Raw genomic sequence first — 57,671 nt, forward strand, 5'->3', positions numbered from 1 at the left:
TCGTCCGCCGCGACACCGGCCGGGAAGGGCGTCACGTGCTCGCCGCACACGCCGCCGTCGGTGCGCGCCGCGCGGCGCGTCACATAGCCGAGCGCGCGGCCCGCGTCGTCGAGCACGGTCAGGTAGCGGCAGTCGGTTTCGTCCATCACGGCGAGCGCGTGCGCGAGCGGCGTATCGACCCGTGCCGTTTCGGGCTGCGTGGCGGCGTCGCCGGCCTTCACGAGCAGCAGGCGCTTGAGCGTGCTGTCCTGGCCCACGAACTGCGCGACGAATTCGTCGCGCGGGCGGGCGAGCAGTGTGTCGGGGTGATCGTATTGCACGAGCTGGCCGCGCCGGAACACGGCGATGCGATCGCCCAGCTTGATCGCTTCGTCGATGTCGTGGCTCACCATGATCACGGTCTTGTTCAGTTGCCGCTGCATCTGGAAAAACTCGTTCTGGATCGATTCGCGATTGATCGGATCGACCGCGCCGAACGGCTCGTCCATCAACAGCACGGGCGGATCGGCGGCCAGCGCGCGAATCACGCCGATACGCTGCTGCTGCCCGCCCGAGAGCTCGCGCGGATAGCGTTTCAGGTACAGCTTCGGATCGAGCGCGACCATCGCCATCAGGTCGCGTGCGCGTTCGGCGCAGCGCTTCTTGTCCCAGCCCAGCAGGCGCGGCACGACGGTGATGTTTTCCTCGATCGTCATGTTCGGGAACAACCCGATCTGCTGGATCACGTAGCCGATGTGGCGCCGCAGGTCGACCTCGTCGAGCTGCGCCGTATCCTCGCCGTTGATCAGCACGCGGCCGGACGTGGGGGCGATCAGCCGGTTGATCATCTTCAGCGTGGTGGTCTTGCCGCAGCCCGACGGGCCGAGGAATACGCAGATTTCCCCCTCGGCCACCGAGAGGCTCACGGCGTCGACGGCGCGTACGGTCTGGCCGTCTTTCCGCGTGAAGGTCTTGGTCAGTTTGTCGAGTTCGATCATGTTTTCTGGACTCCCTTCGGTGTCAATGCTCGCTGCAGCATCTGCAGGAGCCGGTCGGCGACGATCGCGAGCAGGCTCACGAGCACCGCGCCCACCAGCAGTTTCATCATGCTGCTCTGGCCGATGGCACGCAGGATCAGCGTGCCGAGCCCGCCCGCGCCGACCACGGCGGCGATCGTCATCACGCCGATGTTCATCACGACGGCGGTGCGCACACCCGCGAGAATCACGGGCACTGCCAGCGGCAGGTCGACGAGCCGCAGGCGCTGCCACGACGTCATGCCGATGCCGGTGCCGGCTTCCTTGATGCCCGCATCCACGTTGTGCAGCGCGAGGTAGGTGTTGCGCATGATCGGCAGCAGCGAGTACAGGAACACGGCGGTGATCGCGGGGGCGGCGCCGATGCCCTGGCCGAAGCGCGAGAAGAACGGGATCATCAGGCCGAACAGCGCGATGGACGGCAGCGTGAGCACGATGGTCGCGACGCCGAGCAGCGGCCCGGCAAGCCAGTCGTGGCGATTGATGAGGATGCCGAGCGGCACGCCGGCCACGATCGCGCAGCCTACGGCGATGCCGACCAGCCAGATGTGCTGCAACGTGAGTTGCAGCAGTTCGGGCCAGCTCGATGCGAGATAGTCGAATACGTTCATCAGGTCTCCTTCAAGGCAGCTTGTGCGTGCGCAGGAACGCGTCGGCGACGTCGCGCGGCGACTTGCCGTCGAGGTCGACCTCCTTGGCCATCGCCTGCATCACGTCGTTGTCGAGCGCGGCCGACAGCGCGTTGAGCTGCGTCGCGAGCTTCGGGTTGCGATCGAGCGTGTCCTTGCGCACCACGGGCGTCGCGTTGTACGGCGGGAAGAAATGCTTGTCGTCCTCGAGCGGCACGATGCCGAAGCCCTTCACGCGCCCGTCGGTCGTGTAGACGAGGCCGATTTTCAACTGGTTGTTGTGCAGCGCCGTGTAGACGAGCCCCGGGTCCATCTGCTTGAGCTGCGCGCGGCTGAACTGCATGCCGTAGGCGGCGAGCAGCGGCTTCAGCCCGTCGGGGCGATTCGCGAATTCCGCGTCCATCCCGAACACGTAGTGCTTCGCGGCCGGGTCGGTTTTCAGGTGCTCGGCGAGCTGCGAGACGGTTCGGATGCCGGTGGCCTGCGCAAGCGGGCTGGGCAGGCCGATCGCGTAGGTGTCGTTGAGCGGCGATGCGTCGAGCCAGACGAGCCCGCGCGGCACGTCGAGCGCCTTGACGCGCCGGTACATTTCCTCGGGCGACAGCTTGTCGTTGATCTTGTTGTAGACGAGCGCGGCGGTGCCCGTGTAGTCCCACATGAGATCGAACTGGCCGTTCTCCAGTGCGCTGCGCACGAGCGTGCTGCCGAGACCCGAACGGACTTCCACGTCGTAGCCGCGCGCGCGCAGGTATTGCGCGGTGACTTCCGCCAGCACGTATTGCTCGGTGAAGTTCTTCGCGCCCAGCACGAGCTTCGCCGCGCATGCCGGTGCGCTCGCCGCCATGCACAGCGCGACGGCGGCGCACAGGCGCGCGAGTGATCGAATGGTGCGGTGGAGCGTCATGCGGCACCTCCATGGCGGGCGAGCCAACGGCGGCTGCCGGCCGCGACGATGCCATCCAGCACGAGCGCGAGGATCGCGGTGAGCGACGCGCCGAGCAGCAGCAGCGGCTGGTTGTCGAGATAGATGCCGGGGAAAATCAGCGAGCCGAGACTGTCCGCGCCGATCAGGTACGCGAGCGGGGCCGTGCCGACGTTGATCGCCAGCGCGGTGCGCACGCCGCCGACGATGATCGGCAGCGCGTTGGGCAACTCCACGCGCACGAGCGATTGCCAGCCCGTCATGCCGATGCCCTTGGCGGCTTCGCGCAGCGCGGCCGGCACGTTCTTCATGCCTTCGTAGGCATTGCGCGTGATGGGCAGCAGCGACGCAAGGAACAGCGCGACGATCGCGGGCACATTACCGATGCCGAAGATGCCCAGCGCGATGGCGAGCACGGCGAGCGACGGGATCGTGTTGCCGATGTTGAAGACCTGCATGAAGCGCTCGGCCTGATGCTGGAAGCGCGGCCGGCTCAGCAGCACGCCGGCCGGTACGCCGACGGCGATCGCGAGCGCCATCGAATAGACGACCAGCAGCATGTGCTGGCCCGCGTAGTACGCGAGATCGTCCGCGCGCTGGCTGAATGTGTCGGCGCCGATGCCGCGGGCGAGCGCCCAGGCGATGGCGACGATGGCGATCAGGCTGCCCACCAGCTGGACAGTGCGTCGAGTCATGAAGATACACCCCCTCAATCTCGGTGCGGCCCACGCGCAGGCGCGCGCCGCGTAGACGCCGGATGGCGCCGCGATGGAAGTTCGTGATCCCGGCATGGCCGCGATTTGAACTGACGGAAACAGTCATGCCGGCCGCAACGAGGTGCGACTGGCGGTCGAGTGAACGCAATGCTGCGTTCGTCTGATTGTCATGTTCGGCCCGGCGGCGCCGTAACGGCGAGGCGCGTTCGAGCAGGGCACCGTCTCGTGAAGACGGCATCGATGCGGCTGGCGTGAAGCCGGCCGCTGGAGCCGGAGGCCCCCTTGACGTGGCGAAACGGATGCATGCGCAATGAATTGCGAAATGACATCACGTTGCGCACGAGATCATGCATTTTGTGATGAAGTTGGGGCGAGTATAGAACAATCGAATGATCGCGTCTACCTTGAGGGGCGATCGCGATTGCGCGCCGACGATCGCGCGGTAGCGATGAAGCGGGGGCGGATCAAGCGTCCGGAAAATGATTCGAATTCCGAATCGACAGGCGAGGCCGTGGACTTGAAGCGGGTTTCGCGAGCGGCTTCGCGTCGTGCTCGACTGTCACGCACCACCGCGTATCCGCACGCAGCCCTGGCGCGTCCGGCTTATTCGCCGACGTCCGGATCGGCGCGCGGCGTCCTGCCGGTCCAGCGTCGATACGCATGACGGAAACTGCGCGGCTCGCTGTAGCCGAGACGTTCCGCGATGGCCGCGACCGTCAGCCCGGGATCGTCGAGCATCCGCACCGCCTCGTCGCGGCGCACGTCGTCGAGCAGCGTCTGAAACGTGAGGCCATCCTTGTCGAGCCGCCGGCGCAGCGTGCGCTCCGTCAGGTGCAGTGCATCCGCGAGCGACGTCATCGACTTGAAGCGCGCGAGGTCGCGCGCCATCAGCTCCTTCGCGCGATCGGCGAAGCGCGTGCCGACCGATGCGGCCCACTGCCGTTCGAGCGCCTCGCACTGACCGTGCAGCGCGTTGAAGCTGACTTCGTTCGCGAGCAGCGGCATCTCGGTGCCGTTCACCGATGTGAATACGAGCCGGTTGTCGCTCGCATTGAACGCGACCTTGCAGCCGAAGTGGCGCGTATAGTCGGCTGCATTGCGCGGCGTGCGGCGCGCGAGCTGTACCTGCGCGGGCCAGACGGGCTTGCCGACGAGATCGGACACGATCAGGCGCAGGCTCGACAGGCACATGTCGACCTGGAACACCTCGAGATCGGGTTCGCCGTTGTAACGGCTGATCGTCACGCTCATGCCGTCCGCGTGTGCATCGATACGCACATCGAAATACAGCCCCATGAACAGCGGAAACTGGCCCATGCACCGGAATGCCTGCATCACCGACCCGCTGATCAGCATCGCGTAGCCGGCGAGGCCGAGCGTCGACACGTGCAGCCGCGCGCCGATCGACAGCCCGATCGACGGCACGCCGCTGCGCTGCAGCAGGTTGTGGAAGCAGCGCTGCTCCTGGCCGCGATTCACGTGCAGGTTCGGCGACGCGACTTCGTCCGCGCCGAGCCCCGTGCCTTCGAGCAGCGCGGCGCCGTCGATATGCCGCACGCGGCACTCGTCCAGCGCGACCGCGATCGCATGGACCGTGGCGGGAATGTCCTCCTGGCGCCCGGCCGGACGCGCGAGGCCGAGCGACGAACGCAGGCTGCGCTCGGCCCGGCTCTGGTCTGGATGGGCGCGGCTGTTCATGGTGCGGACGGGGTGACGGGATCGCGTAGAACATAGCCGCAATGTCCGCAAAACGCCAGTGCCGCACAGCAGCATGCGTGGCTCGCCGGCGCGACACGCGGCGACATGTCCGGAAATATCCCCCGATTACGTCCGCTTTTCTCATTCGTGGCGGATTTTTTGGCGCACCACACTTTCTCCCAGTCGTGCGCCGCCGGCCGTGCCGGGCGAACGAGTGTTGAAGCCGTGAACGCCACCAACGTGAGGACAGCATGGACAACGACAGCCCAGGTCGATACGCATCAGCCGCCCCGACGCATGACTTCGGCGCGCACGCGATGCGAGGCGACGCGGACCCACGCCGCAAGCCGCACCTGCTCGGGCTCGCGACGCTGGTGATTTTCGGCCTCGCGTACATGCTGCCGATGACGGTGTTCACGACCTACGGGATCGTCACGAGCGAGACGAACGGGCACCTGACCGCCGCGTATGCGGTCACGCTGGTCGCGATGCTGTTCACCGCGCGCAGCTACGGCCACATGGCGCGGCTGATGCCGAGCGCTGGTTCCGCCTATACGTTCGCGAGCCGCAACTTCGGCACGTCGGCCGGCTTCATGGTCGGCTGGGCGTTGCTGATGGACTACTTGTTCATCCCGATGATCAGCTACCTCGCGATCGGCATCTACATGAAGCAGATTTTCCCGGGCGTGCCGGCGAGCGTATGGATCGTCGGGAGCATCGTGCTGATCACCGGGCTGAACATCGTCGGCATCCGGCTCGTCAATCGCGTGAACCTGATCCTGATCGCGAGCCAGCTCGTGTTCATCGTGATCTTCTTCATCGCTTCCGCGCGGGTCGCAGCGGGCGAAGGGCTGTCGATGGCCGTCGCGTTGCCGTCGTCGGGCGATGCGCGCGCGATCTTCGCCGGCTCCGCGATCCTGTGCCTGTCATTCCTCGGTTTCGATGCGGTTACCACGCTGTCGGAGGAAACACGCGAGCCGAAGCGCACGGTGCCGCGCGCGATCCTGCTCTGCACGCTGGCGAGCGGCGTGCTGTTCATGCTGGTCGCATACGTCGGGCAGGTGGTGTTTCCCGACTGGCACGCATTCAAGGATCTCGATTCGGCCAGCCTCGAACTGATGCGACGCATCGGCGGCGGCACGCTGTCGGCGTTCTTCGTCGCGGTGTACGTGGCCGGCTGTTTCGCGAGCGCGATGGCGGGCCAAGCGAGCGTGACGCGCGTGCTGTTCGCGATGGGCCGCGACCGGGTGCTGCCCGAACGCGTCTTCGGCCACCTGCATGCGCGGCTGCGCACGCCGGTGCGCGCGACGCTCGCGGTCGGCATCGTGTCGCTGTCCGCGTTGTTCATCACGCTCGATCTCGCGTCGACGATGATCAGCTTCGGTGCGCTCGTCGCGTTCGCGGTCGTGAACCTGTGCGTGATGCGCAGCTATCTGTGCCGGCCCGAGCATCGCCGCTTCGCGGGTTGGATCACGTTCGGCGTGATGCCGGCGATCGGCTTCGCGATGAACGTGTGGCTCTGGTCGGGCCTGTCGCGCCAAACGTTCTACGTCGGCATCGGCTGGCTCGTGCTCGGCCTCTGCCAGCTCGTGTGGCTCACGCGTGGCTTTACGCGCCCGGCGCCGACGCTGTCGATGAATTGAATGACCGGTGGCCGACTGCCGGCCGCCGGCTCTGAAACCCTGAAGGAGGAATCATCCATGAACGCTGTTGACGTCAATCTCGATGCGGACCTGCAGGCCATCGGCAAACGCCACCTGCTGATGCATTTCACGCACGCCGATGCGTATCGCGACCACGCGCTCACCGTGTTCGACCGCGGCGAAGGCTGCTGGCTCGTCGACCGCAACGGCAAGCGCTACTTCGACGGGCTGGCCGGGCTGTACTGCGTGCAGGTCGGGTACAGCCACGGCGCGGAAATCGGCGACGCGATCCGCGAGCAGATGGTGCGGCTGCCGTTCGCGACCAACTGGGGTGTCGGCCACGAGCCGGCGATCAAGCTCGCGCACAAGCTCGCGACGCTCGCGCCGAAAGGGCTGAACCGGGTGTTCTTCACGTCGAGCGGCTCGGAGTCGAACGAATCGGCGATCAAGCTGGTGCGCCAGTTTCACCAGTCGCGCGGCGAGCCGCAGCGGCGCAAGTTCATCGCGCGGCGCGTCGCGTATCACGGCACGTCGTTCGGTGCGCTCGCGCTGAACGGGATGACGAACTTCCGCAAGCATTTCGAGCCGCTGATGTCGGGCGTGCGGCACGTGGGCAATACGAAGCGCTACGGCCGACCGGTGGGCGAGACGGAAGCGCAATTCACGCGCCACCTGCTCGACGAGATCGAATCGCTGATCGTGCAGGAAGGGCCGGATACCGTCGCCGCGATCGTCGTCGAGCCGCTGCAGAATGCGGGCGGCAGCCTGACGCCGCCGGCCGGCTATGCGGCCGGGCTGCGCGACATCTGCGACCGGCACGGCGTGCTGCTTGTCGCCGACGAAGTGATCTGCGGGTTCGGCCGGCTCGGCGAATATTTCGGCTCCGCGCGCTACGGGCTGAAGCCGGACATCATCACGTTCGCGAAAGGCATCGCGTCGGGCTACGTGCCGCTCGGCGGCGTAATCGCGAGCGACGCGGTGGTCGACACGGTGCTCGACGGCCCGCAGCAGATGTTCCTGCACGGCGCGACCTACGGCGGCCACCCGGTTGCATGCACGGCCGCGCTCGCGAACCTCGCGATCATGGAGCGCGAAGGCGTGCTGGAGAACGTCCGCAGCAACGAAGCGGTGTTCCGCCAGACGCTCGACGGCCTGCTCGAACTGCCGTGCGTCGGCGACGTGCGCGGCGACGGCTACCACTACTCGCTCGAACTCGTGACCGACAAGGCCGCGCGCCGCTGGGCGGCCGGCATCAGCGCGCAGGCGTTCGTGTCGACGCTGCTCGCGCCCGCGATCTTCGACGCAGGGCTGTTGTGCCGCGCGGGCGTCGATCACGAAGGCACGCCGATCGTGCAGTTCTCGCCGCCGCTCGTGATGTCGCGCGACGAGATCGTGTGGTTCGTCGCGAAGATCCGCGACATCCTCGTCGACACCTATGCGCGGGCGACGCGCTGAGCGCGGCGTCCTTCATTTCAGGAGCATTCGATGAGAACGTCACGACAATCCTATATCGACGGCCAGTGGCTCGATCCGGCCGATGCACGATCGATCGACGTGATCGATCCGGCCACTGCACGGCCGTATGCGCAGCTCAGGATCGGCGACTCAGCCGACGTCGATCGCGCAGTCGGCGCGGCGAAACGGGCCTTCGACACGTATTCGTGCTGGCCGGTGGACGAGCGTGTCGCGCTGCTGCGGCGCGTGCTCGAGATCTACCAGCGCCGCTACGAAGAAGTCGCGCGGACGATCAGCCAGGAAATGGGCGCGCCGATCGCATTTGCGCGTGCGGCGCAGGCCGCGGTCGGCACCGCGCACCTCGAGCAGACGATCCGCGCGCTGCAGTCGTTCCGCTTCAGCACGCAGACCGATTCGCTGCTGGTGTCGCACGAGCCGATCGGCGTGTGCGCGCTGATCACGCCGTGGAACTGGCCGATCAACCAGATCGTGTGCAAGGTCGCGCCGGCGCTCGCCGCCGGCTGCACGATGGTGCTCAAGCCGAGCGAGATCGCGCCGTTCAGCGCGATCCTGTTCGCGGAGATCCTGCACGAAGCCGGCGTGCCGGCCGGTGTGTTCAACCTCGTTCACGGCTACGGGCATGAAGTGGGCGACGCGCTGTCGCGGCACCCGGATGTCGACATGGTGTCGTTCACGGGCTCGACGCGCGCCGGTGTCGAGGTCGCGAAGGCGGCCGCCGATACCGTGAAGCGCGTGCACCAGGAGCTCGGCAGCAAGAGCCCGAACCTGATCCTGCCCGATGCCGATATCGAGGAGGCGGTCACGCGCGGCGCGCGCAGCTGCTTCAGCAACAGCGGCCAGTCGTGCAACGCGCCGACGCGCATGCTCGTGCATGCCGACCATCTTGCGCTGGCCGAGCAGGCCGCGCGACGGGAGGCGGAACGCACGGTCGTCGGCGATCCGCGTTCGACGGAAACCGGCATCGGGCCGGTGGTCAGCCGCACGCAGTTCGACCGCATCCAGCACTTCATCCGGCTGGGGATCGAAGAAGGCGCGACGCTCGTCGCCGGCGGGCCGGGGCGGCCGGACGGGCTCGGCGACGGGTTCTACGTGCGGCCGACGGTGTTCTCGAACGTCACGCCGGACATGACGATTGCGCGCGAGGAGATCTTCGGGCCGGTGCTGGCGATCATGACCTACCGCACCGAGGACGAGGCCGTCGCGCTCGCGAACGATTCGGTCTACGGGCTCGCGGCCTACGTGCAGTCGAAGGATATCGAGCGTGCGCGCAGGGTGGCGGCGCGGTTGCGGGTGGGCAACGTCCACATCAACTACCCGCCATGGAATCCGGCCGCGCCGTTCGGCGGCTACAAGCGTTCGGGCAACGGCCGCGAGTACGCGGAGTTCGGCCTCGTCGAGTATCTGGAGACGAAGGGCACGACGGGGTACGCTTGAGCGGCGCGCGGATGCGCTGACCGGGTGGCGGCGTCCCGATGGGCGCCGCCGCACCTTTTCATCGATGGACCGATGGATCGATCGGGAGGAATTCGACGATGCAGATGATGGAGACGACCGAAGACAGGCGCAGCGCGACGGCGTGTGCGGAGGGCCGCATGCGATGAAGATCCTGATCGCCCGGATGAACCACGAGACCAACACGTTCTCGCCGGTGCCGACGCCGCTTGCCGCGTTCGGCCGCAACGGCCCCGACTGGGGCGACGACGCGTATCGCGCGAATCGGGGGATGCGCACCGCGATGGCCGCGTTCCTCGACGCGGCCGAACGTGAAGGCGCCGAGATCGTGACGCCGGTATCGGCGGCCGCGAACCCGAGCGGGCCGGTTGCGGCCGACGCGTACACGGCGATCTGCGACGCGATCGTCGCGGCGGCGCCCGGCTGCGATGCGGTGATGCTCGACCTGCATGGCGCGATGGTCGCCGAGCAGAGCGCGGATGGCGAGGGCGACCTGCTCGAGCGCGTGCGCGCGGCGCTGCCCGGCGCGCCGATCGCGGTCGCGCTCGACCTGCACGCGAACGTCACGCAGAAGATGATCGATCACGCGGACGTGATCGTCAGTTTCAAGACTTACCCGCACGTCGATATGGTTGAGACCGGCGAGCACGCGGCGCGCGTGCTGCTCGACCGGCTGCACGGCCGCGCGCGGCCGGTGCTCGCGTGGCGGCAGCCGCCGCTGATGACGTCGACGCTGCGCAGCGCGAGCGCGGAAGGCGCGATGCGGCGCGCGGTGGAGGCCGCGCGCGCGGCCGAGGCCGACGGGATGCTCGCGGTCTCGGTGCTGCCTGGCTTCTCGCTCGCGGACATTCCCGCGCCGTGCATCAGCGTGGTGGTGGTGGCCGATGGCGACCGGGCCGCCGCCGACGCGGTGGCCGAGCGCATCGCGCGGCAGATCTGGGACGAGCGCGACGACTTCGTCTATCGCAGCGCGCCGCTTGCCGAATCGGTTGCGCAGGCTGCGACGCTCGCGCGCGGCGCGGATCGCCCCGTGCTGATGCTCGATCACGGCGACAACTGCATGTCGGGCGGCCCGTGCGACACGATGGACCTGCTCGAGGCCGCGCTCGCGCACGGACTGGACGGCATCGTCAGCGGGCCGTTGTGCGACCCGCAAGCCGTCGCGGCGCTGATCGACGCGGGTGTCGGCGCGACCGTCACGGTACCGGTCGGCAACCGCCTGCCGTCGCACGGCGGCGTGCGGCGCGCGCCGTTCCGCGCGACCGGCGTCGTGCGCGCGCTCACCGACGGCGAATACGTGATCACGGGGCCCACTTACACAGGCCAGCGTGCGTACATGGGCCGCACGGCCGTGCTCGACATCGGCGCGGCCACGCTGGTCATTACCGAGCGTACGCAGGAGCCGTGGGATCTCGGCGTGTTCGAGAGCGTCGGCGTCGATCCGCGCCGCGCGCGTTTCCTGCTGCTGAAGTCGCGGATGTATTGCCGGCCGGTGTTCGTGCCGATCGCGGCCGCGCTGGTCGAATGCGACAGCCGCGGCGTGACGGGTTCGGACTACGGGCTGTTCCGTTACGAGCGGCTTGCTCGGCCCGTGTATCCGCTCGACGATGTGGGCGAATGGTCGTCGTCCGGCGTGCGACGGGCGGATTGACGGAACCCGACCGGGCGCGAGACGCCGGAATTACCGGCTTTCGGGCATCATGCGATGGCACCGACCCGTCGAGCAGCAGGGTCGATGCCATCCATTGTGTCCGCAACCGATCCGGAGAATCGACCGACATGCATTCGAATCCTTTCCGCCCGCGCAGCGCGCGCCTGCTCGCCGCGCTGACCCTCGCCACGACGGCCGTTGCCGCCCACGCCGCCGACTGGATCGTGTCCGGCAACGACGGCAAGTACCAGCGCGTCGAGGGCCGCGACACCTATCTGGCTTCGCCGCCCGCCGACACGCTGACGCTGCTCGACGCCAGCACGTTCCCGCCGAAAGTCGCGCTGCAGGTCGACGTCGAGAACGGCATCCAGGGGCCGCCGCAGGCCGTCGCGATCACGCCCGACGCGAAGCTCGCGCTCGTCGGCGCGCCGACACGTTACGACACGGCCGCGAAGCAGCTCGTGTTCGACACGTTCCTGCAGGTCGTGAATCTCGACGCCGCGCCGCCGTCGATCACGCGCATCGAGCTCGGTACACATCCGCAAGGGATCGCGATCGACCGCTCGGGCAAGCTCGCGCTGGTCGCGAACGTCGACGGCAGCGTGTCGATCCTGCGCATCGACGGCACGAACGTGACGCTCGACGGCAACCTGAAGATCGGCAAGAAGCGGCTGGCCGGGATCAGCTTCACCCATGACGGCAAGCATGCGCTCGTGTCGCTGCGCGACGAGCAGGGCATCGCGGTGCTGAACGTCGACGACGGCAAGGTGACCGACAGCGGGTCGCGCCTGAGCACCGGCGTCGCGCCTTACACGATCGACGTGTCGAGCGACAACCGCTGGGCCGTCGTCAGCAACGTCGGGCTCGCGGGGCTGCCGGGCTATACGGGCACGCTGGCGGGCGACGCCGATTCGGTCGCGCTGATCGACGTGTCGCGCGTGCCGTTCCGCACCGTCCAGTACCTGAACGTGCCGTCGCTGCCGGAAGGCGTCGCGATCTCGCCGAACGGGAAGTGGATCGCCGTGCAAGCGATGGACGGCTCGAACCTGACGGCCGACAATCCGGGCCGCCACAAGATCGGCAAGGTGCTGCTGTTCGAGATCCGCGACGGGCAGGCCGTGAAGGTGAGCGAGCTGCCCGGCGGCGAAGCCGCGCAAGGCATCGTGTTCACCGCCGACAGCCGGCACGTGATCGTGCAGTTCAACGTCGAACGGCAACTGGCGCTCTATTCGGTCGAAGGCGGCAAGCTGCGCGATACGGGCAAGCGGATCGCGCTGACGGGTGGGCCGTCGTCGTTGAGGACGTTGCCGCGCTGACGCGCACGGCGTTGACGCGTTCAGTTTCGTCGGTTCATGCGGCGCCCGGGTTCGCCGGGCGCCCGTCAAAGCACACCCCCTGTGCGCCGCCGTTGCAACGCAACAAATGGCGGAAATTCGTACCCAAAGCCACTTAACGCCGGATTGTTTAGTTAAACAAACTGAAAATTCGGGAAACTTCTTGTAGTGAATAAACAGTCGTTGCGGCACTGTAAGCCCCTGGGAAGCATGTGACGTACCGGGAGACAGGGCGGTGGAGGCGACGGTTGCGGCAGCAACGATCGTCGCCGGGTGTTCGCATGTGAAAGTCAGCGTGACGTCGCTTGGGGCCAGTCGACGTCACGCCGCGCGGCATCGATGTGCCGCGCAGGGCCGCAAGCCAGGCGGCGTGCCGGATGATCGTCGGCGCCGGATCAATCGTTTTAATTAACGGTACTAAACGAAAAAATGAAAAATCCACGACTCTTGCTCGTCGCCGCACTGACTTGCGCGGCACTGGCCGCGTGTGGCGGCGACGACGTGAACAGTGTCCGGACGGCCAGCAGCGGCGCAGGAGACACGCCGTCGACCGTGCCGCCGACGGCGGGGCCGTCGCAACCGTCCCAGCCGGATCAGCCGACCCCGCCGAAGCGCACCAACATGGCGTTGACGCAGTTCGTCAATCCGTTGATCGGCACGCAGGTCAACGCGGATTCCGGCTACGCGGGCAACGTGAGCCCGGGCGCGATGGTGCCGTTCGGGATGGTGAATTTCGGGCCGAACACGCCGCGCTACAACTTCAACGGCTCGGGCGGCTACCTGTCGACGGGCGGGGCGGGCGGCACGATCGACTTCTTCAGCGTGACGCACCTGAGCGGTGTCGGGTGCCCGGGGCAGGGCACGGTCGCGATGTTGCCGACCGACGCGGCGACGGCCGTGGCATCGGGCGGCCGGCCGATCGGCATCGGGTACAGCTACGCGGATGAAACGGCTGAACCCGGGTACTACAAGGTGCGTCTCGCGAACGGCATCGTGACGGAGCTGAGCGCGACTGCGCGCTCCGGCATCGCGCGCTTCACATACACGAACAAGGACAAGGGCTTCTTCTCGATCGACGCGAAGCTGAACGGCAACAGCGATTCGGGCAGCACGAAGGTCACCGCGAACAACGTCGCGCTGGCGCTCGCGAGCGACGGCAAGTCGATGAGCGGGCAGGCCGTCGCGCCGGCATTCTGCACGCCGTACGGCACGGTGTGGAATGCGCCCGTGTACTTCTACGCGACCTTCGACAAGCCGCTGCGCAAGCAGGCGGGCACCTCGGCGGTGAATACCGCCAGCAACGGCGCGGCGACGCTGCAGTTCGACCTGACCGACGCGGACCGGACCGTCACCGTAAAAGTCGGGGTTTCGTCCGTCAGCGTCCGGAATGCGCAGGCGAACCTGAAAGCCGAGGGCGAGACGCTCGCATTCGACGACGCACGCAAGAATGCGTCCGGCCTGTGGAACGACCGGCTCAACACGATCCAGATCGACCAGGCCGCGACACCCGCAGCGCTGAACGCGACGCAGAAGGCGAACCTGACGAAGTTCTACACCGCGCTCTATCGCGTGTTCGGCACGCCGACGCTCTACAGCGACACGAACGGCGAATTCCGCAGCATGCGCCAGCCCAGGAACGCGGATGGCAGCTATCCGAAGTCGGTCGACCAGACCGGCACCATTCCGCCGCGCGCGACGGCCAAGGTCGGCGACTATGCATTCCGGCGCGCCGACGGGTCGCAGGGCGGCGCGGGCAACCACTACACGGGCTTCTCGCTGTGGGACACGTACCGGTCGCAGGTGCAGCTGCTGGCGCTGCTCGCACCGAAGGAGTCGAGCGACATGATGCAATCGCTCGTCGTCGACGGGTTGCAGTGCGGTGCGTTCCCGCACTGGGTCGACGGCAGCGACGACTCGACGCCGATGGCGGGCGACAACGCGCTGAACGTGATTGCCGGCGCGTACAAGTTCGGTGCGACCGATTTCGACCTGGTGTCGGCCGCCCGCCTGACGAAGCAGTCGGTGTTCGATCCGTCCAGCGCATGCAACGACCGCACGAGCGCGGCGGGCCTGGCCAATTTCCTGACGGCCCACTACCTGTCGCAGAGCGACGACGGCCACTCGTCGTCGGCCACCATCGAGCGCGTGCTGAGCGACCGCTCCGCGGCCGCGTTCCTGCAGGCGCTGCCGGCGAGCGTGCTGAACGCGCCGTCGGTCGGCGTGACGACCGACAACATCGGCACGCTGTACACGCGGGCCGGGTGGTGGCGCAACATCTTCGACTACACGAACAAGGTGATCGCCGCGCGCAACGCGCCGCCGGCCGGCTCGGCGCCCGGCACGCTGGGCACGCTCGTGCAGGGTTCGTTCCACGAATCGACGGAACCGAACTACTTCTGGACCTTCGCGCAGGACTGGAGTGCGCTGATCGATGCGATCGGCGGCAAGCAGGCGGCGGTCGCACGGCTGAACAACCTGTTCGCGATCACGACGCCGTTCTCGACCGTGCCGTCCTCCGGCAGCCTGAACGGCGGCGAATCGTCGAACAACCTGTACATCGGCAACGAACCCTCGTTCCAGTCGCCGTGGGGGTACAACTGGGCCGGGCAGCCGAGCGGCGCACAGTACGTTCTCCCGATCATCATGTCGAAGTCGTTCACGACCGCCCGCGACGGGCTGCCGGGCAACGACGACATGGGCGCGACGTCGAGCTGGTACGTGTGGGCGGCGCTCGGCATGTTCCCGGTCATTCCGTCGGAAGCGGGGATGGCACTGTCCACACCGCAGTTCAGCGGGATCACGGTCTGGTTCGGCAACGGCAAGACGCTGCGGCTCGAAAGCGACAAGCAGGTCGCGATCGACAGTGCGGGGCGCCCGTCGTTTGCGTATGTCCAGTCGCTGAAGGTCAACGGCGCGGACTACGCGGGCTCGTGGCTGCCGCTGGGCAAGATCGCCAACGGCGGCACGATGAACTACGCGCTGTCCGCGACGCCGACGCAATGGGCGGCCGCCGACAACCTGACGCCGCCGTCCGGGCCGAACGCGGACTACACGCAGATGACGGCCGGCGGGTCGTCGGCCGCGATGCGCATGCGCCAGGTCGGCGCGCGATAAAAGCAGGCGGGCACGCGCAGGGCCCGCCCTGCGCGCTCGTCGAGACGACGCCATCCGGGAGAACGACATCATGCAATCGAAATCGCGCCGGAAATTCCTGTCTTACAGCGCAGCACTCGCCGGTACGAGCTGGCTCGCCGGCTGCAACGGCGATATCGATCCGGCATCGGGCACGGCCGGTACGCCAGGTGCCGACGGTCCCGCGACGGTCACGCCCACCGTGCCGGCCGTGCCGACCGACCCGGAGCGCAGCCTGCTGGCCACGCAGGAACTTGCCGCCAACTGGACGTTCGCGTCGGCGAGCAGCCTGCCGGGCGCCGGCGGGGCGCAATTGTCGGGCGCGGCCGGCGTGACGGGCATGGCGCCGGCAACGGTGCCCGGCACCGTGCTGAACAGCATGATCGTCAACGGCAAGTATCCCGATCCGTTCTACGGCCGCATCGTCACCGACACCCTTCCCGATACGCTGAAAGATACCGACTACTGGTACCGGACGACTTTCGCGGCGCCGGCGCGGCGGCCGGGGCAGCGGCTGTGGCTGCGCTTCGGCGGCGTCAACTACCGCGCCGAGGTCTGGCTGAACGGCGCGCTCGTCGGCCGGCTGGAAGGCGCGTTCAAGCAGGGCGCGTTCGACGTCTCGCGGCGCGTGCCGCAGGTGGGTGGCGCGGCCAACCTCGCGGTACGCGTGGTCAAGCTGGATTTCTCCGAAGGGCCGCTGCTGCCGAGCTACAAGAGCGGCGTCACGCGTGGCGGGCGCAACGGCGGCCCGACCGGCGTCACGCTGAAGAACGGGCCGACGTTCTTCTGCTCGGCAGGTTGGGACTGGCTGCCGACGATCCCCGATCGCGAGCTCGGCATCTGGCAGCCGGTGACCTGGTTCACCACCGGCGCGGTGCGTATCGCGGCGATCAACGTCGCGCACACGCTGTCCGCCGACCTGTCGCGCGCCGAGCTGCGGCTCGATCTCGAGCTGGACAACGGCTCGGGCGCCGATCTCGTCGCGACGCTCGTCGGTACGATCGGAAACGGCACGCCGTTCAGTCACGACATCGCGATTCCCGCGTCGAGCACGACGACGAAAGTGTCGCTCACGTCGTCGGATATCGCGGCGCTGTCGATCAAGCAACCGCGCCTGTGGTGGCCGAACGGGTATGGCGATCCGAATCTTCATGCGGTGACGGTCGGCGTCAAGGTCGGTCGCCAGCTGTCGGACGAGCGCACGCTGAACATCGGCCTGCGTCGCATCGAATACGCGCGCGACATCGGCATGGGCAAGCAGTTGAGCATCACGGTCAACGGCCTGCCGATCCTCGTGATGGGCGGCAACTGGGGGCTCGACGAAGCGCTGAAGCGCATTCCGCGCGCCCGGCTGTTCAACCAGGTGCGGCTCCATCGCGACGCGAACCTCAACCTGATCCGCAACTGGAACGGGCAGAGCACGAGCGACGATTTCTTCGACGCATGCGACCACTACGGGATCCTCGTCTGGCAGGATTTCTTCTTCTCGACCGAAGGAGACGGGTCGGGCCCGGCCAACGTGCCGCGCGATCTCGACAACCTCCGCGACGTGATCGCACGCCACCGTCATCGGCCGTCGATCCTGCTCTGGTGCGGCGGCAACGAAGGTTCGCCGCCGCCGGCACTCGTCAAGGGGCTCGACGCGCTCGTCGCCGAGCTGGACCCGCAACGCCTGTGCCTCACGAGTTCGGCCGTCGATACGGGCGCCGGCGCGGTGAACGGCTATTCGTCAGGCGGGCCGTACAACTGGGCCTCGCCGCAGGCCGCGTTCAGCCGCGGCTACGGCACGACGTCGGTCGCGTTTCACAACGAAGTCGGCTCGCATTCGATCCCGACGCTCGAATGCGTCGAAGCGATGCTGCCGCCCGGCTCGTACGAATGCCCCGACGACTTCTGGGCCGATCGCGACATGAACGGCAACGGCGCGTACTACCCGGCGGTCGGCAAGCGGGGCGGCGCGGGCTACATCGCGATGACGGCGCTGCGCTACGGCGCGATCCGGAATCTCGCGGATTTCGTGCGCAAGGCGCAGATGATGAACTATGAATGCATCCGCTCGATCTACGAGGCGAACGCGGCCGTGATGATCGGCCCGGTGGCCGGGAAGATCACGTCGCCGGCCACCGGCGTGATCATGTGGATGACGAACCCCGCGCAGCCGAGCTTCGTGTGGCAGATGTACAGCCACGATCTCGAGGCGCACGCGTCGTTCTTCGCGGTGCGGCACGGGTGCCGTCGCGTCAATGCGATTCTCGATGCGAGCACGGCCGACGTGACGATCGCGAATCACACGGCGGCAGCCGTCACCGGCCGCGTCGAGATGCGCGTGTACAACCTGGATGGCACGCTGAGCAGCTGGACGACCGCGGATGTCGGCGGCGTCGCGAAGGCGTCGTACCGCGTGGTGGCGAACCTCGCGTCGGCACTGGCTGCCGCGAAGTCGGACGTGTGCATCGTCGCGCTTGCGCTGACCGATTCGGGCGGCAATATGCTGGCCGAGAACGTCTATTGGCGGCAGCGCGACGGGGGCGACGACGCATACACATCGCTCGACACGATGCCGGGCGCGGCCGTGTCCGTCAGCGCATCGGCGGCCGAGGCCGACGACGTGACGACGCGCATCACGGTCGACGTCGCGAACATCGGCGCCGCCGTCGCGCTGATGACGCACCTGCAGGTGTTCGATCCGTCGACCGGCGCGCGCGTGCTGCCGGCGTTCTACAGCGACAACTACCTGAACCTGATACCCGGCGGGAAGCGGCAGATCACGATCGACCTGCCGCATGCGGGGGGCACGCCGGTGTCGCGCGTCGCGCTGCGCGTCGACGGGTGGCGGCTCGATCGCCCGAACTGCCGGCTGGGGCTCGGCGGCGTGCCGGTCGTGTTCAACGAGCGCGCGCTGGCGGTCGCGCCGGCGGTGCCGACGTTCGCGGCCTGCTGACGGCGGTGGGTGCTGCGTGAGGGCGCGCCGAGCGGGAGCGAGCCGGTGAAGCGCCGCGTGAATGCGCGCGGTGTTCGTTGCCTGCCGGATAGCCGCCAGGCCGCTACTGCTTGAGGAATTTGTCGAGCCAGCGCGGTGTCGCCGCGCGATCGAAGACGACGTGCAGCGACTCACCGAATGCGCCATATTCGAGCCCGTGGCGTTGGGCAAGCAGCGTCAGGGACTGGGCGGTGTGAAACGAGATGTGCCCGTTGCGCGGCACGCAGTACCACCACTGATCGATGCCTTGATCGAGGATGTCCCGGGTGATCAGCGACGTCTGGAACAGCAGCGCGCCGTCGGGCTTCCGATGGCGCATGATCTGGTCGAAGAGGTCGACCGGCGCCTGATGATGCTCGAACACCTCGAATGACAGGATCGTATCGAAGCTGCCTTCGGGCGGAACCGGGTGCGAGAACGGATCGTACGACGTCACGTCCGTGAAGCCGCGCGATGCCAGTTTCCGTTCCAGCAAGCCCAGCCCCGAGCCGAAATCGAGCACCCGGCCTTCCCGCATTTCCGGAAAGCTGGTGCAGATCAGGTCGGCATGCTGTTGCGGACGGATCTCGAGATACTCGGGGTCGTGGCGCGGGTAGTCGGCGTTATAGACATGCTGCGCGAAATCGTCGTGGGTCCAGCTGTCGAACATCGGGGCCCACGTGAAGCCGCATTGCTCGCACGCATGGTAGTAGACCGGCACCCCCGCATACGGGTCGACCTTTTTCCCGGCAATGAAGTCGGCGCCGCAGCGCGAAAAATCGACCAGGCCGCAGATGGGCGCGTGGGCAGCACACACTTTGCAGGCAAGGGCCGCCGGGTGGCGATTCAGGTCGTGATTCAATTCCCGTTCTCCTGTTCTCGCCAGCGACGCGTGCGTCTGACGGATGGTGCGGGAGAGGCTATCACAATCGCATCGGCCATCGCGGCCGTGCGCGGTGGCGTCGCCAGGCGTGTCTACGGGCGCAGCAGGTCGAACCCGCCGAATACGACGACACCGCTCAATACGATCATCGCGACGGAGTGCTGGCCGAAGTAGAGAATCGCGGCGGCAAGCCACGTCGTGATGCAGAAGGCGCCAATGCGGGCCATCGTGTGTTCCTCGAATGCGTGATGAAGTGCGTGTGCGCCGCGCTGCGTTCGCCGCTCGACATGGCGAGCGGGGCACACGGGCGGACGGAAAGGCGACCCGCGCAGCCACGACCGCGGCGCCGGCACGTGCTGCGTGCCGCGCCCGGAAGGGCGGGAGTCGAGGCCGGCGGCATTGCGCGCTCGTGCCCGGAGGCGATCGGCGCGCGAATCCCGCTGGCGAAGCCGCGATTTTACCAGCGCCGCGGTGCCGACAATCTGGCCCTTTCGCGGCTAAAACCGATGATCTTCGGTCAAATCAGTCCGTCCCCGATACTCAAGTTTCGTGTGACGAATGCCGTAAACATTCTGGAAGGCGTTGCCTACTCCGTCATGACGCCTCCCAACACACGGACCGACATCATGCAGATCGACTTCTCCACGACGACGCGATCCGCGCTGGCCGACAGCAGCGCGACCGCAACCAAGCCCGCCGCGACGTCGTCCACCGGCGACGCCACGAGCACCACCGGCACGACTGACGCGACCGGCATCTCCGGCACGAAGGATTCGACCGGCGCCACCGGCCAAACGCTCGGCGCATCGGGCGCGTCGTCGGACGACCCGGCGATCAGCCAGTTGAAGGCGCTGATCGAGCGGCTGCAGAAGCAGCTCGCGGCACTGGAGCAGCAGATGGCGAGCGCGGGCCAGCGCGCGAAGGACGACCCGGCCGCGGCGATCGAACAGCAGTCGCTGAGCGCGCAAGCCAGCGCGATCTCGGGGGCGCTTTCGACCGCGATCTCGCAACTCGCGGCGGCGATCGAGAAATCGGGCGGCTCGCAGGCGGGCGGGCTGGTGTCGACGCAGGCCTGACCGGTCGCGGCCGTGTCGGCCGCACGCATTACAATCGCCAGCACGTCTCCCTCGACAGGACGGCTGAACGATGAATGCGGAACGCAACGACGACGACCTCGCCCGCTTCGAGTCGCAAGGCGGCACGCCGCTGCCGGCGGCCGACGAGCAAGGATGGCTGGAACACGACGGCGCGCGCATCTGGCACGCGTCGTTCGGCCATGGCCCGGCGGTCGTGCTGCTGCATGGCGGCCTCGGCCACAGCGGCAACTGGGGCAACCAGGTCCCGGCGCTGCTCGCGGCCGGCTACCGCGCGATCGTGATCGACAGCCGCGGCCACGGCCGCAGCACGCGCGACGATGGACCCTATTCCTACGAACGCATGGCCTCGGACGTGCTGGCGGTCCTCGACGCGCTGCACGTCGACCGTGCGCGCTTCGTCGGCTGGAGCGACGGCGCGTGCATCGCGCTCGTGCTGGCCGATCGCGCGCCGGAACGGGCGGCCGGCGTGTTTTTCTTCGCGTGCAACATGGACCCGAGCGGCACGAAAGAGATCGTGCCGAGCCCGCTGCTCGACCGCTGCTTCGCGCGGCATCGCAAGGACTACGCAGCACTGTCCGCGACGCCGGACCAGTTCGATGCCTTCGTCGCGGCCGTCAGCGAAATGATGCGCACGCAACCGGATTACCGCGCGCAGGATCTTGCGGCGATTGCGGTGCCGGTGACGATCGTGCTGGGCGAGCACGACGAATTCATCCGGCCCGAGCACGCGGCGTACCTGGCGCGCACGATTCCGGGCGCGACGCTGACGACCCTGCCCGGCGTGAGCCATTTCGCGCCGCTGCAGCGGCCCGAGCGGTTCAACGCGGCGATGCTGGCGTTTCTCGACCGGCTGCCGGGGTAATTCGCGGGGCACCCCTGGGCTGACATTCGGGCGGCGAACGCGAGGCCCGACTGCGGGCACGCACGATTACCGCCCGGCGTTCACACCATCGCGTTGTCGGCGCCCGGAATCTCGTGCGCCTTGATCTGCTTGCGGTGCAGCTTGTACAGCAGCTTGCCGAGCATGCCGTCCTGGTGACACGAGCGCGTCATGTTGAGCACATATTCGTCGTCGGGCGCGACGGCCTGTGCGCCCATGATCCAGCGCACGCTTTCGCGGTAGTTGTAGAGCGACTTGTCGCGGCTGTCGCAGAGGAAGCCCGACAGCGCGGCCATCGCCGCCGGATGACCGCCTTCGGCGTGCCGGCGCAGTTCGTCGACGTAGCGAGGGCGGGACGGGATGTCGTCGAGATCGCCGATGAACATCAGCAGGCATTCGAGCCCGTCGGAGTGCCCCATCTCATGCGCCTTGCGCGCTGCCTCGACGGCCTCGATCTTCATGCGCTGGCGTTCGGCCTGGTCCTTGCTGGCTTGCGCGATGTGGTGATAAACGTAGCTGAGCTTGTAGGCGCCCATGTTGCCGTCGTCGTCCATCGCCTGGCGGTAGTAGTGCGCAGCCTTGTACAGGTCGACCTCGACGTGCATGCCCTCCTCGTAGAAGCGCCCGAGCAGGTACTCGCACGAGTCGCCGCCGGCCTCGTAGCCGAGCTGGCAGATCGCGAAGGACGCCTCGCTGAGCCGCTTTCCGCTGCACAGCGCGTACGCGACCTGGTTCCACGCGAGCGAGCCGGGCTCGCTGATGCGCGCGGCCTCCAGCCAGGCTGCGCCGCGCGCGTCGTCGCGGGCGAAGCCGAATGCGCCGGCGCGATGCCCGTAGCCGCGCAGGATCATGGCCGCCGTGCACGCACGGGCATCGGACGCCCGCTCGATCGCGCCCGTGAACCAGGTGCCTTGCGGATCGACGTCGAGCATCAGCCGGATCGCGACCGCCATCGCGGCGTTGTCGTTGATCGGCCCGTTGCGCTCGGCTTCCTGCAGGCGTGCGTAACCCTGCGCGAATTCGTCTCGCATGTAGTGCGCATAGGCCAGCCAGTACAGCGTTTCCCAGCGATGATACGGATGCAGCGCGGCTTCGGCCCGCGCCAGCGTGACGGCCATCGCGCGCCGGGCATCCTCGGAGTCGTCGTCCCGCTCCAGCGTCTCGCCGTAGTACTCGTCGCGCCAGATCTCGTGGCGCAACCGGTCCTTCTCGACCGCGTCGAGGTGCGCACATGCGTCGGAATCGATGAATGCACGGACGTGGTCGTGCGAGCCGCCCCAGCGCGGCTGCATGTACCAGATGAACGTGCGCATCGAGAAGTACTGGGTCGGGTGGATGTGCAGCGTCGCCTCCATCCAGTACCACTTTTCCTTGCGCAGCTTCTTGCCCTGGACGGGGCCGGGCAGCGCGTCGGGAAATTCCGCCGGGCAGGCGACCGGCTCGTCGGGATTCAATCCCGAGCGCGCGAGCATGCGCTGCAGTTCGGCGCGCGTGGCTTCGTCTTCGGCGCCGACGTTCAGGTGCAGTTCGGTGACGGGCCAGCGGCGCTCGCGCACGAGCTGCGCGAGCCACTCGGGCTCGCCGAACGACGACACGCTCGTGAAGATCACCTTCGGCGCGCTCCACATCGTCGGCGCGAGCACCAGCGCGCGCAGCGCGGCGACGATTGTCAGCGCCGCGCACGCATGCGCGCCGATCCAGCCGGCCTCGGTCACCGTCTCTGCCCAGCCACCGCCGCGATACTCGTACGCCCAGTGGTGCCAGTAATGCGCTTCGCACAGCCACGCATGCGCGGAGCGCGGGTTCGCGGCCTGCCATGCGCGCAGGCGCGCGAGGCCCTCGGCGCCGGCTTCGATGCACGGTTGCACGTCGGCCGGCAAAGCGTCGACGTACCGCGCTTCGGCAGTGCGGTCGGTGAAGCTGGCGGCGAGCGCGGCATCGAGTTGCGTGTCGAGCGCGGCAAACTCGCCTGCGCGCAGCAGCGCGTCGACGTCGCAGATGAACCAGCGGGATTTCGCGGGCGGAATCAGGTCGGCGGGAACGGAGGACATGTCGGTGTCGGCGGTCATGACGAAACGGGTTGGGGATCGAAGATGCGGTAGTGCTTCCACGGCAGCGAAAGCCAGTTTCCGGACGGATTGCGCAGGTGCTCGCGCACTTCCTGCGTCGCGCGCGACGACGCGGGGCCGTCCTGGCCGCTGCCGCGCAGCCAGTGCTGGCGCGCGCGTGCATACGCGAGCCCGAAGTCCTCCCAGCTGTCGAAGCTGTCCTGCGCGCGCTGGGCATTGAGCAGCAATACCACCCACGCATGCTGTTCGGACGCCCAGCCAAGCAATGCGATGCAGCGCACGAGAAACGCGGTGCGCGCGCAATCGAACGCCAGCGCATCGCGCACGCGGCCTTCGGCCGCGAGCTGTTCGTAGAAGCCTTCGTGCGAGCGGCCGACGCCGCGTATCCAGCCGGCGAGGATGGCCGGCACGCGCTGCACGACCTGCCACTCGGGCAGGTCGGCCGGCAGGTCGAGTTCGCGTCGCAACTGGGCGGCGAGCGTGTTGCGCTGCGCGTCGGGCAGTGCGTACACGAGCTCGTCGCAATCGCAGCGCAGCCCGTTGCGGATCAGCAGGATGTCGGCGAGCGCAAGCGACCAGCGGCGGCGGTTCGGCGGCGCCTGGTCGGCCAGTGATTGGGCGAGCTTGACGGCGGCGGTCTGCCGGACCGTGACCGCGGCGTCGGCGCCCGCGACCTCGTCGGCGTCGACTTCGCGCACCATCCGCGCGGCGACCCGGACCGACCGCCACACGTACCACACGACCCACAGCGCGGCTGCGCCGATCAGCCATTTCAGCATGGCGCGCTCCCGTCTGCCGGCGCAGGCAACGCGAACGTCGCGCACAGCGCGGGATCGATCGCGATGCCTTCGATCTCGAACGCGCTTGTTACCGGCGGTGCGCCGCCGGGCGCTTGCGCGGCCGGCAGCGCATCGGCCGGCAATGCGTGGCGCGCGGCCGCCGCAACGGCCGGATCGATTTGCCGAAGCTGGCCGAGCGCATAGGGCGCGTTGCGCAGCAGCAGCCATTGCAGTACGGCCGGCGGGTGCGGGAAATGCTCGATCAGGTGGAAGTTCTGGCTCATCACGCTCAGCAGATGGTCGGGCGAGCGCACGTCGGTGACAAAGGTCCATTCGCCGCCGGCCGCGCCGTTCGTTTCCGGTTCGAACACGAGCCCCATGCCTTCGCAATCGGGATGCCGCTCGCCGCGCGGCGCGAGGGCGCGCAGGAACTGGCGGACGTCGTCGGCATAGCGGCGCACCGGATGACGGTTCTGCTTGCCCTTGATCTGGTCGATGCGCAGGCCGTTGCCGGTCACCTGCAGGCTGATCGTCACGTGCGGCTGATTGCCCGCGCCGCGCAGCGTGAACAGGCGCAGCCGGCCCTCCTGCGCGGCTTGCGCGTACTGTTCGCCATAGCCGCCGCGCAGCCGGCGGCGATCCGCGAACTGGCCGAGGCAGTGCTGCATGTAGTACGACTCGTACGCGAGTTCCTCGCGCAGCGCCGCATGATCGCCCACGAATTCGAACACGATCCCGTTCGGCGTGCGCAGCACCTCACGCAGCGCGAGGCCGCTGCTCGGCACCCAGCCCTTGTCGCGACGGGCCTGCATTCGCTGGTGCTCGCGCTCCCACATGTCGAGCGCCATCGCGCACGTGATGCGCTGCAACTTCTGCGCGAGCCGCGTGCCGGCGCGCGAGCGCAGGAATTCGACCAGCACGCGCTCGCGGTCGGTCAGCAGCATGTGCTCGGGATCGATGAAGTAGAGCGGCTTTGGCTCGACGGCCGGCAGCGGCGCCGGATCGGCCGCCGCGCCGGAGGCCGGTTGCGGACGGAACCGGCGCACGAGCCAGTCGGGCGCCGGCCGGTCGGCGCCGGCGAGTGCGCGGTAGTCGGCAATCGAATCGAGCGGCTGCGCCTGTTCGAACGCGCCGACGACCCAGCGGAAGAAGTGGTTGCCGAGCCACGCGCGGATGTCGGCCGGATCGCCGCGCTCGGCGCTCCGGCGTGCGATGGCCGCCTTGATGTCGGGCGCATTGACGACATCGCGCGGCCGATAGGCGGACGCGGCCACGGTTTCGGTCACGGGGGTTACTCTCCGGTCAGGCAGGGCGTGCGCGGGCCATGCGCGCGGGACCCTGGCGGTTCTTTCGGCTGGCGGGCGAAGCGACGAACGGGCGCGCAAGTGGGGCGCGGCGGCGTGGCGTGTTCCCGCTGCGGGGCGGTCGCTGCGTGAAAATCACGCGACCGGGCAGCAGCGAATGACGCGGGAGCAGGCGATCAGCGAATGGCGATTCATTGTTTCTCTCAGGATGGTCTTATTTTTTGCTTCCGCGAGTCTACTGCGATCCGCGCGGGGGAATCAATCGCGCCGCGTGCCTGCGTATGCGGATCTGACAAGACTTATCTCTTTTTCACCGATTTTCGATGCGTTGCGATTCGGCCGCCGGATTGCATGTTGTTAAAACCGGCAGGTTTTTCCGGCAAAGCGAGGAGCGGCCCGGGAATGGCATCAGGTCAACGCAGTGCTTCGCGTATCTCATAAGTTTTTCTTTAGGCTCGCGCAACATATCGTCGATTGTTGGCGTCGGAGCGACAGCGGATAGTCCTGCTTCGGCGGGCCGGCCACTGCGATTTCCGCACGGCGTGGCCGGAACCGTTGTTCACGCAACCATCAGAAATCAAAGGAACCGCAACCATGCGATTCAACGCGACACGCTTCGCCGCGACCCTGTTCGTCGCCGCGTGCGCCACCGCCACGGCCGGCCGCGCGGCCGCCGTCACACAGGACGACCTCCACGACACCGTCACCCGCCACATCGCGCCGTTGATGAAGCAGTACGCGATTCCCGGCATGGCGATCGGCATCGTCGCCGACGGCAAGCCCTACGTGTTCGACTACGGCGTGATGTCGACGCAAACCGGCAAGCCCGTCACCGGCGATACGCTGTTCGAAATCGGCTCCGTCAGCAAGACGCTGACCGCGACACTCGCGGCCGATGCGCAGGAGGGCGGCGAACTGTCGCTGGCCGATCCAGCGGCCAGGTACCTGCCCGCGGTGCAGGGCAAGCCGTTCGGCGTCGTGACGCTGCTCAATCTCGGGACGCACACACCCGGCGGCATGCCGCTGCAGGTGCCCGACAGCATCCGCGACGACGCGGGCCTGATTCGCTATCTGGAGGCATGGCGGCCCGCGTATGCGCCGGGCACGATCCGCACGTACTCGAACGTCGCGATCGGGATGCTCGGGTGGCTCACCGCGAAGGCGATGCACAAGGATTTCGCGGTGCTGATGGAGCAGCGGCTCTTCCCCGCGCTCGGCATGACGCACACGTACATCAACGTGCCCGACGCACGCAAGGCTGACTATGCGCAGGGCTACACGCAGGACGGCAAGCCGATCCGGATGACGGGCGGCATGCTGTGGCAGCCGGCCTACGGCGTGCGGACCACGGCGGCCGACCTGCTGCGCTTCGTGCAGGCGAACATGGGGCTGATCGAAACCGCGCCGCGCCTGCAGCGCGCGCTCGAACGCACGCACACCGGCTATTTCCGCGCGGGGCCGCTGACGCAGGACCTGATCTGGGAGCAGTACCCGTATCCGGTCGCGCTGCCGACGCTGCTCGAAGGCAACTCGATGAAGATGCTGCGCGACGGGATACAGGCCACCGCGATCAAGCCGCCGCTCGCGCCGAGCGCGGATACGTGGATCAACAAGACGGGCTCGACCAACGGCTTCAGTACCTATGTCGCGTTCGTCCCCTCGAAGCGGATCGCGATCGTGATGCTCGCGAACCGCAGCTATCCGAACGAGGACCGCGTGAAGGCCGCATACGGGATCCTCGGCGCGCTCGACGGCCGGCGGTAACGTTTCCGCCGCCGGGGCCGGTGCTGCTTACTCCGGCGGTTGCTCTTCGTAGGCGACGAAGATTTTCCGCGTGCGCTGGACGACTTCCCACGTGCCGCGAAAGCCCGGCGGAATGACGAAGCGATGGCCGGCGCGAAGGGTTTTCGCGTTGCCTTCCTCGTCGGTGATCACCGACGTGCCTTCCAGGATCTCGCAGTATTCCGCTTCGGTGTACGCGACCCGCCAGCGGCCGGGCGTGCTTTCCCAGATGCCGGTCGAGAAACGGCCGCACGGGCTCGCGAAGCCGGGGGTGAGGGTCTGCAGCGGGTCGCCTGCCAGCAGCTTCTCGGGCGGCACGCGGTATTGCACGGGTTCGCCGTTCGGCGTGAGGGCATCGGTGATGGCGGTAATGTCGAGCACGGCTGGCATCCTTCGTCGAAGTGAAATGAACGCGCCGACGGCGCGTTCGCATGATTCCATACTTGCGGGCGGGTTTGGCGGTTGCCGGCGCGGCTTCTCGTGTCGCGAACGCACGGCCGTGATGAACGCTTATGATGAGCGGACGACGCGCCGGCTCGATGCGCGAGAGGCGAAAGGAGAAGACGGTTGGGCATCACATGGGATGGAATCACGGGCGCTGATGTGCTCGACGACGCGCAGGTCGCGAGCCGGCACGCGTTGGCCGACGCGGCGCGCGAGGGCGACTGGGCGACGATGCTCGACTGCATCGCAAAAGAGTACAAGCTCGTCAATACGACGCGGCTCGGCGGGAAGTCGCTTTATACCCCGCTGCACCAGGCTGCCTACGGTGGCGCGCCGCAAGCGGTCGTCGTCGAACTGTTGCGGCTCGGCGCGTGGCGCATGCTGCGCGATGCAGACGGCGCGCGCCCGGTCGATATCGCCACGCAGCGCGGGCATCGGCACCTGATCGATCTGCTGACGCCGCAGCCGCGACGCTTCGTGCCCGACGAAACGCTGCGCGACATCCAGCGCCACTTCCACGAGATGATGCTCGGCCGCATCGCACACCTGCGCGTCGACGCGCTGCGCCTGCCCGAACTCGAACCGCTGCTTGAACTCGACGCGCAGGCCGACAGCGTATGGTTCGGGGTGCCGGGCATGTACGGCGGGTTCGGCTACGCGCTGCACGCCGACGGCGCCGCGGCCGCGCTCGTGTCGAAGAGCTGGAGCCGCGTGGTCGGCGGCTCGGGCCAGCGGCACGAGATCACGGCGCACGGCTGCACGCTGGTCGAAGAGGGCTTCGTGTGACGGCCTTGCGCCGTCACGTTACCGCTCAGGCGACAACGGAGTCCGCTGCCTTGACAGCCGTCTCACTGTGAGCGGCCGCCTCCCGCGCCGCCGCCGCACCCGCCAGTCTCCGATAGCGCGCGAGCGCCCACAGCGGGAAGTACGCGGTATAGCCGTGATACTTCAGGTAGAAGATGCGCGGAAAGCCCGGCGCATTGTGCGAGCGGTGCCACCAGAAGCCGTCTTCCTGCTGGACCGACAGCAGATACGCGATGCCGCGCTTCACCGAATCGGATTCGCAGTCGCCGAATGCCATCTGCGCGAGCAGCGCCCACGCGGTGAAATTCGACGTGCTCTCGCCGCCATTGGTGCCGCCCAGCTTCGGGTCGATGTAGCTGTCGTTCGTCTCGCCCCAGCCGCCGTCCGCGTGCTGCCGCGAGCGCAGCCATTCGATCGCGCGTGCGATATACGGCTGCGACTTGTCCTCGCCGGCGAGCGCGAGGCCGGCCAGCACGCTCCACGTACCGTAGATGTAGTTCGTGCCCCAGCGGCCCCACCAGCTGCCGTCGGGCTGTTGCGTGCGCTTCACGTAGTCGATGCAGCGCGCGACCGATGCGCGTTCGTCCGCGCGTTTCGTCACGCCGAAGCACAGCAGCACGCGGCCCGACACATCCTCGGTCGGCGGATCGAGCAGCGCGCCGTGGTCGGCGAACGGGATCGCGTTCAGGTACATGCGGTCGCAGTCGGCGTCGAATGCCGCGAAGCCGCCGTTGCGCGATTGCAGCCCGCGCATCCAGTCGAGCGCGCGCGCGACGCGCGACGCATACGGGTTCGTGCCGTCCGCGTTGGCATGCGTGCGGCCGCGGCGATCGAGCATCGCGGTGACGACCGCCGTATCGTCGATGTCGGGGTAGTACGGGTTCGCGTACTGGAACGCCCATCCGCCCGGCTGGACATCGGCCGGCGCGTTCTCGATCCAGTCGCCGCGCAGGTCGTTCACCTGGCGTTCGGCCAGCCAGTCGTACGCGCGTGCGATGCGTTCGTCGAGTGCGCGCCGTGCGTCGCCCGGCTCGCCGTCTTCCGCCACCGCCACGCCGCGCGCCTGCTCGAGCGCCATCGTGCTCCACGCGGTATCCCACACCGGCGACAGGCACGGCTGGCAGTACATGCTGCCGTCCGGCCGCGTAACCAGCAGCTTCTCCAGCGCGTTGTCGCAATCGCGCCGCAGCGGATGGTCGTCCGGGTAGCCGAGCACCTGCATCATCTGGTTGGCATACACGATCGGCGGGAAAATGCCGCCGAGCCCGTCCTCGCCGTTCATGCGCTCCGCGCACCACGCCTCGGCATGGCGGATCGCGCGCTGCCGCAGGCGCTTCGGCAACAGCGGCTCGACATGGCGCACGGTGCGGTCGAGCGCGAGGAACAGCCTGCGCATGCCGCGCGCGGGCGGGAAGTACTGGCGTTCCTCGTCCGGCGGCGTGACGAACAGCTCGCGGATCGAGATGTTGCGCGGATTGCGTGCGCGCGCCTTCAGCGAGCACAGCACGAGCAGCGGCACCATCGTCGTGCGCGCCCAGTACGCGACCTTGTACATCGAGATCGGCACCCACTTCGGGAACAGCACGAATTCGATCGGCATGAACGGCGTCGCGCGCCACGGCACCTGGCCGAACGTCGCGAGCAGGATCCGCGTGAACACGTTCGCGCGGGCCGCGCCGCCGAGCTTCAGGATCGCGTCGCGCGCGCGGACCATGTGCGGCGCCTGTTCGCTGTCGCCGGCCGCCTTCAGCGCGAAGTACGCCTTCACGCTGCACGACACGTCCGGCGCGCCGTCGACGTACAGATCCCATGCGCCGTGCGTGTCGAGCCGCTGGATCGCGCGCAGGTAGCGCGCCATCTTCTCCTGGCGCACGTCGTCGATCTTGTCCATGAAATGCATCATCAGGATGTATTCCGCGGTGATCGTCGCATCGGATTCGAGTTCGAAACACCAGCTGCCGTCGGGCTGCTGGAGACGCACGAGGGCGTCGCGTCCACGGGCGATGGCGGTGTCGAGCGCGGACCAGGGGGAGGAGGTCGGTGTAGTCATGCGGCGGATCATACCATCCGGCCGGAATGTTTATATCGAGACGCCGGGTGCTACCATCCGCTCCATGAAAAAACACCTCGAACCCGCGCCGCACGATGCGTCCGCGCCCGTCGAACCGGCTGGAACGGCCGGTGCACGGGCGCCTGAAGCGTCATCGGCGCCAACTGCTCCCACCGCCGGCGTGCGTCGAAAAAAAGCGCCTGATCAGGTGCGTGCGCAGTTGCTGGCGGCTGCGTCGGAAATCGCGACACATCACGGCGTGGCCGCGTTGACGCTCGATGCGGTGGCCGAGCGTGCCGGCGTGACGAAAGGCGCGCTGCAGTATCACTTCGCGAACAAGCAGGGGCTGCTGGATGCGCTGTTCGGCCAGGCGACCGAGCGGTTCGCCGCGCAGATGGCCGCGCGGGTGGCGGCAGATGCGGGTGGCGCCGGCGCGGTGGCGCGGGCCTACATGCACGCGGTGCTCGACGAGTCGCATTCGGTCGCGAGTACCGATGTGCTGCGCGTGCTGGTCGCGTCGATGATTACCGACCAGGACACGCGCGCGCGCTGGTCGGTGCCGATGCGGGAATGGACGCGGCCCGACCCCGTGCCGCTCGAGCAGGCCGCGACGCTGATGATCTGCCGGCTCGCCGCCGACGGGCTGTGGATTTCGAAACTGCTCGACAGCCTCGAGATATCCGCCGAATTGCGCGCCGAGATCGGCCGGCAGCTCGACGCGATGAGCCACGGCGTGTTTCCGAAGGGGCGCGACGGCGCCGCGTGATGCATGCGTCGTGGCGACTGGCCGCCCGGGCGCCCGCGCGACTGCCGGCATCGCCGCGCGCGTCGATGTCAGCGGCACGGGCTGGCCGACGCCTCGGCGATGTCGCATCGCACCGCATCAGCCAACGCCTCGCCGATCGCATGCTGAACGACGGCCGGGTTTTCCAATAGATAGAAGTGCCCGCCGTCGAACGCGCGGAGCAAGCGAATCATGAAGATCATCGTACGTGACGCCGTGGCCGCCGATACGCCCGCCCTGTGCGAGCTGTTCCTGCGCTCGCGCCGCGAGACCTTCGTCTGGCTGCCGGCCGGCGAGTTCCAGCTGGCCGACTTCGCGGCCCAGACGGAAGGCGAGCGGCTGAGGGTCGCCGAGGACGAAGGCGGGCGACTCGCCGGCTTCGTGTCGGTCTGGGAGCCCGACCATTTCATTCATCACCTGCACGTGTACCGGCCGCATCACCGGAGCGGCGTCGGCCGGGCGCTGCTGCGCGCGCTGCCGGGCTGGCCGGCCACACCTTACCGGCTCAAGTGCCTGCGCGCCAACACGCCGGCGCTGGCGTTCTATGCCGCGTGCGGCTTCGTCGAGATCGGCGCCGGCCGCGCGGACGACGGCGAGTACCTGCTGCTCGAGTCCGGCGGCAAGGACGGCCCATGACCGTCCACCTGCGGTACTGCCTGCGGCAGGCGGCGTGGGGGGCCTTCGGCCTCGCGCTGCCGTCCGTCACGTCCTGAATGACCCTGAACCTGCACGGTTCGCGCATCGTCATCCGTTCCATGGCAGCCGGCTTGCGCCGGGATCGCTACGGCATCAGCCGGTCGAGCAGCGGCGACCGGAAGATCCGGTGCGGGTCGTAGCGTTCGAGGGTCGCGCGCGCCGTATCCCAGCTGCTCGACGGCGGCTGGCCTTCACGATGCAGGTTCGGAATCGTGGTGGTAAGCATCGTATCGTCCTGCCAGGCGGCCGTGTCGGTATAGGCCCAGCCCTTCGACCATTCCGGGCGCACCGTCGCATACGAGCCGGTGTAGTTCGCGAGCATCCATTGCTCGATCTCGCGATAGAAGCGATCGGCGGCCGGCGTGCCCGGCAACGTCAGGATGTCGAACCACACGGCGGTATCCCATTCCGGCCGGTCGGGGCGCGGCTTGAGCGCGGACAACGCGGGCACGACCGCGCCCGCGCCGGCATCGGCCGGCTTGTCGAGCCCGGTGACCCGGATCTCGACGGGACCGTTCATCGGATACTCGCCGCGCGCCTTGTACGCGTCGACGCGGTTCTGATAGAACTGCACGAATTCGCTGATCACGCGCTGCACGTCGGCGCGCCGCGCCAGTATCGCGTAGCCGTTCGCGGTGACGCGCAGCGTCGTCGGTCGAATGTACTGCAGCACGGTGCGCGACCAGCCCCAGATGTCCCCGCTGAGCGTGAGTGCGAGACCGGCCGTCGTGATGGCCAACTGCGTCTGGCCGAACAGCGGCGTCAATGCGCCTTCGCCGCCGATCACGATCCGCTTGACGAGATCCGAGATGGTCTGCGAGATCGAATCGGAGAACGGATAGTTGTACGGCTGCGTGACGGCGCGCGACAGGAACGGCTTGCTGGGCGTCGGCGTCCAGACCTTGAGCCACGGCTTGGTCGTGAACGGGAACCAGATGGCTTCCACCCGGCCGGAGCTTTCGAGAAACGACGCGATCGTGCGGCCTGTCGTGCCGGCCGCGGCAAACAGTTCGGATGCCGGAATATCGACGTAGCTCTGGCAGCGTAGCCGCTGGTTCGGGCCTGCCGTCAGCGTGACTTCGACGACGAACGCCCGCCCGATGTGCGCGAGGAACGCGCCGATCTCGGGATCGCTGCGCTCGAACCGGCGCAGCACGTATTGCTGCCGGGCCGGATCGAACACGACCGCGGTGAGCGCGACCACGAGATTGCTCAGCGAGCCCCAGGTATGGCCCGGCTGCAAGGTTTCACCGGCCGCCGGCACGGCGGTGCCGTGTGCATCGATCGCAAGCGCGCCGCCGAGCGTGATGTCGCCCGGTGCCGGCGCGGCAATCACGCCGAGGCCATACGGCTCGAGCGTCGCGAGCAACGATTCCAGCGAAACGCCCGTTTGGGCGGTGACGCGCGCCGGACGCGCCGACGTGTCGACGGAGACGGCCGTCAGCGACTTCGTCGTATCGAGCAGCACGAGGTTCGCGGCGCCGGCGCCCGGGTCCAGCGTCAGCGGCGACCAGTTGTGCATGTAGCCGCGCGGGCGTATCCGGTAGCCGTTTGCGCGTGCCCAGTTGACGGTGGCGACGACGTCGTCGGCGGAGCGCGGCGCGGCGGTCCATACGTCCTGCACGGCGATCTCGCCGCTCCAGTTCTGAAACGCCTGCTTGTAAAGCGGGATGTCGGCCGGGAAGCCGGGCGGTGTCTCGCCGGCCGTCCGTGCGTGCGCCGCAATCTGGTACAGCGGTGTCCAGCCGGTGACGATGCCGGCCGCCGCGAGCTTCGCCATGTCGGCCAGGAAGGCGCGACGCGGCGCAGGTTCGTCTCTGAAGTCGTGACTCATGGTGTGCTCCAATTTTTCGGAATTGTTTTGCAGATTGGAAAGACGACAAATGACGCGTTGAGACTCGTGTGGCAATTCGAGCAGGTGCGACGCGCGGGAAGCGTTGCGCGTGAATGGGCGAGGATTGAAAAAGACGGCGCGTGCGGCAATGTGCGGCCGCGCATCACCACGGACGTCTAAAAGGAAATCGAAAAATCGCCGGGCGATTGCTTCAATTGGCCGTCGGCCTGTTCTGTCGGCAAGCAGATAGGGAGATTCGACGGAATCGCGTGTGGCGAAGCGCTAGCCGCGACGATCGATAAAAGATGATTTCACGTGAATATTAATTTCATGTTTCGATTTTTTAAATAAACCCGGCCGCAGTTCAAGGTTGATTGATGTTGCGTCGTATATTTCGGTCGAAAGCGTAGCAATTTATCTATCGGGTGACAAGCGATGGAGTTGACGAATTCCGAGTCATTTAATATGGAAATTTTGTGACGAGAAATGGCTTCGCCCTTTGTGGATATTTTGCAACGCCGGTCTCGGCGGCACGCAGCCATGGGCCGGGAACGGAAATTATGCTTTGCCGTCGCGCATATTGAATCGATTGTTGAGTGAATCGAAATAACGTCCGGAAAATAATACTTGGAGCCAGGTCGGTGAGCGGAGGGTATGGTGAAATCCGACAATTTCTCTCTCGAATGCGGCTCCCGGGCAGAAATTCGTGGTATGCGCCGCTTGGGGGATTATTACAAAAGTTCGTGGTAAACGGATGTCGATTTATCCGTGTATTAATAATAATGCTAATAAGCGGATCGCAGATCGATTGATATCCGGTTCGCAAGCGATGTGATTTAAAAAAATAGATGTCGCGGAAACTGCAAATGTCTTGAATCGTCGCTATCATACGCGGCTGGGATATACATGGATCAAATTCAATGGAAAGAATCGTTTCGCTTTTTGATCGCGATTTTTCGTTGAATTCGCCGGGAACGCGCTCGCTTCGTGCCGGCGGCTGGGTTTCCGATTCAGGTATTCAGCACGTCCGGCGGCGGCGCGTTTTCATCCGGCAACGCGCATCAACTGAAATGGACGTTTCGGCCTCGTGCGGCTTCGCCCGTCATGAACGTCCATCAAGGCGGCGTCGACCGCCTCGCGCTGTCCGATACGGGGGAAACATCGTGCCTGTTTCACGCTCGTCATCGGCCGGTTCGATCGTCGGTGACGAGGCGGTGCTCGCCGCGCCTGCAGATCGTTCGCACGCGCATGGCGTGTTCCGGATCGTGGGCGGGCGCGTTCGCGAACGGGTCGCCGATCCGTCGAGCGAATCGCAGCCGGCCGTCGAGTGGAACGCGGCCGCCGCCCCCGTGCCCGCACGCGATCTCGCATCGGGCTGAACCGGGAACGGCGCGCCGTCGTTTCGCGTGAGCCGGGCGCATCGGCGCGCGCTGGCGGCGGCGCGTTACCCGCCTGAGAACGCGCGCGACGCAGTGCGACCCGACGCGCGCCGCGCACACCGTGCCGGCTCGCCCGCGCTGGCGTCGCGCCGCGTCCTCAAGCACGTACAACAAGGAGAGTCAGATGTTCGCGAAGCTCGGGAAGGTTATTTCGAGCGCCGGCAGTGAGCGGTTCGCATCCGACATGCATGCATTGCTGGTCGAATCGATTCCGCTCGCGATCACCCGGATGACTGAATGGACGCTCGACGAGCCGGCGGGCGAAGTCGTTCGCGTGCAATCGCTCGGCGCGTTCGGCGCGCCGGGCGACAACGGGCGTGGCGCGCCGGCCGCGCAATGCGAGCGGGAACCGGCGGCGCATCCGCCGTTGAACCGGATCCTGGCGGCCTGCGACCGGCAACTCATTCATATCAATCCGCTGATGCGGCGCGGCAATGGCGGCGAAGTCGCGCCGCCGCGCGGGCCGGGCGGCGGATTTCAGTGCCATCTCGTGTCGGGCAAGGCGAATCGCCGCTACGTGATCTCGCTGCATCGCACGGCATCGCATCGCGACTTCTCGCTGCAGGAGATGTCGTTCCTGAAGAATTTCGCCGATACGCTGCTGCCGCTCGTCGAGTGGCATGCGTCGACGCGTCGGCACGGCGAGCTTGAATGCGCGACGGCGCCCGGTGCGACGGCAGGCCTGCCCGGCGTCGAGGCGCTGCGCCACGAGTTCGAATCGCGGCTCGCGCGCGCGAGGGTCGTGCTGTCGGCGCGTGAAAACGAAGTGTGCCTCGGCCTGCTCGCGGGCAAGATGCTGCGCGAAATGGCCGGCGAGCTCGGTGTGAAGGAGAGCACGATCGAGACGTACATCAAGCGCGCCGCGGTGAAGCTCGGCATCAGCGGCCGGCACGGGCTCACGAAATGGATGATCGACGATTCCGTACCGCGCGCGTCGGCGGCGTGACGCCGACACACCGCCGGCGTGCCGGGATGGCGGCCGCGCGTGCCCGCGCCGGCGCGCGTCGTCGCGAGCGATGACGATGATGTCGCCGGGTGCGGCAGCGCGGGTTGTGCTGCCGGCCGGATTGCCGGCGTGCGATGCGAGGGGGCGGCCGGCGGCAGCCGACCCATGGTGTTTCGCGCGTCGCCTGCGTCGGCGTCGCGCGCGCTGAAGTGCTTGGCGTGCCGCATCTGACGCACGCCGTGCCGCTGGGCGTGCGTGTTCGGGCCGCAGGCCCTCAGGTTCCGATGCGCGGCGACGCGTAGTCGCGCCGCATGCTTCTCATGCCGTCCCTGCCTGCTTCCGTCGCGGCCCCGGCCGTCTCGTCGAGCATCCAGCGCGTCAGGCCATGACGCCCGCTGAAGCCCAGCTTGACGGCGGCCCGCTTCAGGTAGGTCTCGACGGTGCTTTCGCGCAGCGCGAAACGCATGGCGATGGCGGGCACCGTGTCGCCGGCCAGCAGCGCCGTGCATGCCTCGATCTCGCGCGTCGACAGCTTGACGCCGGCTTGCTGCAGACGCTCGGCGAACCGCCGCGCCACGCGCTCCCGGCCCGATTGCGTCGCCGGCGGCGCGGCGATGGTCACACGGGCGGCCGGTGGAGCCGAATCGAGCGCCGCGACATGGCTCTCGACGATCGGAAACAGCACGTGCGAGAGTTCCTTGAGGAAGGTCCGCTCCTGCGACGAGAAATCGTCGAACGTACACGTGCGATACAACGAGATCACATAACAGTGGCCCCGCTTGCAGGTCACGAGGTGGAATTGCGCGTAACGCGGCGACACGACCGCCGCCTGCATGAGGATGAAGCGGTCGAGCTGCGCGTGGATCGGGTCGTGGCCGGCGAGCGTGTCGTCGACGTGCAGGGGGCGCGCGCCCGGGCGCGGCGGCATCTGCGGCCCGTAACACGCAGCGGCCGCGCCGGCCTTCGCGAGCGCCGCGCCGACCGCGCCGAGGCTGCGCACCGCGGGATCGCCGTCAGGCGCGTCGTCGACCGCAAGCTCCGAAATGCGGATCTCGTCGACGGGGACCGCCGCGGCGATCAGGTTGTACATCATGCGGGGAAAGCGTCGGCTCCCGCTGCTCGAGATCGCTTCGCCGACGTGTGCGAACAATCTGCTGAACTCCATGAAGGGATTCCTGATGAGACGTTGAAGCTGCGCGTGTGCGCATGAATGCCGACATGATTTAAACACCCGCCTGCGTACGCGTCTGTAACGGATTGCCGGGACAGCCGAAGCCTCGCCGGTCGTCGAATCCGGTACGGCGCACGACGACCGTTCCGCCCGCCCGCGACAGACGGCGCGCACCTTGTCCGCATCCGGATCGCGGCTCATCCGGCAGCCTCGGCCCGGACGGCACACAGGGCCGTATCGGAGAAGATGCGGCCGCTATCCAGGCGAATGACCCGATCCGCCAGCTTGAAGTACTGATCGTCGTGGGTAATGATGACGACGCATTTCCCGCGGGATTTCAGGTCGGGAACCAGCACTTCATAGAAAAATCGCTTGAAGACCGGATCCTGGTCGGCGGCCCATTCGTCCAGGATATAAATCGGACGATCCTCGATGTACGCGCACAGCAGCGCCAGTCGCTTGCGTTGCCCTGTCGACAAAGCCCGGGTGGTCGAGTAGGTCCGGCCGGAAATCTCGATCTTGTCGGCCAGTTTCAGCGTGTCGAGGTATTTCCGGGCAAGCTCGATGCTTTCATTGCCCCGATCCGGTCCGATGATCCGGTTGAACAAGTGGAAATCGGTGAAGACGGCGGAAAACAGGTTTCGGTACTGCTCCCTGGCATCGTCGTCGATGACTTTTCCGTCGAGGGAAATCGTTCCGCCGGTAGGCGCATAGAGGCCGCTGAGGACCTTGCCCAACGTGCTCTTGCCGCTGCCGTTTCCGCCGATCACATAGACGAGTTCGCCGGCATGAATCGTCATGTCGATGGGGCCGAGCACGAAGTCGACCGACGACGCGTCGTCACGGTAGTTCATCGTCACCGCTTTCAACTCGATGACCTTCCATGACTTCGCCGACGGGGATTCCACCTTGCCCGGAGCGAGCGGTTCCTCGTGTGAAGCCTGCGTGTCGTCGATCAGAAAGCCGAATTCCGCCAGCCGGGCGAGCGCGGTCTTGCCTTCGGCCACCACCGGCAGGATATTGATCAGCATGGTCAAGGGCCCCAGCATGTAGAGCACGGCCAGAATGCTCGCCGTGAGGACGGAGGGATCGACGACGCCGAGCGAAGGTACGCCGAACAGCAGGAATCCGAGCAGGACCGCAACGGTGATCTGGCCGATGCTGTCGCCGCTCATGAACCAGAAGCGTTCGATGTAATTGAACCCCGCCACGCGCTTCGATGACAATTCGATCGCGGCCCGGGTAAACCAGCGCCGCCTGGCCCGGTTGAGCTTGAGCTCCTTGATTCCGAACACGAGGCCATGGGTGTATTCGTTGAACTGGACGAATTCATCGCGAACCCGCTCCGTGAAATTGACCGCCTTTCGATAGAAGAACAGGTAAAGCACCAGGCCGACGATCGTCAGGATGATCGTCGACGCGAAAACGATCCAGGAGAGATAGGCGAGATAGGCGATGCTGCAGATCAGGACGACTGATTGAACGATGATCGTCGGTATCGTGAGCAGGGTCTGGCTCAGCTGCGGAATGTCCTGTGTCAGCATCGTCAGGACATTGGGCGCGCCACGCCTGTCGATTTCATCCAGCGGGGTCGCCAGGATCCTTTTGCACAGGTTGACGCGCAATCTCGTCATGACTTTCATGCAGGCATAGGAGGGCATCACGGCCGCGCCGCTCCTGCAGACCACCGCGATGACGTTCACGGCGATGAACATCAGCAACAGCGTCTGTCGATCATCGCGGTCGTGCAGCACGGTGCTGATCAACCCGACGCCCACGATCGACGCGATGCCGCTGACGAGGCCCGTCAGGACGGTGCCCAGCGTCAGCCAGGGATGACTGCGCCACATCAGGGTGACGGCGGAATGCCAGGGCGGCGATTTGCTTTGAGCGGAATCCATGAGTGGCCAATAGGTCTCAATTGATCAGGTGGCTGAGTTCGACGTTTCTTGCCGCTGATCTCAACCTCGACGAGGTTTCGTGCTTGCCGAGGAACGTGATGCTTTCCACGATTTCCAGCGGCGAATCGGAAAACAGGATGCAGCACTTCAGCAGGCGCTGCGCACGCTCCCAGCCGACGCTGTCCGTTGAATCGGCCACGCTCCGCAACGCGGCCTCGACCGAGGCGGCCGTCCAGTTTTCGTCCCGTGCCAGCCGCGACTCGACCTGCCGAAGAAAATGCAGGAGCGTGCGCGGATTGCTTTCGATGCTGTACATGAGGATGTAATCGATCCGCAATTTCTTCGTGATCAACGGAAAAATCAGGTCGATCACGCCGGCAGTCGATTCGCATTTCCCGTAAGCCAGTGAAATCGCGTCGCCGAGCTTGCAGTCCCGGTGAAGCGCATCCAGCGCGGCCTGTACGAACGCCGCTTCGAGGTCAACGGTGGTGGTTTGCATGATTTTCAATGGCCTGTCGAGTGATGGAGCGCGGCGAGCACGGGCTGCAGGTTTCACCAGCCGTCCGGAATGGGCATCGAATAGGTCAGCGGCTTTTCCGGCATCACTTCATCCATGATGTCGGAGTAGCCGGACTCCTGTCCGACCAGATTCGGCTCGAAGCAGTAGCAATTGAACGTCTGCTGCAGGACGAGGTTGTTGCGGTCGTTGATCGCCGGCGGGTTTTCGTTGATCGCGATGAACGCGTCGTAAAGCGAGTCCCTGACGACGTACGCGTGCGCGGTGAGCGTCTCCACGGCCTTGACGATATTCGGCGCGACGGGAATGGGCGGCGTGAAGTGATACGCGCCCAGGAACAGCATGTGCCAGTCGTCCGGCACTTGCGCGATGAACTCGGGAAAGCGCGCGGCGAAATCGGCGTCGAAGAACGCGTCGTCCTCGAAGATCAGGACTTCGCTCGCGCCGGCGGCCTTCGCCTGTTTCACCGCGGCGAGATGGCTCATCGTGCAGCCGTAGTCCTGCGGACGCATATGGCTCAACGATTCCGGCACGCTCACCCGTTTTGCATCGACGGCGGACAGCCGTTCCACCGTGAGGATGTTCTGTTCTGCGAATTTTCGTTGCATCGCTTCCCAGCGGTCGGGGCGCCGGTCGAGGTTGATGCAGACCTTGCGGGCGAAAGTATTGTCGATCGTCGGCGTTGATTTCAATTTCATGAGGGCTTTTTTTCCAGAAACGAATTGACATGGGCGGCGAGGGCACCGGCATGCGGATCGAGCAACATGGTCAGGTGATCACCGGGGACGTCCGTCACCGCGACGGGGCGCGCCGAGAAGCGGGACCATCCCCACGTCGGGTCCAGGCGAAGCTGCGCGATCTCGGGCGACGGCGCGTAGTCGCCGGGATCGCGCTCGGTGCTGCGGAACAACGCGATCGGCACGGGCAGCGGGGTAGCTGGCGGTGCGTAGTGCGACTTGAAGTTGGCCTGATAGACGCGCAGGTAGGCGCGCAGGCGGTCGGATCCGGCGTCCGCGAACCAGCTGCCGCGGCTGCCGATCCGCTCGAGGATCAAGCCGGCCTGGCCGTCGGGATCGAGCGGGACGAGATCGGCTCGCGTCACCTGAAGGTCGGTCCCGAGGAAGGTGCCGATTTCGTGGGCGATCGCGACCAGCCAGTCGGTGTCGTCCCAGTCCTGCCAGTAAGTGGCGGCCGAGCTGTCGATGGGCGCGGACGCGTCGAAGATCGCCAGCAGTTTCACGTCGGCGCCCTTGGCGACGAGCTGCCGGCTCATTTCGAGCGCCACGTGCGCGCCGAACGAGTGGCCCGCGAGGTAGTACGGACCCGCGCCCACCAGCGGCCAGATGCGTTCGATATGACGGGCCGCGATGTCTTCCACGCGGGTGAGCGGTTCGCACGCGCCGTCGAGGCCGAGCGCTTCCAGCCCGTGAATCGCGTGGGCGCCGCTCAGGTGGTTCGCGAGCGGGTGGAAGTAGACCACGTTCCCGCCGGCGCCCGGCAGGAGGAAGAGCGGCGCGGCGGGGCCGCCGTCGCGAATCGGCACGAGTCCGCCGGCGGACGCGGCCGGTTCTTTCGCGGCCAGCGCCGCCGCCAGTTTCTCGATCGTCGGATTCTCGAAGAGACAGGAAATCGGCAGCCGGCGATCGAAGGCCTTCTCGACATGGGCCATCAGCTGGATCGCGATGATCGAGTGGCCGCCGAGGTCGAAATAGTTGTCGCTGACCGTGATGTCGTCTCTTTTGAAGATCCGCTGCCAGATCTCCAGCAACGTGCGTTCGTCCGCCGTCGGCGCGACGGCGCGTGCCGCCGTGGCCCCACCGGCGGCGGCTTCGATGGCCGGCTCGGCCACCCCGCGCGGCGCGCCCGGCTGGCCATCGGCGGCCGGCGGATCGGCGAGCTGGCCGGTCGGTTGGTCCGGGTGCTCGGCGAATCGCTCGAGCAACGTGCGGAGGGTGTCGAGCATCTGCCGCACGACATCCGGCGCGACGCGGTGTGCATCGTGCGAAATATGGAAGCCGATGCGCTCGTCCGGGTGCACGGTCAGGGTCAGCGGGTAGTTCGATTCCGCGAACGCGCGGGTGTCGAGGATCTCGATGTCGTCCGGCCCGAGATCGGGGGCGGCGGCAACCGGGAAGTTCTCGAAGACCAGCAGGCTGTCGAACAGGCTGTCGCGGGCGGGCAGTTCGCTCCACGACTGGATATCGACCAGCGAACTGTACGAATGCGGCTCCATCGCCGCCTGGGCTGCGTGGACCTCGGCCAGCCATTCGATGAAGGGGCGCTGCGGCGCGATACGTAGGCGCAACGGCAGTGTGTTGATGAACAGCCCCACGATCGACTCGACGCCGTCGAGCATCGGCGGACGCCCGGACACGGTGACGCCGAAGACGACGTCGTCTGTTCCGGCGTGGCGCCGCAGCACCAACGCCCAGACCGCGCGGATCAGGACGTTGAGGGTGACGCGATGCGCACGCGTGAGTGCTTGCAGCCGCGCGGTCAGCGCCTCGTCCAGCAGGAATTGCTGGGTCCGGCGCTTGTCCTGCCGCGCGGCGTCGCCGGTCGTCTGCCGGGCCGGACTGGCCGCGATCGGCGTGGCGGCATGGAAGCCGGCCAGTTCGGCGCGCCACCAGGTTTCGTCGGCCGAGCGGGGATGACGCGCGAGCCAGTCGATGTACGCGCGGTATCCCGGCGCCGACGCCGCGACCGCAGGTGTGCCGGTGCGGGCGAGCGACAGGTAGTCGTCGAACACCTCCTTCATCAGGGTCGCGGTGCTCCAGCCGTCGAGGATGATGTGGTGCGCGCTCCAGCAGAAGCGATGGCGCGTGTCGGTTTCCTGGATCAGCGTGCAGCGGAACAGCGGCGCCCGCTGGAGATCGAAGCCGCGCTTCCGGTCGTCGGCGAGGAACGCATCGAAGTCCTGCGCGCGGCGCGACGCATCGCGGTGCCGCCAGTCAAGCACTGTCCACGGCAGCTCGACCGCGTGCAGCACGGTCTGGACGGGATGGTCGCGATCGGCCCACGCGAACGCGGTGCGCAGCACGGCATGGCGCGCGAGCGCATTGGCCCACGCCTGCCGGAGCGCCGGCACCTGGAGCGGGCCGTTGACGACGAAGCTGAACTGCTGGAAATAGGCAGCAGGATCCAGGTCGTACAGCGAATGGAACAGGATGCCCTGCTGCAGCGACGAGAGCGGGTAGCTGTCCTCGATATCGTCCCCTGCGTTGTCGGGGACCGACGCCGCGAAGTCGAGCAAGCGGTCCCTGAAGTGCGCGGCCAGGTTCTCGACCGTCTGCCGCCGGTGGAGCCGCTCGCCGTAGCGCCAGTCGACCTGAAGCTTGCCGTCGACGACGGCGGCGACGATCTCGAACGCGTGCGTGCGCTGCGACCGCCCGGCACGCAGCGAACCGAGGTCTTCGGCCGCCGGGCGCCAGCCATCGGATTGCCGCAACACGGTATCGAGCTGCCCGTGATAGTTGAAGAGGATATCGGCCTTCGGCAACGCGGCGAGACTGTCGCGCACGGCGGCGTCGGGGCTCAGGTAGCGGAGCAGCGAATAGCCGAGACCGTCGGCCGGAATCCGGCGCAGTTGCTGCCGCGCGGCACGCAGCGCTTGCTCCGGCGTGTGCATCGCGTCGGCGTCGAGCACGACGGGGTAGATGGACGTGAACCAGCCCACCGTCCGGGTGAGGTCGAGCGGCGCATCCGCCACGTGGCGGCCGTGACTCTCGAGATCGATCCGCGTGCGGGCGTTGCCCGTGACCATGCTGCAGGCTTGCGCGAGCGCGACGAGCAGGACGTCGTTGATGCGGGTGTCGTAGGCCCGTGGCAGCCGGCGCAGCAACGCGGTGGTGTCGGCTTTGTCCAGCTCGAATGAAACGGATGACGCGTCGCCGACCGCGTTGTTGGCTCGGTTATTGGCCACATTGTTGGCCGCACCCGCGGCCGGATAGTCGACCGGCATCGGCTCGACGGGCTGCGCGAGGAGGGCTTGCCACAGCCGGGCTTCGTCGCCGATGGCGGGCGAGCGGGCCAGTTGCTGCAGATGCAACGCCCATTCGCGGAACGAAGTCGTCTTCGCGGGCAACGGCTGGCCGTGGTAGGCGGCATGCAAGTCCTCGAGGAGCACGCGCCACGACACGCCGTCCACCGCCAGGTGATGGATCGACACGAACAGGCGCGCGAGCGGCTCGTCGGCCAGGCAGAAGAGCCGGGCCGCCAGCAACGGGCCATGCGTGATATCGATGCCGCGCTCCGCGTCAGCGGCGGCGGCGCGCATCGCCGCCAGGCGCTCGCCGGCGTCGCAGGCAATCACCTGCTTCTCAAAGAGCGCCGGCATCTCGCCGCCGGCGACGACATGCTGGGTCCAGCGGCCCGCATCGTGCGAGAAACGCAGTCGCAACGCGTCGTGATGTTCGTAGACTTTCCGGAACGCGTCGGCCAGCCGCGACGCGTCGATATCCGCCGGCACCTGGATCAGGACCGTTTGATTGAAGTGCGACGGCGCATCGATCTCCTGGTCGAAGAACCAGTGCTGCACCGGCGTGAGCGGCGCATCGCCCAGCGGGCTCAAGGTCGGCACGTAGGTTGCCCGCTCTTCGGGCGCGGCGGCCAGCTGCGCGATCGTCTGATGCTGGAACAGCTGCTTCGCCGTCACGCGCAGCCCCGCCTGATTGGCGCGCGCGATCACCTGGATGCTCAGGATGGAGTCGCCACCGAGTTCGAAGAAATTGTCGTGGATGCCGACGGAAGGCAGTTGCAGTACGTCTTGCCAGATCGACGCCAGCAGGATTTCGCGGGGCGTGACGGCGGGCGCGTGCGGCCGGGCCGCGTCGACCACGTCGGCCGGGGCGGGCAGCGCCTTGCGGTTGATCTTGCCGTTGGGCAGCAGCGGCAAGGATTCAAGGGCGACGAACTGCGACGGCACCATGTAGTCGGCGAGCTTGCCGCCCAGATAATCGCGCAGACCGGCTATGTCCGGCGCGGCGGTCGCGACATAGGCGATCAGGAACGTTCGGGCGCCTGCGGTTTTCGCGATCACGACGCAGTCGTCGACCGACGGATGCGTGCGCAGCGCCGCCTCGATTTCACCGGGTTCGATGCGCAGGCCGCGCAGCTTGATCTGGTGATCGATGCGGCCGAGGAACTCGATATTGCCGTCGGGGCGGTAGCGCGCGAGATCACCGGTGCGGTAGAGGCGCGCGAGCGGGTCGGCGGAGAACGGATCGGCGATGAACTTCTCGGCGCTCAGTTCGGGTTCGCCGTGGTAGCCGCGCCCGACCGGCGTGCCGCCGATCAGCAATTCGCCGGCCACGCCGATCGGCGTGGGCTGCATCTGCGCGTCAACGATGTAGAGGCGGGTGTTGGCGATCGGCCGGCCGATCGGGACGATACGGTGCGGATCGTCGCGCCGGCACTCCCACGCGGTCACGTCGACAGCGGCTTCGGTCGGGCCGTAGAGGTTGTAGAGTCTGACGTCCAGGCGCTCGAGGCAACGCTGCTGCAGGTCGTGGGGCAGGGCTTCGCCGCTGCACACGACGCGGCGCAGCGACGCGCAGTGCGCGTCGAGGTCCGGATGATCGAGGAACGCGCGCAGCATCGACGGCACGAAATGGATCGTGGTGATGCGTTCGCGCTCGATGAGCTCGATCAGGTAGTCGGTCTCGCGCTGGCCGCCGGGGCGGGCGAACACGAGGCGCGCACCGGTGACGAGCGGCCAGAAGAGTTCCCAGACCGAGACGTCGAAGCTGAACGGGGTCTTCTGCAGCACCGCATCGTCGGCGTCGAGCGCGTAGGCGTGCTGCATCCAGAGGATGCGGTTGGTGATCGCGCGATGGGTGTTGAGCGCGCCCTTGGGCCGGCCGGTCGAGCCGGACGTGTAGATCATGTAGGCGAGGTTGTCGCCGTTCAGCGCGGGCGCGGGGTTGGACGTCGCCGCGGCGTCGAGGTCGAGCGAGTCGCTATCGACGACGATCACGTGTGCGTCGGTCTCAGGCAGCGCGTCGCGCAGATGCTGCTGGGTGAGAAGCCAGCGCAACTGCGCGTGGTCGATCATGAAGCGCACGCGCTCGGCGGGGTAGTCGGGGTCGACGGGGACGTAGGCGCCGCCGGCCTTGAGGACCGCGAGCAATGCGACGCTCATGTCGAGGGAGCGCTCCATCGCGACGCCGACGAGCGCATCGGGGCCGACGCCGAGCGCGATGAGGTGGTGGGCGAGGCGGTTGGCGCGCAGGTTGAGTTCGGCGTAGGTGAGCGCGGTGTCATCGAAGACGGCAGCGATGGCATCGGGCGTACGCTCGACCTGCTGTTCGAACAGGCGATGCAGCGGTTGCGCGGCGGCCTCGCCGAAATCCGTGTCGGTGCGGTTCCACTCGACGGTCAGCCGGTTCCGCTCCGCGTCGCTCGACAACGACAGCGCGCCGAGCGGTCGATCCGGATCGGCGATCACGGCATCGACGAGCGTGCGGAAGTGTTCCGCCATGCGATCGATCGTGGCGGCGTCGAACAGGTCCAGGTTGTATTCCAGCGAGCCCGCGAGGCCGTCGTCGGCATCCTGCACATGCAGCGTGAGGTCGAACTTCGCGGTGTGGGTCTCCACTGCCACCGGCGTGGTCACGAGACCGGGGAAGCTCACCGCCTGGGATTGCGCTTTCTCGTACGCGAACACGACCTGGAACACCGGCGTGCGGCTCAGGTTGCGTTCGAGCTCGAGCGAGTCCACCACCTGCTCGAACGGAATTTCCTGGCGGCTGTAGCCGTCGAGCGCGACGCGCTTCACACGCGCCAGCAGTTCGCCGAAGGTCGGATTGCCCGACAGGTCCACGCGCAGCGCGAGCATGTTCGCGAAGAAGCCGATCAGCGGCTCGGTCATGCTGGAACGCCGGTTGGCGATCGGGGAGCCGATGACGAGGTCCTGCTGGTTGCTGTATCGCGACAGGAGCAGCGCATACGCGGCGAGCACGACCATGAACGTGCTGGTGCCGGACGCGCGGGCAATCGCGCGCAGGCCGTCGGCGCGTTCGCCGCTCAGCTGGAACGGCAGGACCGCGCCGCGGAACTGCTGGACGGCGGGCCGGGGGCGGTCGGTGGGCAGCTCGATCAGGTCCGGCGCGTCCGCCAGCGCGGCGCTCAGGAGCGCCAGTTCCCGATGCGTGTCGGCGGACGCCAGGCGCTCGTGCTGCCACACGGCGTAGTCCGCGTACTGGACCGCCAGTTCCGGCAGCGACTCGCCGGCATAGAGCGCGGCCAGTTCGCCGATGAGGATGCCTGACGACCATGCATCGGAAACGATGTGATGCATCACGATGCCGAAGACGTGCAGGCGCTCATGGACGCGATACAGCACGACGCGATAGAGCGGCCCGGCGGCGAGATCGAACGGGCGGTCGGCTTCAGCCGCGAGCAGCGCGAGCGTGTCGGACTCGCTGGCGACATCGACGACGTCGAGCGCGACCGGCGCCGGCGGCGCGACGCGTTGAACCCCGCGGCCGTCGACGGCGGGAAACGTCGTGCGCAGGATCTCGTGACGCCGGCTGATCTCGGACACGGCTGCCTGCAGGCGCGCGATGTCCAGCTCGCCGTCGAAGCGCAGCGCGCTCGAGATGTTGTAGGTGGCCGACGGGCCTTCCAGTTGCGCGAGGAACCACAGCCGCTGCTGCGGAAAGGACAGCGGCAGGTCGTTCGCGCGCGAGCGGGGCACGATGGTGCCGGCCGTCGAACCGGCGTGGGGCGACGACGCTTCGATCAGGTCGGACACCGCGCTGATGGTCTGGAGTTCGAAGATCGCGTCGATGCCGATCTCGACGGAGAAGCTGCTCCAGATCCGCGAGACCAGTTGCATGGCTTGCAGCGAATCGCCGCCGTAGTCGAAGAAGCGGCCGGTGAGATCGACGGCCGGATTGTCGAGCACGTCGCGCCAGATGCGCACGAGCTCGAGTTGAATCGGCGTGGCGTCGAGACTGGCGGTGTCGGGCGCGGCGTTGGGCTCCAGCGCCAGGAGCGCCGGGCGATCCAGCTTGCCGTTGGCGTTGAGCGGGAATTCGGCGATCGGGATGATGTCGGACGGGACCATGTAGTCCGGCAGCTTCCCGGCCAGATAGGCCCGCAGGTCCGGCACGCTCAGGCTCGCGGCGCCCTTGACGTAGGCCGCCAGCTTGCGCACGCCGTGGGCGGATTCGCGCAGCATGACCGCCGCGCCGACGACGTCCTCGTGCGCGGCGATCGCGGCCTCGATCTCGCCGAGTTCGACACGGTGCCCGCGGATCTTGACCTGGTGGTCGACGCGTCCGTAGCACTGGATACGTCCGTCGGGCAGCCACCGGCCGATGTCGCCGGTGCGATAGATGCGCGCTTCGCCGGGGAACGGATGCTCGACGAATTTCGCGGCGGTGACGTCGGGCCGCTGGTGGTAGCCGCGTGCAAGGCCGGCGCCGGCGAGGCAGATTTCCCCGGGCACGCCGAGCGGAACCGGCCGCAGCGCGTCGTCGAGCATGTACACCCGGGTGTCGGCGATGGGCCGGCCGATCAGCACCGTCGACGGCGCGTCCTCGACGCGCTCGACGATGCAGCCGACCGTCGCCTCGGTGGGACCGTACTCGTTGTAGATTTCGATCGCGGGATCGATCTTGCGCAGCGTGGCGATGTGCTGGGGCGTCAGTTCCTCGCCGCCCACGATCACCTTGCGCACGCCGGAGCGTGCCAGGTTCATGTATTCCAGCAGGTGAATGTGGGTGGGCGTGAGCTTGAGGGTGTCGACGCCGCTGCCGGGCTGGAACATCCGGGCCAGGATGGTGTCGATGCTTTCCGACTGCGGATAGATGCGCAGCGTCTTGCCGCGCACCAGCGGGCAGAAGATGTTGGTGAGCGTGAAATCGAAGCAGAGCGAGCTGTACAGGCCGAAACTGCCGGTCGTGCTTTCCGGAAAGTAATACGCGGCGGCCCACGCGATGTAGTGGGCCAGGTTCCGGTGTTCGAGCAGGCAGCCTTTGGGTTTCCCGGTCGAGCCGGACGTGTAGAGCACGTAGGCCAGGTGCGTCGGTTCGGCACGGCACGGCGGGTTGTCCGGCAGCGGCGTCCAGCCGGGGAGTTCCTGGTCCAGCAGCAGCGTCACGCCGGAGAATTCATACCACTGCGCGAGTTGACTCGACTGGGTCACCAGCAGCGACAGGCCGGTGTCGCCGAGGATGTGATTGATCCGTTCGGCCGGATACGCCGGGTCCAGCGGAACGAACGCCGCTCCCGCCTTCAGGATGCCGAGAATCGCGACGATCATCCATTCGGAACGGTCGAGCATGATGCCGACCAGCGATTCCGGCCCGACGCCGTGGTGTTCGCGCAATTGATGCGCGAGGCTGTTGGCCCGGGCGTTCAGGTCGGCGTAGGTCATCAGCGAACTGTCGGTGACCAGGGCCGGCGCCGTCGGCGTGCGGGCGACCTGCGCTTCGAACATGGCGACGACCGTCGGGTGGCTGGGGCCGGTCGTCGTGGTTTCGTTGAAGGCGGCCAGCAGCGGGCCCTCTTCCGGCGGGGCCGATTCGATGTCGCCGACGGGCGTGTCGAGGTGTTCGAATGCCTCCAGCACCGTGCCGAGGCTGCCGGCGAAACCGTCGATGATGAAAGGTTCGATGGCCCCGCTGTAACGAAGCTCGATTTCGCCGCGCGCGAGCCGCAGATGCAATTGCAGATCGTCGTCGCGACCGGTCGGTGCGTGGTGCACCCGATCGTCCGCCAGCGCGACTTTCGTGAGCTGCGCGAGCGCCATGTCCTTCTCGTTGCGCACGAGCGTTTCAAGCGGGAATTGAGGCTCGGCGTAGCTGTCTTCCACGATCCCGGCCACGCGCGACAGGTAGTCCTCGATGCGCTCGTCGGGGCGGACCTCGATGATCAGCGGAACGGTGGCGGCCCGGGCCGACGGATGCCCGGCCAGCGCCGGCGTGCCGAGCACCGTGACCGGAATCCGGAAGTATTTCCAGAGCAGGAACGCAATGCCCGCCGCCGTGACGGCGAATTCGGCAAGCTCGCCGTCGCCGATGCGCCGCAACAGGTCGAGCGACGCGGGCGTGAGCCGCACCGTGCGGGACAGCGGGCTGCCCGGTTGCTGGCTCGGGGCGTACGCCGCGATCCGGTAGACGCCGGCGACCTGGGAAAGGCTTTCGCGCCAGAAACGCGCGGTGGAGGCATAGCGATGGTCGGTGACCAGCACGTTATTGTCTTGCACAGGAAACTCCTTGAAACGTTTTGTTCACCTGAAACAACCCGACGCAGCGCGCACGGCGCGCGCCGCTCGAACCCCGGCCGGCCCGCATCACGTCTTCTCCTCGAGCGCGTCGTCGGCCGTGACCTCGGGCGCGCGCTTCAGGCGCAGGCCGACGCGGACCCGCGGGGCGGCGGCGGGCGCATCGCCGGAGAGCGGGATGCGATCGACCGGCGTGGCCGGATCGCGACGGAAGACGTCGTGGATCGCGAGCAGTCGATCGCGCATCGCGGCGATGGTCGACGGGCGGAACAGGTGGGTGTTGTAGATGAACTGGATCAGGTGCCGGCCTTCGCTTTCCACGACCTGGAAGGACAGGTCGAACTTGGCCGTCGTGTCCGCCGGTGAGATGTCCGTGATGCGAAGACCGGGCTGCGGCGCCGGCATCGAAACGTGGTTCACCTGAATGTCGAAGATCGGGAAATGGCTCGCCGGGGTGCGAATCTTCAGGTCTTCCAGCAACACGTCGAACGGATAGGACGCATGCTCCAGCGCTTGCGTGGAGGCTTTCGCCACACCGTCGATCACCTCAGCGACGGTCGCGGATTGCCGCACCGGCACGCGCAGCACGACGGTGTTCAGGTACACGCCGACCTGCGATTCGAGCTGCTCGCTGTCGCGCCCGGCCGACACGCTGCCGATGACGATGTCCTCACGCCCCGTATAGCGGTGCATCAGCACGCAGAACGACGCCAGGAGCACCGCGTAGAGCGACGTATGGTGCGCGCGGGCCAGCGTCGCGAGTTCCGCCGCCTGCGGCGCCGGCAGTTCGACTTCGAGTGTCTGCCCGGCGTGACCGAGCCGCTCGGGACGCGGGAAGTCGGATGCCAGTTGCAGGCGGGGCAGCGGCGGCGCCAGTTGCGCGAGCCAGTACGCGCGATGCGCGGCGGCACGCGGACCGGCGAGGCTTGCGTTGTGCCACGCGGCGTAGTCGCGATACTGGATCGACAGCGGCGGCAGGTCGTGTCCCGCATACAGCGCATGCAGGTCGTCGGTCAGTACGCGGATCGACCACGCATCCGAGATCACGTGGTGCATGTTCAGCAGCAGCAGGTGCTTCACCGGCGAGAGCCGCACCAGCTTGACGCGAAAGAGCGGTCCCGACGCGAGATCGAACGGCTGCTCGCTTTCCGCGCGAATCAGCGCGTCGATCGCTTGCGGCCCGGCATCGTCCGCGAGATCCCGCTGTTCGACCCGGAAACCGGAGGCTTCGCGAGAGAGGATGCGTTGCCGCAAGTCGCCTTCGATCATCGCAAACACGGTGCGCAGGCTCTCGTGGCGATCGACCAGCATGTCGAACGCACGGACGAGGCGCGCCGTGTCGACGGCGCCGTCCAGCTGCAGCGCGCCCGCCATGTTGTACGTGGACGAATCCGCACCGCGGCTGGCGAGCCAGATCCGCTTCTGTGCGCGGGACACCGCGTAGGACGGTTGCGCGGCCAGCGCCGGGATGATCGCGTCGTCGGTGGCGGCGGCGTTGGAGGGCATGGCAGCCAGCTTCCGCGCGAGCGCGCGCGGCGTCGGCGCATGGAAGATGTCGGCGACCGTGACGTCCAGTTTCAGTTCGCGCCGGATCCGGCTGACCATCTGGATCGCCTTGAGGCTTTGGCCGCCCTGCTCGAAGAAATCGTCGTCGACGCCGTTCGGCCGGCGGCCGAGCACCTCGGCGAAGAGGCGCAGCAGCGCCGCTTCGACCGGCGTCTGCGGGTCGGCCGGCATGCCGTCGGGCACGGACGCGGCATCCGGGAGCGGCAGCGCGGCGCGGTTGATCTTGCCGTTCGGCATGACGGGGAGCGCCGGCAGCAGCATCACGGTGTCGGGCACCATATGCGCCGGCAGCGTGTCGCGCAGCGCGTCGCGCACGCGCTGGGGCGTCCAGCCGGTTCCCGACGCGTAGGCGCACAGGGTCTTGTCCGAATCCGGCATCTCGCGGGCGACCACGACGGCATTGGACATGCCGGCGAGGCCGGTCAGCGCGGCTTCGATTTCCCCGAGCTCGATGCGATAGCCACGGATCTTGACCTGGAAGTCGCGGCGGCCGAAGAAGTGGAGCGTGCCGTCCGCGTCGAAGCAGCCGATATCGCCGGTGCGATACAGGCGCGCGCCCGGTTCCGGACTGAACGGATCGTCGCGGAACACCGCCCGCGTGCGGGCTTCGTCGAACAGGTAGCCGCGCCCGACGCCGACGCCCCCGATGCAGATCTCGCCCTTGACGCCGGCCGGGCACGGATTCATGTCGGCATCCACGACGTAGAGGCGCAGGTTCTCGATCGGCCGGCCGATCGGAATCGCCGGCAGATCCGGCGCGCGCGTCAGGCTGTAATGCGCGACGGAGTCCGACGCTTCGGTCGGCCCGTAGGCGTTGATGAGCCGGACCGCCGGATTCAGGCGGAACCAGGCTTGCGCGGTGGCGGGCTGCAGCGTTTCGCCGATCGTCAGCAGCGTGTCGAGGTGCGGGAACGCCGGTGCCGCGTGCCGTTCCAGTTCGCCGAGAAAGGTCGCCAGATAGGACGGCACGAATTGCATCGCCGTGACGCGGTCGCGGTGCAGGCTGTCGATCAGGCGCGCGGGCTCGAGGATCACGGCATCGGGATAGATCACCGTCGTGCCGCCCGACGCCAGCGCCGCGAAGCACTGCCAGACCGAAATATCGGAGCAGTGCGAAGCGGTCTGGGCGACCGCGCTCCGCGCGCCGAGCCCGACCCTGCGCGCCATCGCGAGCACGTGATTGAGCATGCCGCGATGTTCGACCATCGCGCCCTTCGGCTGGCCGGTCGAACCCGACGTGAAGATCACGTAGGCGAGGTCCGCGGGCCGGCAGCGCGGCGTCGGCGCTTCGGCATCCTGATGGTAGGGCAAGCGAGCGGGGTCGATCAACGGGATCGACGCCAGCGCCAGCGGCGGCTGGCAGTCGGTGCCGACGATGACGGCCGGCCGGGCCAGCGTCAGGAGGGTCTCGACCCGCTGGGCCGGATAGGCCGGATCGACCGGAACGTACGCCGCGCCGCACTTCCAGATGGCCAGGATCGTTTCCAGCATCAGCGGCGAGCGCGGCATCCAGACGGCGACCCGGTCGTCCGGCTGCAGCGGCGCCGTTTGCAGAAGATGCGTGGCGATCCGGTTGGCGCCTTCGACGAGGTCCCGATAGGTGCGAACCTCCGTGCCGCAGCGCACCGCGATGCGCTCCGGGTGCGCGGCGGCGACGGCCTCGATCAGTTCGGGCAGCGTCCGGTCGGACGGAACCGGCGCGAACGTGTCGTTCCAGCCGAGCAGGAGGGCTTCCCGCTCGGCGGCGGTGAGAAGCGGCACATCGCGGTTCGGGCGATCTTCCGCGCCGGCCAGGCCGGTGAGCAGGGTCTCGACATGGCGCAGCAGGCGGACGATCGTGTCGCGATCGAACCGGCCGTCGTCGTACAGCACCTGCAGCGACAGGCGCTTGCCCGGCGTCACGACCAGCGTCAGCGGGTAATTGTTCGGATCGGACACCTGGAATGCGCCGATCCGCAGGCCGGGCAGCGCATCGGCCAGCGCTTCTTCCACCGGATAGTTCTGGAAGATGAGCAGGCTTTCGAAGAGCGGCACGCCGGGCGGCAGGCCGGCGAATTTCTGGATGTCGGCCAGCGGATAGTGCGCATAGTCCTCCTGCTGCGCGAGATCCATCTGCAGTTGCGCCAGCCACGCGGACGTCGGGCGCGCGTCGATGCGCACCCGCACCGGCAGCGTGTTGATGAACAGCCCGACCATTTCGTCCGACGCCGGCAGCGACGCGGGGCGACCGGAAACGATCGTGCCGAACACGACGTCCGATTCGCCGCTGTAGCGGCTCAGCAACTGCGCCCACGCGCCCTGCGCGAGCGTATTCAGGGTGAGGCGGCTGGTTTGCGCGAACGCGACGAGCCGTTGCGTGTCGCGCTCGGAGAGCAGCAGCGCCTCTTCCACGTAGGCGCCCGGCGCGGCCGTGCCGTCGAGTTCGGGGCGGCCCAGCACGAGCGGCGTCGTCGCCGGGAAATCGGCCAGCTTCGTCTTCCAGAAACGTTCCGCGGCGGCGGCGTCCTGGCGTGCCAGCCAGCGCACGTAATCGGCGAAGGCGGGCGGCGCGTCCCGCTGCGGCGCGCCTTCGGCCGGCGGCGCCTGATAGGCGGCGGCCACTTCGCTCAGGAGCCGGGCGGAGCTCCACCCGTCGAGCAGGATGTGGTGATGGCTCCAATGGAAGCGCCATGCGTGCTCGCCCACGCGGAACAGCGCGAGCCGCATCAGCGGCGCGCGGGTAAAGTCGAAGCCGCGCGCCCGGTCTTGCGCCACGTAGGCTTCCCAGCGCTGTTCGGCCTCCACGGCGGACGCCGCGCGCAGATCCTCGTCGTGCCACGGCAAGTCGATACGGCGATGCACGACCTGCACAGGGCTTTCGATGTCTTCCCAGTGAAACGCGGTTCGCAGGATGTCGTGCCGGTGCGCCACGGTCTCCCACGCGCGGCGGAACCGTTCGACGTCGAGCGCCCCGTCGATACCGAAATTCAGGCTGCTGAAGTACGCATCCGACGCGGGTTCGTACAGGCTGTGGAACAGCATGCCCTGCTGGGTCGGCGTCAGCGGGTAGACGTCGGCGATCTCGTCCGGCATCACCGACGCCGGCGCCTGCGGCAAGCCAGTCGCGGGCACGGTCGATGCGGACTGGACGGCATGGCAGGCGACCAGGGATTCGAGCGCCGCGATGTACGCTTGCGCGACGCGCAGGATGGTGTCCGCGTCGTGGCAGGCCCGGCTGAATTCCCACGCAACGTGCAGGCGGTTGCCGGTCACGTACGCGTTGATGTCGAGCAGGTGCTCGCGCAGCTGGTTCGCATGGCGGCCGTCACCGCTCGGCTCCGCGGCCTGTTTCCAGTCGCGTGCGGCGGTGAACAGCTGGTCGGTCTGCCCCAGGTAGTTGAACTGCAGTCGCGGCCGCGGAAGCGGGCCGTCGAGCCGGTCTTGAAGCAGGCCGTAGGTGATGCCCGCGTTCGGCACCGCGCGCAGTCGCGTCCTGACCGATGCGACCAGGCCGGCCGGATCGTGCGAACCGGCATCGACCGTCAGCACGACCGGGAAAACCGACGTGAACCAGCCCACCGTGCGCGAGATGTCGAGGTCGTCGATCAGTTCCTCGCGCCCGTGCGCTTCGAGATCCAGCAGGACGTCGGCGTATCCGCTCCAGTCGCTGACGGCACGCGCGAGCGCGGCAAGCAGCACGTCGTTGATCTGCGCGTCGTAGGCGCGGGGCGCGGCGCCCAGCAACGCCGTCGTCGCGGCTTCGCCCAGCTCGACCACGATCGTTTCGGCGGACGACACGGTATTGGCGTCGGCGGACGCATCGCGATCGAGCGGCAGGCCGGGCAGGGTGGCACGCGCGAGGGCCTGCCAATGGGCGAGGTCGGCGTCGGCGGCGCCGGAGCCGGCCCAGGTCGAGATCGCCCGGGTCCAGGCGGTCCAGGTGGCGCTGCCGCCCGCGAATTCGGGCGCCTTGCCGTTGCGCAGGCGGGTATAGGCGTCGTACACGGTTTCGAGCAGCGCACCCCACGACACGCCGTCGACCACCAGATGATGGGCGACCAGCAGCAGGCGGAGCGAACGGCCTGCGTCGACGCGGAACAGGTCCGCGCGCACGACGGGGCCGTCCGCGAGATTCAGGCTTGCATGCGCTTGCGCGACGTGCTGCGCCAGCTGATCGCGCGCAATGTCGGACACGACCACGGGGACCTCCGGATCGTCGACGACTTCCTGGCTCCAGCCGGACTCGCCTGCGCGAAAGCGCAGCCGCAGCGCGTCATGCCATTTGGCCGCGTGCCGCAGCGCCTGGCGCAGCAGGACCGGATCGACATCCGCCGGCACGTCGAGCAGGACCGCCTGGTTGTACTGGTCCGGGTCGACCTTGCGCTGCGCGAAGAAACGCTTCTGGATGGGCGTCAGCGGCAGCGGGCCGGACGACGCGACGAACTCCGCCGCGCCGACCGTGCCGCGCGTCGCCACGGCGGCGAGCTCGGCCACCGTCGGATGCTGGAAGATGAGCCGGGTGGTGATCTTCAGGCCCGCCTTCGCGGCCAGCGACACGATGCGCATGCTCAGGATCGAATCGCCGCCCAGCGCGAAGAGGTTGTCGTGGATGCCGGGCGCAGGAATGCCCAGCGCTTCGCCCCAGATGCGGCACAGCAGCGTCTCGGTGGGCGTGCGGGGCGGCGTCGGCGCGTGTGCGGTGGCCGCGAGTCGCGCGCGGTCCAGCGGCGGCAGCGCCTTGCGGTCGATCTTGCCGTTGCCGCTCAGCGGCAGCGCGTCGAGCACCACGTAGATGCCGGGCACCATGTAGTCCGGCAGCGTGGCGGACAACGCGGCGGCGATCCGGGCGTCGCTCAGCGACGCGCCGTCGCGGAACGCGACATACGCACACAGCGCGGCGCGGCCGGCCTCGTCGCGATAGTCGAGCGCGGCCGCCTGGCGGATTTCCGGAATGGCGGCCAGCGCGTTGTCGATCTCCCCGAGCTCGATGCGGTAGCCGCGGATCTTCAGCTGGTGGTCCTTGCGGCCGTGGAGCACGATCGTTCCATCGGGCAGGTAGCAGCCGATGTCGCGGGTGCGGTACAGGCGGACACCGCGCTCCGGATGGAACGGATCCTCGACGAACGCCTCCCGCGTGGCGGCCTCGTTGTTCAGATAGCCGCGGCCGACGGCGACGCCGGACACGCACAGCTCGCCGGGAATCCCGATCGGGCACAGGTTCATCTGCGGGTCGACGACGTAGAGGTGCACGTTGCGGATCGGCTTGCCGACCGGTACGTAAGGCGTGCTCGGCGCGCACGTCATGCGGTGCTGCGCGACGTCGTCGGACGCTTCGGCCGGGCCGTACGCGTTCACCAGCGCGATGCCAGGGAACACGTCGAACCACTGTTTCACCAGGGCCGGGCTGACCATCTCGCCGGTGACGAGCAGGTGCCGCAGGTGCCGCATCAGCGCCGGCCGTTCCGACGCGCGATCGAGCACGGCGGATAGATAGGACGGCACCAGTTCGAGGATGCTGATCCGGGTGGTGTCCAGGTACGCGACGAAACGCGCGGGATCGCGAATGCATTCGTCGTCGACGATCACGGTCTTGCCGCCGACGAGCGGCGCCGTGAAAAATTGCCAGACCGAAATATCGAAGCAATGCGGCGCGGTTTGCGCGATCACCGACGACGCGGAGATCGAGAACTCGTCGATCTCGGCGAGCATGTGATTCAGCATGCCTGCGTGCTCGACCATCGCCCCTTTGGGCTTGCCGGTGGAGCCGGACGTGTAGATCACGTAGGCGAGGCTGTCGGGCGATACGGGGCGGCCGGGATTGGTGTCGTCGACGACGTCGGTGGCGGCGTCGAGCGACACGACCGGCGCGATCCCGGCCAGCTCCGGG

At 67.5% G+C, this 57,671-nt stretch carries 35 protein-coding genes (2 of these 35 only partly in view); 15 read left to right on the forward strand and 20 right to left on the reverse strand.

Annotation, left to right across the window (positions count from 1 at the left end):
* The 5 genes from F3J15_RS06720 to F3J15_RS06740 all read right to left on the reverse strand — a co-directional run.
* Positions 1-977: the 5' portion of an ABC transporter ATP-binding protein gene (locus F3J15_RS06720; protein WP_166888994.1), read on the reverse strand. 199 nt of this gene lie to the left of the window's left edge; only the first 977 of its 1,176 coding nucleotides appear in the window; its start codon is at positions 975-977; its stop codon lies beyond the left edge, outside the window.
* Positions 974-1,627 carry an ABC transporter permease gene (locus F3J15_RS06725; protein ID WP_166888996.1) on the reverse strand — a complete coding sequence of 218 codons (654 nt, stop codon included), beginning with the start codon at positions 1,625-1,627 and terminating at the stop codon, positions 974-976. The genes F3J15_RS06720 and F3J15_RS06725 overlap by 4 nt, the downstream gene beginning before the upstream one ends.
* A gap of 10 nt (positions 1,628-1,637) precedes the next feature.
* Complete coding sequence (locus tag F3J15_RS06730; protein WP_166888997.1) at positions 1,638-2,549, reverse strand: glycine betaine ABC transporter substrate-binding protein; 912 nt, start codon at positions 2,547-2,549, stop codon at positions 1,638-1,640.
* Positions 2,546-3,262: an ABC transporter permease gene (locus tag F3J15_RS06735; protein WP_166888999.1), complete on the reverse strand. Its 717-nt coding sequence runs from the start codon at positions 3,260-3,262 to the stop codon at positions 2,546-2,548. The genes F3J15_RS06730 and F3J15_RS06735 overlap by 4 nt, the downstream gene beginning before the upstream one ends.
* Positions 3,263-3,886: 624 nt before the next feature.
* On the reverse strand, positions 3,887-4,981 hold the full coding sequence (locus F3J15_RS06740) for an AraC family transcriptional regulator (protein ID WP_166889003.1): 1,095 nt from the start codon (positions 4,979-4,981) through the stop codon (positions 3,887-3,889).
* 251 nt (positions 4,982-5,232) lie between these two features.
* Between F3J15_RS06740 and F3J15_RS06745 the strand changes: the two genes are divergently transcribed.
* The 7 genes from F3J15_RS06745 (at position 5,233) to F3J15_RS06775 (ending at position 18,610) form a co-directional block, all read left to right on the forward strand.
* Complete coding sequence (locus F3J15_RS06745) at positions 5,233-6,624, forward strand: APC family permease (RefSeq protein ID WP_166889005.1); 1,392 nt, start codon at positions 5,233-5,235, stop codon at positions 6,622-6,624.
* Positions 6,625-6,681: 57 nt separating this feature from the next.
* On the forward strand, positions 6,682-8,079 hold the full coding sequence (locus F3J15_RS06750; RefSeq protein ID WP_166889008.1) for an aspartate aminotransferase family protein: 1,398 nt from the start codon (positions 6,682-6,684) through the stop codon (positions 8,077-8,079).
* A 30-nt stretch (positions 8,080-8,109) separates the two neighbouring features.
* The gene (locus F3J15_RS06755) at positions 8,110-9,534 is read left to right on the forward strand and encodes an aldehyde dehydrogenase family protein (protein ID WP_166889011.1); all 1,425 of its coding nucleotides are present in this window, start codon (positions 8,110-8,112) and stop codon (positions 9,532-9,534) included.
* A gap of 163 nt (positions 9,535-9,697) precedes the next feature.
* Positions 9,698-11,203 carry a M81 family metallopeptidase gene (locus tag F3J15_RS06760; protein WP_166889014.1) on the forward strand — a complete coding sequence of 502 codons (1,506 nt, stop codon included), beginning with the start codon at positions 9,698-9,700 and terminating at the stop codon, positions 11,201-11,203.
* A gap of 128 nt (positions 11,204-11,331) precedes the next feature.
* Positions 11,332-12,519 carry a beta-propeller fold lactonase family protein gene (locus F3J15_RS06765; RefSeq protein ID WP_166889018.1) on the forward strand — a complete coding sequence of 396 codons (1,188 nt, stop codon included), beginning with the start codon at positions 11,332-11,334 and terminating at the stop codon, positions 12,517-12,519.
* Positions 12,520-12,966: 447 nt separating this feature from the next.
* A complete protein-coding gene (locus F3J15_RS06770) occupies positions 12,967-15,651 on the forward strand; it encodes a glycoside hydrolase domain-containing protein (protein ID WP_166889021.1) in 2,685 nt (894 codons plus the stop codon).
* A gap of 70 nt (positions 15,652-15,721) precedes the next feature.
* Positions 15,722-18,610, forward strand: coding sequence for a sugar-binding domain-containing protein (locus tag F3J15_RS06775; protein ID WP_166889024.1), 2,889 nt, complete (start codon positions 15,722-15,724; stop codon positions 18,608-18,610).
* Positions 18,611-18,713: 103 nt separating this feature from the next.
* On the opposite strand, the gene F3J15_RS06780 is transcribed toward F3J15_RS06775, so the two are convergent.
* On the reverse strand, positions 18,714-19,490 hold the full coding sequence (locus F3J15_RS06780) for a class I SAM-dependent methyltransferase (protein ID WP_166889027.1): 777 nt from the start codon (positions 19,488-19,490) through the stop codon (positions 18,714-18,716).
* A gap of 113 nt (positions 19,491-19,603) precedes the next feature.
* Positions 19,604-19,738, reverse strand: a complete 135-nt coding sequence (locus F3J15_RS38085) for a hypothetical protein (protein ID WP_006767081.1) — start codon at positions 19,736-19,738, stop codon at positions 19,604-19,606.
* 399 nt (positions 19,739-20,137) lie between these two features.
* On the opposite strand from F3J15_RS38085, the gene F3J15_RS06785 reads away from it, so the two are divergent.
* A complete protein-coding gene (locus F3J15_RS06785; protein ID WP_166889125.1) occupies positions 20,138-20,587 on the forward strand; it encodes a hypothetical protein in 450 nt (149 codons plus the stop codon).
* Positions 20,588-20,657: 70 nt separating this feature from the next.
* Positions 20,658-21,470 (forward strand): alpha/beta hydrolase, encoded by an 813-nt coding sequence (locus F3J15_RS06790; RefSeq protein WP_166889029.1) that lies wholly within the window; start codon positions 20,658-20,660, stop codon positions 21,468-21,470.
* 80 nt (positions 21,471-21,550) lie between these two features.
* Here the strand turns inward: F3J15_RS06790 and F3J15_RS06795 are convergent, their stop codons facing one another.
* Genes F3J15_RS06795 through F3J15_RS06805 form a run of 3 tightly spaced genes read right to left on the reverse strand, consistent with a single transcriptional unit; the run spans position 21,551 to position 25,622 of the window.
* Positions 21,551-23,539 (reverse strand): DUF4034 domain-containing protein, encoded by a 1,989-nt coding sequence (locus F3J15_RS06795; protein WP_240158924.1) that lies wholly within the window; start codon positions 23,537-23,539, stop codon positions 21,551-21,553.
* Between the two features lie 14 nt (positions 23,540-23,553).
* Positions 23,554-24,336 (reverse strand): DUF1266 domain-containing protein, encoded by a 783-nt coding sequence (locus F3J15_RS06800; RefSeq protein WP_166889035.1) that lies wholly within the window; start codon positions 24,334-24,336, stop codon positions 23,554-23,556.
* On the reverse strand, positions 24,330-25,622 hold the full coding sequence (locus tag F3J15_RS06805) for a hypothetical protein (RefSeq protein ID WP_166889038.1): 1,293 nt from the start codon (positions 25,620-25,622) through the stop codon (positions 24,330-24,332). The genes F3J15_RS06800 and F3J15_RS06805 overlap by 7 nt, the downstream gene beginning before the upstream one ends.
* A 612-nt stretch (positions 25,623-26,234) precedes the next feature.
* On the opposite strand from F3J15_RS06805, the gene ampC reads away from it, so the two are divergent.
* Positions 26,235-27,404 (forward strand): class C beta-lactamase, encoded by a 1,170-nt coding sequence (gene ampC / locus F3J15_RS06810; RefSeq protein WP_089486875.1) that lies wholly within the window; start codon positions 26,235-26,237, stop codon positions 27,402-27,404.
* A 27-nt stretch (positions 27,405-27,431) separates the two neighbouring features.
* Here the strand turns inward: ampC and F3J15_RS06815 are convergent, their stop codons facing one another.
* Positions 27,432-27,812: a cupin domain-containing protein gene (locus F3J15_RS06815; protein WP_166889041.1), complete on the reverse strand. Its 381-nt coding sequence runs from the start codon at positions 27,810-27,812 to the stop codon at positions 27,432-27,434.
* A 177-nt stretch (positions 27,813-27,989) separates the two neighbouring features.
* Between F3J15_RS06815 and F3J15_RS06820 the strand changes: the two genes are divergently transcribed.
* Positions 27,990-28,652 (forward strand): ankyrin repeat domain-containing protein, encoded by a 663-nt coding sequence (locus tag F3J15_RS06820; protein ID WP_166889044.1) that lies wholly within the window; start codon positions 27,990-27,992, stop codon positions 28,650-28,652.
* 25 nt (positions 28,653-28,677) lie between these two features.
* Here F3J15_RS06820 and shc read toward each other — a convergent pair whose 3' ends face one another.
* Positions 28,678-30,732 carry a squalene--hopene cyclase gene (gene shc, locus F3J15_RS06825; RefSeq protein ID WP_166889047.1) on the reverse strand — a complete coding sequence of 685 codons (2,055 nt, stop codon included), beginning with the start codon at positions 30,730-30,732 and terminating at the stop codon, positions 28,678-28,680.
* A 52-nt stretch (positions 30,733-30,784) separates the two neighbouring features.
* On the opposite strand from shc, the gene F3J15_RS06830 reads away from it, so the two are divergent.
* Complete coding sequence (locus tag F3J15_RS06830) at positions 30,785-31,486, forward strand: TetR/AcrR family transcriptional regulator (RefSeq protein ID WP_166889050.1); 702 nt, start codon at positions 30,785-30,787, stop codon at positions 31,484-31,486.
* Positions 31,487-31,554: 68 nt separating this feature from the next.
* Here F3J15_RS06830 and F3J15_RS06835 read toward each other — a convergent pair whose 3' ends face one another.
* Positions 31,555-31,707 carry a hypothetical protein gene (locus tag F3J15_RS06835; RefSeq protein WP_166888774.1) on the reverse strand — a complete coding sequence of 51 codons (153 nt, stop codon included), beginning with the start codon at positions 31,705-31,707 and terminating at the stop codon, positions 31,555-31,557.
* Between F3J15_RS06835 and F3J15_RS06840 the strand changes: the two genes are divergently transcribed.
* A complete protein-coding gene (locus F3J15_RS06840; protein ID WP_166889053.1) occupies positions 31,697-32,140 on the forward strand; it encodes a GNAT family N-acetyltransferase in 444 nt (147 codons plus the stop codon). The two genes, F3J15_RS06835 and F3J15_RS06840, sit on opposite strands and share 11 nt — an antisense overlap.
* Positions 32,141-32,285: 145 nt before the next feature.
* Here the strand turns inward: F3J15_RS06840 and F3J15_RS06845 are convergent, their stop codons facing one another.
* Positions 32,286-34,034, reverse strand: a complete 1,749-nt coding sequence (locus F3J15_RS06845; protein ID WP_166889056.1) for a cholesterol oxidase substrate-binding domain-containing protein — start codon at positions 34,032-34,034, stop codon at positions 32,286-32,288.
* 920 nt (positions 34,035-34,954) lie between these two features.
* Here F3J15_RS06845 and F3J15_RS06850 point away from each other — a divergent pair.
* On the forward strand, positions 34,955-35,413 hold the full coding sequence (locus F3J15_RS06850) for a hypothetical protein (protein ID WP_166889059.1): 459 nt from the start codon (positions 34,955-34,957) through the stop codon (positions 35,411-35,413).
* A gap of 184 nt (positions 35,414-35,597) precedes the next feature.
* Positions 35,598-36,419 carry a helix-turn-helix transcriptional regulator gene (locus tag F3J15_RS06855; RefSeq protein ID WP_166889062.1) on the forward strand — a complete coding sequence of 274 codons (822 nt, stop codon included), beginning with the start codon at positions 35,598-35,600 and terminating at the stop codon, positions 36,417-36,419.
* 274 nt (positions 36,420-36,693) lie between these two features.
* Here the strand turns inward: F3J15_RS06855 and F3J15_RS06860 are convergent, their stop codons facing one another.
* The 6 genes from F3J15_RS06860 to F3J15_RS06885 all read right to left on the reverse strand — a co-directional run.
* Complete coding sequence (locus F3J15_RS06860) at positions 36,694-37,584, reverse strand: LuxR C-terminal-related transcriptional regulator (protein WP_166889065.1); 891 nt, start codon at positions 37,582-37,584, stop codon at positions 36,694-36,696.
* A 203-nt stretch (positions 37,585-37,787) separates the two neighbouring features.
* On the reverse strand, positions 37,788-39,491 hold the full coding sequence (locus F3J15_RS06865; RefSeq protein WP_166889068.1) for a cyclic peptide export ABC transporter: 1,704 nt from the start codon (positions 39,489-39,491) through the stop codon (positions 37,788-37,790).
* Positions 39,492-39,507: 16 nt separating this feature from the next.
* The gene (locus tag F3J15_RS06870) at positions 39,508-40,047 is read right to left on the reverse strand and encodes a hypothetical protein (RefSeq protein WP_345891545.1); all 540 of its coding nucleotides are present in this window, start codon (positions 40,045-40,047) and stop codon (positions 39,508-39,510) included.
* Entirely contained in the window at positions 40,044-40,706 is a 663-nt protein-coding gene (locus tag F3J15_RS06875) for a glycosyltransferase family 25 protein (RefSeq protein WP_235986551.1), read from the reverse strand. Before F3J15_RS06875 ends, F3J15_RS06870 begins: the two co-directional genes overlap by 4 nt.
* Positions 40,703-50,221, reverse strand: a complete 9,519-nt coding sequence (locus F3J15_RS06880) for a non-ribosomal peptide synthetase (RefSeq protein WP_166889070.1) — start codon at positions 50,219-50,221, stop codon at positions 40,703-40,705. The genes F3J15_RS06875 and F3J15_RS06880 overlap by 4 nt, the downstream gene beginning before the upstream one ends.
* A gap of 87 nt (positions 50,222-50,308) precedes the next feature.
* Positions 50,309-57,671, reverse strand: the 3' portion of a protein-coding gene (locus F3J15_RS06885) for a non-ribosomal peptide synthetase (RefSeq protein ID WP_166889073.1). 1,727 nt of this gene lie beyond the right edge of the window; 7,363 of the gene's 9,090 nt are visible here — the last part of the coding sequence; the start codon falls outside the window, past its right edge; it ends in the stop codon at positions 50,309-50,311.

Origin of the sequence: Burkholderia sp. Ap-955, assembly GCF_011753045.1 — a bacterium.
Taxonomy (GTDB): Bacteria; Pseudomonadota; Gammaproteobacteria; order Burkholderiales; family Burkholderiaceae; genus Burkholderia; species Burkholderia lata_D.

Excerpts from the sequence above, each read along its gene's own strand:
- F3J15_RS06725 (WP_166888996.1), bottom strand. The coding sequence starts at position 1,627 with ATGAACGTATTCGACTATCTCGCATCGAGCTGGCCCGAACTGCTGCAA.
- F3J15_RS06730 (WP_166888997.1), bottom strand. The coding sequence starts at position 2,549 with ATGACGCTCCACCGCACCATTCGATCACTCGCGCGCCTGTGCGCCGCC.
- F3J15_RS06735 (WP_166888999.1), bottom strand. The coding sequence starts at position 3,262 with ATGACTCGACGCACTGTCCAGCTGGTGGGCAGCCTGATCGCCATCGTC.
- F3J15_RS06740 (WP_166889003.1), bottom strand. The coding sequence starts at position 4,981 with ATGAACAGCCGCGCCCATCCAGACCAGAGCCGGGCCGAGCGCAGCCTG.
- F3J15_RS06745 (WP_166889005.1), top strand. The coding sequence starts at position 5,233 with ATGGACAACGACAGCCCAGGTCGATACGCATCAGCCGCCCCGACGCAT.
- F3J15_RS06750 (WP_166889008.1), top strand. The coding sequence starts at position 6,682 with ATGAACGCTGTTGACGTCAATCTCGATGCGGACCTGCAGGCCATCGGC.
- F3J15_RS06755 (WP_166889011.1), top strand. The coding sequence starts at position 8,110 with ATGAGAACGTCACGACAATCCTATATCGACGGCCAGTGGCTCGATCCG.
- F3J15_RS06760 (WP_166889014.1), top strand. The coding sequence starts at position 9,698 with ATGAAGATCCTGATCGCCCGGATGAACCACGAGACCAACACGTTCTCG.
- F3J15_RS06765 (WP_166889018.1), top strand. The coding sequence starts at position 11,332 with ATGCATTCGAATCCTTTCCGCCCGCGCAGCGCGCGCCTGCTCGCCGCG.
- F3J15_RS06770 (WP_166889021.1), top strand. The coding sequence starts at position 12,967 with ATGAAAAATCCACGACTCTTGCTCGTCGCCGCACTGACTTGCGCGGCA.
- F3J15_RS06775 (WP_166889024.1), top strand. The coding sequence starts at position 15,722 with ATGCAATCGAAATCGCGCCGGAAATTCCTGTCTTACAGCGCAGCACTC.
- F3J15_RS38085 (WP_006767081.1), bottom strand. The coding sequence starts at position 19,738 with ATGGCCCGCATTGGCGCCTTCTGCATCACGACGTGGCTTGCCGCCGCG.
- F3J15_RS06785 (WP_166889125.1), top strand. The coding sequence starts at position 20,138 with ATGCAGATCGACTTCTCCACGACGACGCGATCCGCGCTGGCCGACAGC.
- F3J15_RS06790 (WP_166889029.1), top strand. The coding sequence starts at position 20,658 with ATGAATGCGGAACGCAACGACGACGACCTCGCCCGCTTCGAGTCGCAA.
- F3J15_RS06795 (WP_240158924.1), bottom strand. The coding sequence starts at position 23,539 with ATGTCCTCCGTTCCCGCCGACCTGATTCCGCCCGCGAAATCCCGCTGG.
- F3J15_RS06800 (WP_166889035.1), bottom strand. The coding sequence starts at position 24,336 with ATGCTGAAATGGCTGATCGGCGCAGCCGCGCTGTGGGTCGTGTGGTAC.
- ampC (WP_089486875.1), top strand. The coding sequence starts at position 26,235 with ATGCGATTCAACGCGACACGCTTCGCCGCGACCCTGTTCGTCGCCGCG.
- F3J15_RS06815 (WP_166889041.1), bottom strand. The coding sequence starts at position 27,812 with ATGCCAGCCGTGCTCGACATTACCGCCATCACCGATGCCCTCACGCCG.
- shc (WP_166889047.1), bottom strand. The coding sequence starts at position 30,732 with ATGATCCGCCGCATGACTACACCGACCTCCTCCCCCTGGTCCGCGCTC.
- F3J15_RS06830 (WP_166889050.1), top strand. The coding sequence starts at position 30,785 with ATGAAAAAACACCTCGAACCCGCGCCGCACGATGCGTCCGCGCCCGTC.
- F3J15_RS06840 (WP_166889053.1), top strand. The coding sequence starts at position 31,697 with ATGAAGATCATCGTACGTGACGCCGTGGCCGCCGATACGCCCGCCCTG.
- F3J15_RS06835 (WP_166888774.1), bottom strand. The coding sequence starts at position 31,707 with ATGATCTTCATGATTCGCTTGCTCCGCGCGTTCGACGGCGGGCACTTC.
- F3J15_RS06845 (WP_166889056.1), bottom strand. The coding sequence starts at position 34,034 with ATGAGTCACGACTTCAGAGACGAACCTGCGCCGCGTCGCGCCTTCCTG.
- F3J15_RS06850 (WP_166889059.1), top strand. The coding sequence starts at position 34,955 with ATGGAAAGAATCGTTTCGCTTTTTGATCGCGATTTTTCGTTGAATTCG.
- F3J15_RS06855 (WP_166889062.1), top strand. The coding sequence starts at position 35,598 with ATGTTCGCGAAGCTCGGGAAGGTTATTTCGAGCGCCGGCAGTGAGCGG.
- F3J15_RS06860 (WP_166889065.1), bottom strand. The coding sequence starts at position 37,584 with ATGGAGTTCAGCAGATTGTTCGCACACGTCGGCGAAGCGATCTCGAGC.
- F3J15_RS06865 (WP_166889068.1), bottom strand. The coding sequence starts at position 39,491 with ATGGATTCCGCTCAAAGCAAATCGCCGCCCTGGCATTCCGCCGTCACC.
- F3J15_RS06875 (WP_235986551.1), bottom strand. The coding sequence starts at position 40,706 with ATGAAATTGAAATCAACGCCGACGATCGACAATACTTTCGCCCGCAAG.